Below are 57,671 nucleotides of genomic sequence, written 5' to 3' on the forward strand. Positions count from 1 at the left end.
GCGGCCACGCCCGGATTGCCGACCAGCGCGCGCGCCTCCAGTTCATTGAGAACCGGATCGCCGAGCAGCGTCCACCAGTCGCCGGCAATCGGCGCAAACGGATCGATTTCGGGGCCGGCGCGTACGAACGCATTGCCTGCGGCGGTCGCAAGTTGCGGGGGACCGGCATAGTCGGGACCGGACATGCAACCCGCGAGGAGCGCCATGGGAGCGAGGAGGGTTAGGGTCTTGCGCATAGAGTTCTCAGTGCATCGAAAGGGATAAGTTCTTCGGGAGAGGCTTGAGGAACAGTACCAGCGGCACCGTGACCAGGGTAATCGCGCCCATGGCGAAAAAGACATCGTTGTAGGTCATCACGAACGCATCGCGCTGAATGATGCCGGAAAGCATCTCCAGCGCGGCCTGTGGGCTGCCCAGCGACGCCGTCATGCCGTCCAGGTATTCCTGTAGCCGGGGGCTGTTAGCGTTGAGGGTTTCTTCCATGCGTCGACTATGATGCCACTGGCGCTGATCCTGGAACGAGGCAAGCCCCGCGAGCGCGAACGAGCCCCCGAGGTTTCGCGCCGCGTTGAAGATGCCCGAAGCATCGCCGGCATCCTCCTTGGCAACCGAAGCTACCGTCGCCTGGTTGAGGAACATCATCGTGAGGATCATGCCGATGCCACGCAGGAACTGGCTTTCGGTGAACACTCCACCTCCCGATTCCGCTGTCAGATTTATGCTGACGAAACAGCTTAGCGCCATGATGAACATGCCCGCGCCGACCGCAATGCGGATGTGAATCCTGCGGATCATGAACGGGAGAACGGGCATCAACAGGAAAGCCGGAACGCCCATCCAGAAGATCACAAGTCCGGTCTGCAAGGCATTATAATCGGAAATTATCGCGAGAAATTGCGGGATCACGTAGGTCGAGCCATACATGACCATGCCAAGCGCCAGTGCCATCACCACGACGCTGGCAAACTGCCTGCTGAGCATCAGGCGCAATTTGAGCACGGGTTTGCGCGCGTAAAGCTGTCCGTAGGTCAGAAGTGCAAAACCCACGACCGTCATCAGTGTGAGCTGGACGATCAGCGTGGAATCGAACCACTCCTCGCGGTGGCCTTCTTCCAGAACGATGGTCAGCCCACCCAACCCAAGGATCATACCAGCTATTCCCGCCCAATCAGCCTCGCGCAGGTAAACCCAGTCGGGCTTTTCATGGGGTAGCCCGATGAATAGTAAAGCAAGGAGCAACGCGCAGACGGGCACGTTGACGAAGAAGGCGTAGTGCCAGCTCAGGTTCTCGGTAAGCCAGCCCCCCACCAACGGGCCCATTACCGGCCCAAGAACCACGGTCATTCCGAAGAGCGCCATGCCGATCGGCTGTTGCGATGGAGGCAGTCGCTTTGCGACGATGGTCATAGCGGTTGGAATAAGCGCGCCGCCCATGAACCCTTGACCGGTGCGACCGATGATCATCGTCGTCAGATCGGTGGCAATGCCGCACAACACCGAAAAGGCCGTGAAGGCAGAAACCGCGACGATGAGCAGCGTGCGAAGGCCGAGCAGTCTTTCCAGCCACGCGCTCAGAGGGATGATGATGATCTCGGCAACAAGGAAGGCTGTCGCGATCCAGGTGCCTTCGGTTCCGGTCGCGCCGATTTCCCCCTGGATCGTCGGCAGCGCCGAATTGACGATCGAGATGTCAAGCGTTGCCAGCATCGCCCCCAGCGCACCGGCGGCTACGGCGATCCAGGCCGTAGCATCGGCCTTTTCGACCGGCGGCGAAACCGCTGCAGCGGCGCCTGCCATCGGTCAGTCTCCGGCCGCGTTGCGGATCGAATCGAGTTGGTCTCTAGCGGCGCGCGTATCGACACTCGCGACAACAGACATGCCCGGCACCAGCAGACGCAGGATCTCGGGCGAAGCCTGAATGGATATGCGCACCGGGACGCGCTGAACGATCTTGGTGAAATTACCCGTCGCGTTTTGCGGAGGTAGGATCGAGAATTCTGCCCCGGTCCCGGGGGCGATGCTTTCCACTCTTCCTAATAGCTCGAGGTCCGGCAGCGCGTCGATTTCCAAGGTGACGGGTTGCCCCGGGCGGACAAGTCCGAGCTGCGTTTCCTTGAAATTTGCTGTCACGTAGAGGCGGTCGGTCGGTACGAGGCTCATAAGGCGTTGGCCAGGCTGGACAAATTGTCCAGGTCGGACCGTGAGGTCACCCACCCGCCCGGAAATACTGGCCTGGAGCGTGGTCGATGACAGGTTCAGACGGGCGGCCTCGAGTTGCGCACGAGCGGCGTTGGCTTGCGAATTGGCCTGGTCTATCTGCTCGCTAAGCGTGTTCTGTCGGCGCTGTGCCGCCGTGAGCGCGGCGCGCGCTGCCGCGACTTGAGCCTGCGCTTCTCTGGCCTGGGCCTCCAGCTGATCGAGCCTCTCGCGCGGCTCCGCTCCCGAAGCGGCAAGGGGGCGGTACCGGACAACCTGCTCAGCAGCGAGACCAGCCTGTGCAGATGCTGCTGCGAGCTGTGCACGGGCCTGGGCAATTGCCGCGTCCTGCTCTTGTTGCTGGGCGCGTACCGTATCTGCTCCGGCGAGCGACGCGGCGATCTGGGCTTCGACCTGGTTCGTTTGGGCACGATAATCTCGCACGTCCAGCTGGACAAGTGCATCGCCCGACGCGACCGTTTGATTCTCCGTCACTAATACGCGCTCGACGTAGCCCGCAATTTTGGGGGAGATGATGACGCTGTCGGCGGCAATATAAGCGTTGTCGGTGGACTGCTGGAATCTGCCGTACGTCTGATGATTGTAATACCAGTAGCTCCCGGCGAGCAGGACCAGAATGCCGGCGATCAGCAGACCCAGCCGGACCCGCGGACTGGACAACCCCGTCGGACGTGCGCCTTCATCGCTAGCCCCTGCTGTCTCGTCCGCCATGATTATTTCGCTCCTCGCCATCGTTTGAGCCGCTGCGCGAGCGATATAGCGGCCAAAACAAAATGCGAAAGTCCTTTACTATTTTTCTCCGATCGATAGGAATGTCTCATGCCAGAAGATGAGGGCACTCTCGCACTCGACAATGTCATCACCCACGATGATCGAGCGATCTTCATGATGGACCAGATCAGCCGCGCCGCGCGCAAGGCATTCGATGACCGAGCACAGCCGCTGAGCCTCAATCGTACGCAGTGGCGTGTGTTGGCGCAGCTCATCAGAGCTCCTGCCCTGAACCAGACGGACATCGCCAGGAGACTTGAAATCACATCCTCCAGCAGCGGCCTGGAAGACATGACGCCTTCGCGCTTGAGTGACCGGACGCGGCTTGCGCAAGTCATAGCAATATTCGGTCGCCACGGGCGGGGCGGCATCACGCCCGTGTTGGGACTAGGCCGATCTCAAACCAAAACACATTCGACGCGCCCGGATGCCCCGCTCGTGGCGATTGCGCCAGGGGACGAACCTCGGTCATGTTCTATAGCGGACAACCGAATGGAGCATGCGGGACGCGAACTTTCATTGCACCGGCCCTCTGCCGGACGAACAAACCGCTGGCGGCGTGCTAGATGGAAACTAACGCAAACTTCTCCCTAGTGGCGTGGATCGTTGGCATTCTGATGCTTACGACCATCGCTTTCGCGATGTGGCTAATCGATCCCAGACCAAATCAGGAAACATATCAGATCAAGTTTGATCGCTCCGTGGAAGGCCTTCAGTCGGGATCGACTGTAACACTATCGGGAGTCCCTGTGGGACAGGTAACATCGGTCCGTCTGGCGGAAAATGAACCGGAAAACGTGGTCGTTGTTCTGACTCTCGATCCTTCTGCGGCGAAAGTCCACGGCCTTGAAGCGACAATCAGCACGGATCTGATAACTGGAGAGGCTGCGCTCGTGCTCGAGGGCCGACGGGGTCGTCAGGGCATTTACACCGACAAGTCAGGAAAAAAGATCATTCCCGCCGCGGACGAAACCGGACTATTGGGGAGGGATGCGACCGCCACTGTAGAGACCGTGGCAAATAGCATTCGCGCTCTGAACGAAGGACTGGAGCCAGAAAAGCAACGGGTGATCACCTCCGATCTTGTCCGGCTTCGAGTCACGACGGCCGCACTCGCATCGGACGCCGAAGGTTGGGACGAACGATTGGCCTCAACAAAAGGAAGATTGTTAGACTTAGGGCAAAGGGTTGGTGGATGGGGAAATAATCTTCGAGATGCAGATCGGCGGATCTCAGGGCGGAGCGCTTCTGCTATCGCGCAACGACGCCTTCGCCAATTCAGGGAGGGGGTGCAGAACGCTGAAAACAAACTTTCCCAGATAAGGAGTGGCATTCCGGCGGTCGAAGATTCTTTGGTTGAAGGTGAAACGGACCTTCGCGAGCTTAGTCGCGAACTTGCTCCTCTCAGTGAAAAAATCGAAGATATTCAGGTTGAGGGAATTACATCAAATCCTCCCCTCCCAGACTATCGGCCAAAAAGAAGAGAAGCTGGAACGAATATCGATGATTTAAAGTAAACCGAACGGATGACTGCTTCCGGGCAGAGCGCGCAGCCCGTAGAATAGCGGAGATTGGAGCGCAAAGCGGATAACGACCTACTCCGCGGTCAAGTTTGAAATTGAAATTCCGAGTCCTAAAAAAGGCATCGAACCAATACATTAGAGGGATTTTGCGGGCCTTTTGCGGGCTTTTCAGCTTGACCGAAATATCTAAACATCAGAAATTAAACGGAAAAGAAGTTCGAATGTGATGCCTCTTCTGGGCACCACCATTTTCGAGAGCACTGAAAACACTGGAAAGTCGTCCTCGCGACGGTCCACTTCCAGCACCTGCTACGAAGTTCTGCTACAGCACGACGGCCAAAGCTCAGCCGAAAACCCGCACGAACGCGCCAGTCATCAACCAGCAAACTGCTATCTGGCGTGAAGCGTCAGATGTCGGAGGTCAATGTCTGCGAAATCGAGCTTCGAGATTGCATCACGCAGTGTTTCAACTCGATAACCACTGCCATAGTTTTCGGACACCGCTCTCGAAATCGCTCCCGCCGTCCAGCCTCCCAGCAGCGTTGCGATATCGTGCTCGATGCAAGCGGCACGAAGCTCATCGCGAAAATTATGGCGGAACGAGTGGACGCTCGTTCGCTCGCGGCTCGCTCCGCAGTTGCGTAGAAATTGCGTAAACCACTTTGAGAAGGCGACCGAGCGAGAGCCCTTCTCACCTACTTCGATGTCGTCGAACAGCTTGATTGCGCCCTCTCGTCATTTCCCCTCGGCAAAACTCAGGAGTCCGTAATCGATCAAGCGCTTGTGCAGCGGCACGACGCGGTCACTCGCCCCCGTCTTCAAGCGCTTGTCACTGCTGCCTTCCCGCGACGCAACAGAGATGACCATCGATGGAATGCCGTTGGCTTTCCGAATGTCGGTCACATCGAGTTGGCAAATTTCGCCGGGCCTCGCACCCGTATGCAGGCCAATGAGTGGAATCCAGATGCGGGCGTTTCCCGGGCGCTCCGTCCCAAGCTTGTTGTAGCCACGACCGCCATCAAGACATCCGACATACAGTGGTGAATTGAATATGCGCCTCAACTGCTCAGGCGAGAATTGGTATCGAGAGGCAGTTCATCCGCGAGCCTTGCCATCACACCTTGCGATATGTAAGCAATACTTATGTTTTGTGGGATAGGTGCTAGGCAATGACAAAAACCATCGTGGGATATGCAAACCGTCTGTCAGTCCGGGCGGGGGATGAGATCGCGTTTCACGCATCCACTTACGGCTCCGGGGCGACCGATGTCAGCCTGGTCAGGTTGACCGGCTGCGATGATCCGGATGATGGCGGCATCTTCGAAGAGACCGAGATTCCCGCCGAATGGGCAGGCCAGATCGATGTGCCGCATCAGCCGATCTTTGCCGGTTCCCATGCGATTGCCGATGGGGTCCGCGTAATCGCCCGCGATGGCGGTATCCACCTTGCATTGTTCGTTTGGCAGAATGAGCATATCGGCCATCGCCAGTGCCTCGTCTCGATCGGAGCGGGCGAGAAGGGCCCGCGACTGGAGCTATATCTTGAGAACAAGATACCGCAGGTCGTTTGCGGGGATGTGATCGTGTCGGGCGAGACAATATCTGCCCGCCGCTGGACCTTGCTCCTGATTGATATCGACGGCGACGGGCAGGTGAAAATTCGCCAGAGCGCCGCACCGGAATACGGGCTTGAGACGGTGCAGGCCGGAGGTCCGCTGGGCGAGGGGTGGAACGAGTTTCGCAATGCGGCTGGCGCTATCGGCGGCGCATCGTCTTGCGAATGCTGGTTCGGCGCTGCCAATCGCGATGGCCGCCCGGCGCACGCCTTTGATGGCAAACTGGAGCAGCCGACATTGTTCGATCGCCCCTTGAGCGATGCCGAGGCCGGGCTGTACTGGAACACGATGCCGGGTGCACAATCCGCCCTGCCGTGCAACCATATCTGGGATTTCGGCAGCGATATTTCGAGCGCGGCTGCCGTGGACAGAGGACCGGCGCCGCGCCATTGCCGCATCGTCAACCTGCCGACGCGGGCTGTCTGTGGCCGCAAATGGGACGGTACGGTCCATGACTGGACCGTCGACAATTCGCATTATGGCGCCCTGCACTTTCACAGCAATGCGATTGCAGACGCCGAATGGGAGCCGTTCGCAACCTGGACGGTGCCGGCGGATCTCCCAAGCGGGCTCTATGCGGCGAAACTGGTTCAGGGGGAGAGCGACGATTACGTGCCGTTCTATATCCTGCCGCCGATAGGTGCGACGAAACCGGCAATCGCGTTTCTTGCGCCGACCGCGTCCTATCTCGCCTACGCCAATTTCTATATTCAGCCGCAATTCGCCCCGCTCTATCCGCAGATGCGCGAAGACACGGAAGGCGATGCCCTGCTATGCGCGCATCCCGAGTTCGGTGGCGGCCTTTACGACATGCACCCGGATGGCAGCGGCGTTCACTACTCGTCGCTGCACCGCCCGATCGTGAACTTCCGTCCCAAAGCGTCGAACTGGGCATTCACCGCCGATGGCGACATCATCGCCTGGCTGGAACAGACCGGTGACGCTTACGACACGATCACCGACGACGCGCTTCACCGTGAGGGTATCGACCTGCTCGACGGATATCAGGTCATCGTGACGGGGACCCATCCCGAATATTGGTCGACCGCGATGATGGAAGCGCTGGAAGCCTGGCTCGCGCGCGGCAGGCGGCTCATGTATATGGGCGGCAACGGCTTCTATTGGCGGATCGCCTTCGACCCCGATGGCACGGATTGCATCGAAGTCCGCCGGGCGGAGGATGGCACGCGCGCCTGGCTGGCGGAACCGGGTGAATATTATCATTCCTTCTCTGGCGAGCTTGGCGGCTTGTGGCGACGGCTTGGAAGAAATCCGCAGGCGCTTGTCGGCGTCGGATTTGCCGCGCAGGGTTTCGGGGGAAGCACCCATTACCGCCTGACCCAAGCTGCTGCCGATCCGCGTGCGGCCTTTATTCTCGACGGTGTCGAAAGCGAAGTGATCGGCGATTTCGGTGCGCATGGCGACGGTGCGGCCGGAGAGGAGATCGACCGCGCCGATTTTGCGCTCGGCACGCCTGCTCATGCTATTGTCGTTGCCTCTTCGGAAAATCACAACGCGCTGATGCTTCGCGCCAAGGAGGAACTGCTTCAAACAATGCCGCCTGGCATCGAAGATCCCGAGGTCCGTGCCGATATGGTGTTTTTCGAAACTGCCAGTGGCGGGGCGGTCTGGTCGACCGGCTCGATCGCCTGGGCGGGTAGTTTGGCGCATAATGGTTACGACAACAACGTCGCGCGCATCTCCGCGAACGTGCTGCGGCGTTTCGCCGAGGAGGAGCCCTTCCGGCTTCCCTAGTCGAACAATTGACCGAGTACCATCTCGCCGAAACGCTCGACCAGAAGATCGGATTCCTCCGGCGGGATGGCCAAGGCCATCCGAAAGGCGCTGCCCGACAGATGGCACATCATGAAGCACTCGATGCGTTTCGTCGGACTGGGCTCCCCGCCCAGTTCGACAAATCTCTCATACAGGTGATCGCCGCTTTCCCGGCTGTCCGCCAGATTGATCTCCTCGATCTCGCGATCCGCCTCGCAACCTGACAAGACGTCGCGCAGAACCGGCTCGTTTTGGAAACGCCTGAAAATACGCCATGTCATGCGGCGCATGGATTGCTCGAGGCTGGCGAGATCAGTCGCATCCATGGCTGACGTCGAAAGATCCTCGTTGAACTGCTGGAAGTACTCCTTAGCCAGCTTGGCCAGGATGGCCCGTTTGTTGGGAAAGTAGCGGTATACGGAACCGATCGGGACGTCCGCCTTGACCGCCACTTCGGTCAGCTTGAGCGCATCGCTTCCCCCTTCGTGGATTAGTTCGGTTGCTGCTTCAAGGATACGCCTGAATGTTTCGCGGCTGCGATCCTGTCTGGGCGTGGCTCTGACATGGAGTGGCCTGGCTTCCGTCATCCCCGCCCCATAGGCGGGCGCACTGCGGACAAACAAGTTTGACACCACATAACATGATGTTTACTTATGTTTCAAAACATGAGGAATCGTCATTTATGTGTCACTGGCTGCGGCTCCGCCTAGTGGGGGCTCGCCTGTCACGGACCATGCAGACGCAGGAATGTGCCGCGCAGACCCAATCAGAATGATCGCGCAACATAGCTTAGGGAGAGGATCAATGGACAAATCGTCAGTCGTACGGGGATCGAGCAGACTTCGCTCGCACCTCATTCTTGCACCGGTAATGATATCCGCACTGGCGGCTTCACCAGCTTTTGCCCAGGCAGAACAACCCGAGCCGCAATCAGTCGATTCGGCCGATGGCGAAGGTCCCGGTCTCAGCCCCAACACCATCATCGTGACCGCGCAAAGACGGGAACAGAATCCTCAGGACATCGGCGTCGCTATTACAACTCTGGGCGGTGAGGCCCTGACGAGCCTGGGCGTGACCGATAGCACCGACATTGATTCCCAGGTGCCCAATCTCGTTATCGATCCGATTGCCGGTTCGGGCACCCAGCCGGTCGTGTTCCTGAGGGGGGTCGGACTCAACGATTTCTCGTTGAATAATAGTGGCCCGGTCGGTCTCTATTTCGACGATATCTACCTCAGTTCGTTCAGCTCGCAGAACTTCCTCCTCTTCGATCTTCAGCGGGTCGAGGTTTTGCGCGGGCCGCAAGGGACACTGTATGGCAAGAACACGACTGGCGGGGCAATCAACTATATCTCCAACCGACCGACCGATTATCTCGACGGCTATGTTCAGGGCTCCATCGCGGAGTTCGGCGGTTACCAGATCGAAGGCGCCGTAGGCGGCCCGATTATGGAGGGTGTAAGTGCCCGTGTCGCCGTGGCCCGGCATTTCGCCGATGGATTTTTCGTCAACGAACTTACGGATACGCGTAGCAACGGGACCGATCTCTGGGCGGTCAGGGCCATGGTCGAACTGGAACCCTCGCCCGATGCGCGGATTCTCCTGCGCTTCCGGGCCGACATCAATGACACTCCGTTTTCGCAGTATGAACGCTATGAGACGATCGATCCGGCGACGGGCGGGGTGTGCTCGACCGATCAGTCGTTGGCAGGCGGATGCGTTGATGCGCTCGGCTATCGCGACACGACCGAGAGATTTCGAGGGAATTTTGACCGCGAGGAAAGTATCGATCGGGAGGTGTACGGCCTGTCGGTCAAGGGTGAGTTCGCACTTGGCGGCGTCGATCTGACTTCGATCACTTCTTATGAGGAGGGGCAAAATCTTTTGCCCGAGGACTCCGATGGCAGTCCGCTTCAGCTTCTTGCGATCACCGTCGGGGCAGAGACCGAAACGTTCACGCAGGAACTGCGTCTGTCCGGCGAAACCGACCGCTTGAACTGGATCGTTGGCGGCTACTATCTCGACGAACGCACGCAACAGGACCAGACTGCCGACCTGTTCCGGGAATTGCGCCCGGTCGTGGCATCCCTCGCGCCTAACACCAATCCGAGCGGCTTCGATCCGTTCGGTACGGTTCTGGGAGCGCCAATATCCTTCACGCGCCATAAAAACCAACAGGACTCGCGATCACTGGCCGCGTTCGCAAGGGCGGAGTTCGCTCTTACCGATCAACTGACGCTGATCGGGGGCTTGCGCTATACGAAGGAAGAGCGCGATTTCCGCTCCAAAGTGAACTTCGAGGAGCCGACGTTCAGCCTGCCGCTTTATGAGGCCGACCTGTCCTATTCGGACGACGATATTTCCGGTAACATCGCGATCAATTACCAGCCAAACCCCGATTTGCTGCTCTACGCCAGCTATTCCAAGGGCTTCAAGAGCGGCGGCTTCAATGGCGGCTTCCTCTTCAATGCCGCAGAATTGGGCCCGTTCGATTCGGAGCAGCTCCATGCCTATGAGGCGGGCGCGAAATGGACGCTTCCCGGATACATCGGCTATCTCAATCTGGCGTCGTTCTACTACGACTATTCCGACCTTCAGGTGTTCACCCTCGTCAACACGGGCAGCGTCCCCGCAACGGTTCTGGACAATGCAGCAAATGCCGAGATTTACGGCGCCGAAGCAGAACTGTTCCTCAGCCCCGTCGACAATCTGAATGCCACATTCTCATTGGGGTATCTGGAAAGCGAACTGGTCGATTTCGTCAGTGCCGGCGTCAGCCAGGCCGGTAACCGGCTCCCGCGTACACCCAAGATCACATTCAGCGGTGCCGTTTCCTACAAAGCCGAACTGTCGGAGCAGGTATTCCTGCGCCCGAGTGTCAACTTCACTTACACCGACCATCACTTTTTCCTGACCGAGAACCAGCCTCTTGCAGCGCAGGATGCCTTCTGGCTGGTGAATGGTGAGTTGACCCTTGGTTCCGATGACGGTTGGCAACTCGTCGGGTTCGTCAAGAATCTGTTCGACGTCGACTACAATGTGAACGTCAATGACCTTTCCGATCTCGGATTTTATCAGGTCGTCGTAGGCGCGCCGCAGACTTTCGGCGTCAGAGCCCGCTTCGAATTCTAGGAGGTCGCCGACCGATATGGCGGCCCCGATCTCTCAGCCCAGCCAGCCTGCAGCAAAGCGCCGTCGGGCTGGCTGGGAACTGCGAGTAACGACTGTCACAGGGCCACGCCGAAGATGATTTCCCTGGCTTCGGCAATGAGTTTTTCGCCCTCGCTCTGATCCAGCGTCACTGCGGTGCGGATGGCGAATGCGCTCATCCCGAGCAGAAGGAGGATCCGTTTACGGACCCGCTCGGCGTCGGCGTCGGATGCAAACCGCATGTAGGTGTGCGTCAACAGCAAGGCCAGACGTTCGTCGTCCTTCTGGTTCAGCTGTTGCAGATTGCGATCGGCTTCCATCATCGCCCACAATTCACGCAGAAAAGTCGCGTCGCCGCTGTTGCGATGAGCGGCCACGAACGCGTCGGCGAACATTGCTCTGACGTCTTCAGCGCTCGCGCATTGTGCGGCTGCTTTCTCGACGCGATCGTAATTCTCGTCGAACTCGCGCAAAGCCAATCTCGCAATGACGGCGTTCTTCGACGGGAAGAACTGATAGACGGTCGCGACGTTGACACCGGCTTCCTTGGCGACGTTGTTGAGGTTGAGGGAATACACGCCGTCCCGTTCGATCGCCTTGCGGCTGAACTCCATAATCTTTTCGACACGGCGTCGACTGCGATCCTGCAAAGGTCTGCGCCCCAGAATCTTCTCGTCCCAATTCTCCTCAGCAATCAACGTCATAGCTTTCCCTTCGCTTCGAGCATGACACCTCCCGACCCGTAAAAATAGAGTGTTGACGTTTAATATAATAAAATATTATGTTATGCACCAGCTAGCGCGCACTATGGTCGGTCATGCAGCGCGGCAATTATGAGAGAGGGCTCCTGTGAAGCAACATATCGAAGATACAAGCCGCGCCTATTTCCCCGCCAAGGGATCGCAGTGGAGCGAGGTCAAGCAGCGTCTGGCGGCGTTCAAGGACCGCGACATCGGTCAGAAAGAGGGGCGGCTCAACGTCTATTGCCATCAGGGTACGCCGGAACTGCAGACGATCCGCGACGAAGCCTATACCATGTTCTCTCATGGCAACGCGATGCTAGGCGGTTTCATGGAGGGCAGCGGCACGATGGAGGCGGAAGTCCTCCGCATGGCGCTGGAGATCCTGAATGGCGCGGAAGAGGGGGTCGGCTTCATCACCACCGGGGGGACGGAAAGCATATTCTGTGCTATGCATGCTGCGCGTGAATGGGCTTTGGTCAATCGTCCTGTGCCCGGCACACCGGAAATCATCGCACCCTATTCGGCGCATGCGGCTTTTGACAAGGCCTGTCACTTTCTGGGCATGAACATCGTACGCGTGGCGCTGCGGGAAGATTTTTATGCCGATGTCGCCGCGATGGAAGAGGCCGTCACCGAAAATACGATTGCGATCATGGGCTCCGCGCCCTGCTGGCCTTATGGCCTGATCGACCCGATCACGGACATCGCGGCGGTGGCGATGCGCCACAATTTGTGGATGCATGTCGATGCCTGCGTCGGCGGTTACATCAATCCCTGGCTGGAGCGGCTGGGTTATGACATTCCGACATTCGACTTTCGTGTGCCGGGTGTCCGCTCCATGTCGGCCGATCTGCACAAGCACGGTTATGCGGCGAAGCCCTGCTCCACGGTTCTCTTCAGCTCGAAAGAGGCGGAAACCTACCACTATGTGCCGGTCGATAACTGGCCGATCGGGGAATACCGAACCGCGGGCATGGTGGGTAGCCGGCCGACCGGTTCCATCGCCACCGCATGGGCGGTGATGAAGGTGCTGGGCGAAGAGGGCTATGTGGAGATGGCCCGGCAATGCATGGCGGTGAGAGCGCGGCTGGTTGAAGGCATCGAGAAGATCGAAGACCTCAAATGCCTTAAGAACGACGCCACGATGATCTACTTCCGCTCGGAAACGCTCGACATGATGACGATCATGGGCGGCCTGTCCGATCGAGGGTATTTCCCGTTCGGCGTTTTCAATCCGCCGATGCTGCAATTGGTCCCCGAACCGGTCCCCGACGACGTGATCGAGGATTATCTGAAAACGCTTCAGGAGGTCGTCACCGGGGTCAAGAATGGCACCATCACGTCGACCGCCCTCGCGCGCTACACCTGACAGCCGGACGAGGGAGATAAGCCCATGTTGTTTAGACTGGTCATCTGGCTCCTCAGCCAGCAGATAGGCAAGCTGATGCGCAGCGACCCGGATTTTCGCTATGCCGTGCGCGAGAAGAATCTGGTGCTTCAATTCGCCCTGCAGAATGGCGAGGCCGTTCGCTATCTGGATTTCGACAGGGGCGTTTACCGGACCTCCGTCGGCTGGCACGAGGCGGCCCGGCAGGGCAATGCCGTCAGCTACAAGGGCAAGCGGGTTGCCACCTTTTCCTTCGCGTCGGCGTGGACGGGTCTGATGCTGCTCATCAAGGGATCGAAGGACAGCGGCGTGATGCTTGCCGCAATGCGCGAAAAGACACTGATCGTGAAGGGCGACTTCACCCTGTTCATATGGTTCGGGTGGCTGGCAGATCAGCTCTAGGCGTCAGCCCTCGACGCGTCCGGCGTCCAGCCCGGTGATGGCCCTTCTTTAGAAGCGTCGTTCTCACACCTTTCGTCACCAGAAAAGCGACCGACCAGGCCGGGCATTCCCGGCCTGGTCGGCGTGCGCGTATCCTGGATATCAGCGCAAAAATGCAATTTTTTATGGATTCATAAATTCGAGTCACTATGTGGGGTCGTGAAGCAACTCGACGGGCCATTGAATCATGCTGCAAGACACTCCCCAAAGCCGAAAAACGGGCGATGCCATCCGGCCGGCCTTCCTCGCCCACATCGTGCTGCGCACCGGGCAGTCCCAGGCGATGATCGATTGGTATAAGACGGTCCTCAATGCCTCGATCGTTCACGCCAACGAACAGGTGACCTTCCTGACCTATGACGAGGAGCATCATCGCATTGCCATCGCGCAGATGCCGGTGCTCGGTAAACGCGCAAAGTCCCGGGCGGGGGTGGATCATATCGCGTTCACTTACGCGAACCTGGCCGATCTGCTGTCCCATTACGCCAATCTCAGGGCTATCGGCATCGAACCGATCTGGTCGATCAACCATGGTCCGACCACATCGCTTTATTACGAGGATCCGGACGGCAACGTGCTGGAGCTGCAGGTCGATAATTTCTCCACTCCCGAAGCGATCGCCGAGTGGATGGAGGGCGGGGATTTCAACCAGAATCCGATCGGTGTCGATTTCGATCCCGCCGACATGAAGCGTCGCCTGGATGCGGGCGAGGACATCGGCAAACTGACGGCCCGTCCGCAGATTGGCGAACGCAGCGCCAGTAGCATCCCGGCAGCCTATCTCGGGCAATTTGCCAGCCTTGCCATCCGCGCGGCCAAGGCCCTTGGTGCAAAGGTCTAGCAGATGGTTGCGCAACAGAAATCGACGACGCCTTCGATCACCGTGGTCGGCTCCGGGCCGGTCGGGGCCTCGCAGGCCCTGCTGCTGGCTCGCGCCGGATTGCGCGTGACACTGGTCGAACGCAAGGGCGCACCGACGAAGCATCCGGCTGCGCATATTCTGAACGGCAGGGCCATGGAAATCTGGGAAACGATCGACCCGGATCTACCGCGTCGGATCACCCGCGCCGGTTGCCCGATCGGCACGATGCCTGACGTCAGCTGGCGGCACTCGCTCCTTGGCCGGACCTTCGGCTCCGTCCGGATTTACGATCATCCGAACATGCGCGAACGCGCGCAAAGCCAGAGCCATTGGGAAACCGTGCATCTTGGGCAGCACGTCCTCGAACCGATGCTCTGGGAAATGGTGCGTGCAGAACCGCTCATCGATTTCCGCACCGGTGCATCATGCACCCAGGTATCGCAGAGCGAGAGCAAAGTGCTCGCGATGGTGGATCGAAACGGTGCCACCACCGCAATCGAAAGCGACTATCTCATTTCGGCAGAAGGGGCGGCATCGCGCATTCGCGACGCCTTGGGAATCGCGATGGACGGGCCGGTCCTGGCAGAAATGTCCAGCGTCTTCTTCAACTGCACCTTGCCGGATGGTGCGGAACTGCCCTCATCGGTCCTGACCTGGATCATCAACGAAGACATTATCGGCCCGGTCATCCATCACGGCGATGGCGATTATATCCTGATGACCAACTATCTGCCCGCTTTCCAGCCGGTTGGGGAGATGGATGACGACTGGTGGAGACCGCGTATCGAGGCTGCGATCGGCGCGGCAGCTGAAGTAACGATCAAGTCACGCGGTGTTTGGACCATGACGTCCCAGATTGCCGAGCGCTATCGTCAGGGACGCATTTTCCTGATCGGCGACGCGGCGCACCGTTTCCCGCCGACCGGAGGATATGGTCTGAACACCGGCGTCGGCGATGCGCATAACCTCGCCTGGAAGCTGGCGACTGTCCTGATCGATGGCGTTTCTCCCGATCTTCTGGATAGCTACGAGGTCGAACGCCAGCCCGTGGCCAGATTGGCAGCACAGCAGAGCGTGGACAACTTCTACAAGATGGATCTGGTGACGCGCCATATCGGTATCGATGGCAATGGCCCGATGCGGCTCGAAGAAGCGCTGCAAAAAGCGCCAATGGCGTGGCTTCCGCACCGGTTCCGCAAGGGAATGGCGAGGAGAGCGATCGCATCCAAGATCAGGAATGCCGCCCGCAAGCTCGACCCATCCTCCGCCAACTATGCTGACCTCGTCCGCAGGGTGGGCGAGGATATCGACAAACAGGCCGCGCATTTCATGGCCCGGGGTGTCGAGTTCGGATTCACCTATGACGAGGGGATTGTGCTGCCGGAGCGGAGCCCGAAGCCGATACGGGGGGATGGGATTCGCGAATATGAGCCGTCCACCTGGCCCGGTGGCCGCCTGCCTCTCGCAGGGCTGCAAGGCGGTGCTGCCGGGTCGACCACGCTGGACGTGCTTGCGAGCCGCGCGCTCTCGCTCCTCACCCTGCCCGAGCATGCCGCGCGCTGGGAGAAGCTGGTCAGCGGTACGACGCTGTTCGGCCTTCCGATCGAGGTCGTTCCCTGCAATCTGGAAGCTGCAGGCCAATGGCAAACGACGTTCGATCTCGAGCCGGGCGGGGCGGTCATCGTGCGTCCCGATGGCCACGTGGTGTGGCGCACGCGAGGCGGCGATGCTGCGGCGGAGTGGCAGACGCTCTCGAGCCAGGCAGGTTTCCAACACATCAGGCCTGCCATAACGGCTTGAGCCCGACCGCTCCGATTTACACCCGAGCAAGGGCGAAGGGCTGGAGGTTTGCGGCGCCTGTAAGAGGTCCTATAGCCGCGACATGATGAAGCCAGTACAAGATGCGCAAGTCGGCCGGGATCGGCGAAAAGGGGCCGCTATTCCCAAGGTCAGCGGAGACAAGGAGCCGGGGATCCGGGATCGGATACTCGCCGCCGCTCTCGATCTCTTCTCCCGTCACGGTTTCGATGGCACTTCCTTGAGCGCAATTGCCAAGCAGGCTGGGGTGGCCCAGCCCCATCCCTACTACTATTTCAAGGACAAGACGGCCCTGTGGGAGGCGGCGGTCGCCCCGTCGTTCGATGCGGTGCTGCGAGAGGTACGGGAAGGTGACGACCTCAAGGACCTGAACGACCACGACCGTTTTCGTGTCCGGTTGCGGCGGATCATCCAAGCCTCGATCGACAATATCACAATGATGAAGATCTACCTTCAGGAAAGCGCTTCGCCTGGCCCGCGCCTCGACTACATTGTGGACGCCTATCTCAAGCCTATCCATGCCACGCTGGAAGCAGAAATCCACTCGGCCGCGCGCCGCAGCGATGCCAATCCGGCCTTCATTTTGGCCAGCGCGGTGGGCGCGGTGCATTTCTTTTTCGGAACGTCCGATCTGCTGAACCGCTTGCACGGCCTGAAAGTGGCCGAGGATGATACGCGGAACGCATTCGTCGATTTCGTCGTGGATCAGGTGCTGCACGCGACAATGCGGTGTTAATCCCCCGACGGACTGCATGAAGGCGCGTCGGGCCATAATGGGCTCGACCTCCGGCTTTTATGAAATAATAAAATTTATTGATTTAGTTATCAAACAATGGGAGAGGTGCTGCCGCTCCTCGAATCCGGAATCCGTCGTTGACGGCATCGAAAGGGGTGCGACAGGCAACGGAAGGAATCGCAATGAAGTTCGTAACTTTCCGGGTTCCAGATGGGCAGGCGAAACCGGGGCTCGTGATGGCGGGGGAATGCGAGGTCCTCGATCTGCTCGCCGCCAGCGACGGGGAAATCGCCACCATATTGCAAGTGGTCGAAGGCGGCGAACCCATGCTGAGCAGAATACGCGATTTGGCTGCCAGCCCGGATAAGCAGTATATCGTCGCCCTCGACGGACTGCGATTGGAAGCGCCGCTGCGCCCCGTTCAGCTGCGATCCTTCAGCGTCTATGCCCTGCATCTCGAACGTTCGTTTCGGGCCGTGGCGAAGCATCACTGGAGCACGCTGAAATCGCTGGTCTTCAAAATGGCGGTCAAAATCCCGCCCAAGCAGTTCTTCGAGCGGCCCGTCTATTACAAAGGCACAGTGACCAATATCGCCGGTCCGCACGACGATATCATTCGCCCTCCCTATGGCGAGAAGCTGGACTACGAACTCGAACTGGCGGTCATAATCGGCAAGAAGGGCAAAGCCATTTCGCGAGCCGACGCTTACGATCATGTCTTCGGTTATCTGATATACAACGACGTGAGTGCCCGCGAACAGCTCTTCGACGAGGTCGGCCCCATGTCGGCGGGGCCTGCCAAGGGCAAGGATTTCGACAACAGCAATATTATCGGTCCATGGCTGGTCACGAGTGATGAAGTTCCGGACCCGATGAATTTGAAAGCCCGCGTGCTGGTGAATGGCGAAGTGCGCGGAGAATCCTCGACCAGTATGATGTCGCATTCGATCGCCGACATCATTGCTTATACATCGACGGGTGAGACTCTTTACCCCGGCGAGATGATAGCGACCGGGGCAATGCCCTATTGCTGCGGGATCGAAGACTGGCGCTTCCTGAGCGATGGGGATGAGGTGGAATTGCAGATCGACGGCATTGGCCGGATGAAAAATCGGGTGGTGCCCAGCTGATCGACCGCGCAACCCGTCGATAGCGACATTGCGGACCCTACTCTTGCCGATCGCTCAGCCCTGGCAACGATAGCGTCCCAGTGACAGCTGCAGCATCGCTCCGATAACCAGACAGGCAGAAATGACGAGCCACACTGCATCGCCTGCAAATCGCTCTCCCATCGTGAAGGCCACAGGCCCGATGGCGGCGCCGGCAATGTAACTTGCAACCATCAATCCAAGGATCGATGAATACACCCCGCGGGGGAAATAGCGGCTGGCGAGATAGGCAATCACGTCGCTCTCGATCCCGGTGGCGAGGCCAAGGCCAATTCCCACCAGGGCGGCAATTATGCCCCAGTGCCCCACCTGCGCGAACAACAGCAAACCTGTAATGGCGGCCATGGCCGCCAGTGTGGTAACCCACGGCGCATAGACGCGGTCCATCAGCCATCTCCCGGCCAACCTCCCGACAATCGACGAAGTGATCGGGCACGACGCCATCGAGATCGAGCCGGCAGAACCAGCGGTAGGCAAGGTTGAGATGGACCTCCTCGCACAGCCGCCGCTCCGACCGGATGCCCATGCAACAACCGATCAGCAGCATCCGGATCATCAGTTCGGGATCGATCGAGGGGCGACCCGTCGAACTATAGAACGGCTTCAGGTGCTCGCGAATGCTGTCGAGATCGACGAACCGGTCAATCGAGCGCAGCAGGTGATCGCCCGGCACATGATCCTCGATGCGGAAGCTGTAAAACAGCGCCTCCTGCATCACCGTCCGCTCGCCCATCATCACAACGTCTCCGCTTGCTGCGCGAGCACTGAATCAGGACTTTACACCCATCGCAAGCAGGAGTTTTTCAACAGAATACGCCCCATCTCGGTCATTTCACTGCCGCGATTGGTCGCCCGAAACAGGGCGCGCGAGTCATGTTGGCTGGAAATCAGCGAAACTGGCCGTCACGGTGAGCAGGTGGGCAGAAATGCGGGAACGTAAAGGCCGAACAAAAAATGGAGCGGGGGGCCGATTGCGGTGTCTTCATCCCCCGGGTCGTATCCGGCGTGGGACCCGCGCGGCTCGAAATCGCTGCGCCCCGCCTCGCCCCTATTGGTCATTGCAACAAGTCCCGAATCCCTATTTCTGCACAAGACAAATACGTGTTTGTGGATTGATCCTTGGAAGAAATGTCGCGATATGGTCTATAAGAAGCAGAATCTGCGGTAGGATGCGATGGACAGTTACGATAGAAAAATCTTGCGAGAACTGCGGCGAAACGGTCGAATAACGAACCAGGAGTTGTCCGAGCGGATCAACCTTTCCCCGTCACCGTGCCTGCGGCGCGTCCGGGCGATGGAAGAATCCGGCGTGATTGCAGGTTACACGACCATCATCGATCAGAGTAAGCTTGGCAAAGCGGTGACGCTGTTCGTTCGCGTCAAGCTGGAACGCCACAACCGAACAGGCGTAGCGGAGTTCGAGCGCGGGGTGCAGAACTCGGAAAATGTGCTCGCATGCTATCTCATCAGTGGGGAGTATGATTATCTCCTGCACATAATCATGGACAACCTTGAATCCTACGAAGAGTTTGTCCGCACCGAGCTGCACAATCTGGCCGGCGTTTCGGGCATCGACAGCGGGTTTGCCTATGGGTGCGTCAAACAGCCGACCGGTGTTTACGTGAGCGGCGACTTGCAACCGCGAACGATGCGCAAGGCCCTTTAGACGAACCGGTATTTTTCTTGTCTGCTTTAATCATGCGAGAATTCTCTACCCGACCATGATCAAGATGTAATTCCTTTTACCCCTCCGTCGAGATGTCCGGCCGTGCGGCCGTCCAACGACCGCGTCCCGCTCGATATAGCGACGAGCCTGCCGGAAACGGTCGCATCCAGTTTTTTGCGTTCGTAGAGACCAGCGCGTTTTCTTTCGGGATTGCGGCGGCCCCGATACGCACCCATCCGGCTGTCGCGCTTTGAGGCATTCAACGCTGAGCTTCCGCTATCTTTCGGCGAATGTTTCAGGTGCGCCAGAAAATTGCGCAACAAACCGGATGCGATAAGAAATCTACCAGAATCCGACGCTGCATCTCCGAAAACGCAAACCCATTGCGTGTGACGCCGAATACATCTCGGAGAATGATCTCAGCCTTCAATTCTTCCGGACTCATGGTTCGACAGCTTCGCTCATTGCTCTCTTCTCGAAGCGCGGCGCGAAGGCTCTGATCGATGGGGCATACCTCCTCCGACACGCGCCAAATAGTGCCCATTCGCGGCGATAAAGGTGCTGCGGGCATACGGCCTGATCGCCAAGCGTGGCTGAACTCGCTGACCAGGTCCCGGAAAGCGGGGCCGCATCTGAGCGATCATCAATTCACCGGCATGGCTGACCAGACACTCGCTGTCCATGCGGGTAGCGGCAACGAGGCGGTCACTGGATGTGTCGGCACGCCGATCTACCAGTCCACCACCTTTCTGTTGAATGAGGATCAGTATCGATCGGTTGGTCAAGGCTATGCCCGGGATCGGTTCATCTACACCCGCTACGGCAATCCTAGCCAATGGTCGGTTCAAGAGAAATTGGCAGCGTTGGAAGGCGCGGAATCTGCGGTTGTCTTTTCCTCCGGGATGGCGGCGATCTCGACGACATTGCTTACTTTGCTCGATCCCGGCGGGCATGTCGTCGCATCGAATGAACTCTATGGCGGGACTTACAATTTCCTGAATTTGGAACTGCCGAATGTCGGCATGAGTGCGACGCTGGTCGATCCGCGTGATTATGGCGCGATCGAGGCGGCAATTCGTCCGAACACGCAGGTTCTCTATTTCGAAACGATCACCAACCCGCTCCTCAAGGTCGTTGATCTGAGGCGCCTCGGAGACATTGCCGAAAGGCACGGTGTTCGCCTCGTCGTCGATGCGACTTTCTCCACTCCCATCGTTACCAAGCCGCTTGAATACGGCGTCGATATCGTCGTCCATTCGGCGACCAAGTACCTTAACGGGCACAGCGATCTGGTCGCCGGCGTCGCAGCGGGCAGTCGCAAGCTTATCGACCAGGTTTGGGCGCGTATGCTCAATTTCGGTGGCTGCCTCGATCCGCATGCCTGTTTCCTTCTCGAGCGCGGCCTGAAAACGCTTGCGGTGCGAATGAGGGCGCATGCGGAAACCGCGCTTGCGGTCGCAACTCACCTTGAGGCGCACCCTCAGGTCCGGCGTGTCTTCCATCCAATGCTCGAAACGCATCCCGATCACGCCCTGGCGAACGAACTGATGCGTTGTGGGACGGGGAACGTCACGTTCGAAGTGGAGGGCGGCGATACGGCCGCGCTCGATCTTGTCGGCAACATGACCCTGGCGCGCAGTGCCACCAGCCTGGGTGGCGTCGAAAGCCTGGTAAGTCTGCCGTTCAATTCATCCCACTCCAGCTTCACCGCAAGCCAGCGGGCGGAGATGGGGATCATGCCGGGATGTGTTCGCCTGTCCGTTGGAATTGAAGATCCGGCCGACCTCATCGCCGATCTCGACCAGGCATTCGATCAAATCCGTCCAGTTAGAGAGGCGAACGCGTGAATAATAACATCTCCGTCTGCGCGTTGAGTGAGTTCGTAAACGAAGTGAAGGCGTCACCTGAGGAAGCGGAAGCATCCTACGGGGTAAGGCTTGCATGGCAAAGCGGAGCACGAAGTTCTGCGGAAGCCTCTTCGATGAAGATCGGGCCGCACACCGTAAGCCGCAATTTCTCGTGGTCGATTGATGAGCCCCGTCAGCTTCTCGGCTCGAACCATGCGCCCAATCCGCAGGAATATCTGCTGTCGGGCTTCGGTGCCTGCATGATGATGGCCTTCGTGTCTGGAGCGACCGCGAAGGGCATTCAGCTCGAGCACCTGTCGATCAATGTCGAGGGCGATCTCGACCTTCACGGCTTTCTCGGAATGGAGAGCAACGCCCCGGTCGGCTTCTCGGCCATTCGCTATCGCATCGATGTGCGCGGCGACGCCTCGCCCGAAACTTTCGAAGCGCTTCGAAAGCAGGCGGAGAGCCACAGCCCCAACGCCATGACCTTGGCCAATCCGGTCGAGTTGTTGGGCAAGATAAATGCGGAGGAGGTCCGCGACAGCGACACGTAACCACCGCTCGCGATCAAGAGCGGGAAGAACAATTATATTAGGGGAGGGGAATAATGTCATCGAGTACCAGAAATGTGAGGCGCCCGGTTCGCGCCGGTTTGCTGGCCGGTGCCGCGACGCTGGCCTTGATCGGGCAGAGTGCGGCTGCGCAGATGCAGAAGCCAGACACGGAGCCTGAGGAGGAAGAGGTCGATGTCCTGCCGACTACTGAGCAGGATGAGAATGCGGGTGCCACGATCGTCGTCACCGGCTCGCGCATCGCCCGTGACGAGTTCGACCAAACCGCGCCGGTTTCGGTCATAGATTCAACGGTGATCGAAAGCTCGGGCCAGAATGCCCTGAGTGACATCCTGCAACGCAATCCGGCGATCGCGGTGGGTACGGGCCTGCAGAACACGGGTGATAGTGTCGATGTCGGCGCCGGGTTCATCAGTATGCGCGGTCTCGGTGTTGATCGATCGCTGACGCTGGTGAACGGCAAGCGCCGCGTACCTGGGGACGTCACTTCGAGCACGGCCGATGTAAACGCCATTCCCAATGCGCTGGTCGAACGGGTGGAAATTCTCACGGGCGGAACTTCAGCAATTTATGGTGCCGATGCGGTCGTGGGCGTCACTAACATCATTTTGAAAGAGGATTTCGACGGGCTACAGCTATCCGGTCGGATGCGCATTCCCGAACAACTCGGCGGTGGTGGCGGATACGACTTCGACATCGTCGGTGGCGGCAATTTCGGCGGCGGTCGTGGTAATGCCGTGTTTGCCCTTACCTATTCAAAGACGGATCGTCTCGATGGTCGGGACCGCGATTTCTCACGCGGCCTGCGGGTGTCGCAATTCCGGACGAACCGCTTGAACACCGGCCTCAACGATGGCATCCCCGATCGGATTGTTGTGCGGGACACGGTTACAGCGACATATCCGAACACCGGCGGGTTCTACTTCTTCAACTCCAATGTTCCGTTCGACAGGACCATCGTGGACAGTGACCAGTCCCGGCTGTTCAACTCCGGGGATCCACTTCGATTCAACTGGTTCACTGCCGATGCCAACGGCTTGCGGCCCATCCAGAACGACAGCGCGCAATGCTATGCTGCGGGCTGTTTCGCCGATGTTCGCGCACAGGGTGGCGACGGGTTCCGTTTTGAAAACTTCAACACGCTGATCAGCGATTTCGAACGCTTCACGAGTTTCGGGCGCGTCACTTATGACATCACCCCGGCGGTCCAGTTCTATGGTCAGTTCGATGCTTCGAAGATCAAGGCTCATGGCGGTGCTCAGGCACCCTTCTTGCCGTTCCGCGACTTCGCCATCAGGCTAACTCGCGATAATCCGCTTCTGCATCCCAGCGTCACTGCGTTCATGGACGACCCGAACAGTGTCATCCCTCTAACTCAGGCACAGATTGACGATCCGGCGAACAACCCTCGTCTCGCTCCGATCACGTCGATCGGGGTCAATCGTACGCTAGAAGACCTGGGGCGTCGGACAAGCTATGCCACCAGGCGGGTGGTGTCGGCGATTGGCGGATTCGAAGGAACCCTGTTCGATGGCTGGGACTTCGACGCCTTCTATCAATACGGGCGAACCAAGGTGAGCGCGCGGGTCACCAATACCGTCTACGCGGATCGCCTGCTGCAGGCCTTCGACGTGATATCCGACCCGGTTACCGGCGCGCCGGTCTGCCGCGACTTGAATGCACGTGCCGCCGGTTGCCAGCCATTGCGCGCATTGGGCCCGGAAAACCAGATAACCGATCCCACATTCCGGCAGTGGCTGTTTGCCGAGCCCGTCGAAACTTCGAAAATCGAACAGCAGCTGGCCGGCGCGACGGTTACCGGTTCACTGTTCGACCTTCCTGCCGGCCCGGTGGGACTGGCCGCTGGTGTCGAATATCGCAAGGAGCAGGTTCAGTTCCGCGACGATATCAGGCGTCAATCGCTGCTGCTGCAAACCTTCTCTCCGCCTGAAGACGGGGATTTCGCGGTCGCCGAGGTCTTCGCCGAGACGGTCGTGCCGATCCTCGAAGGGCAGCCGTTCTTCGAAAAGCTTCAGATCGAAGGCGCGGTACGCTATTCCGACTATAACCTTCCCCTCGGCAGCACCTGGACGTGGAAGGCGGGCGGCGTCTGGTCGCCGATCCCCGATATCCGTTTCCGTGTGTCACGCTCGCGCAGCGTCCGCGCGCCGACACTGACCGACCTGTTTTCGCCCGGAGATATCGGTGCGATCAACCCAGTCGATCCGTGTAACGCATCCCGGATCGGGGATACGCCCCAGCGCGCAGCCAATTGCGCTGCGTTGGGAATTCCGGTGGGATATGAGGATCCGCAGATCATCACCAAGCGCCAGCGCACCGGTGGTAATCCGAACCTCGCACCGGAAACCGCGAATTCTCTGACGATCGGGGGGGTCCTGGAGCCGCGTTTCATCCCCAATCTGTCGATCGCCGTGGACTATTGGCAAATCGATCTGGAAGGGGCGATCTCGACCCTGCCTCTGCAGGACCTGGTCAATGCCTGTGTCGATGCGGAGACGATTGATAACCCGTTCTGCCGCCTAACCGAACGCTTTCCGGCTGGGCATCCGAACGAGTTCCAGATCTCGCTGGTCGAAAATACCTTCGTCAATTTCGGCAAGCGCGAAGCCTCGGGCGTCGATTTCAATGTGCGTTACTTCAATGATCTCGATAATATCATCGGCGGTCTGCCGGGTGATTTCGTGATCAGTGTGAATGGTACCTACCTCCACAAGAACAACAGCCAGCCCGATCCGGACGATCCCGATACGGTCTTTATCTTCGCCGGGGAGAGTTTCCTTCCGCATTGGCGGGTCAATGCCAACTTCACTTACAATCTCGACAAGCTGCGCGTGAGCTGGTTCACCAATTTCAGGTCGGCGACCAGGACGGACAACCAGCAGGCGGGTCCTGAATCTTACCCAGAAGGTTTCGACAGCATACCCTCGCGGATCTACAACGACCTGTACGTGTCGCTGGATGTGACCGACGTGTTCCGGATCTCTGCCGGCATCAACAACATCTTCGATGTGGCTCCGCCTGACCATCCCTTCGTTTGGGGCGGCGGCGGCGGTCTCTTTGACAGCAATGGCCGCACCTTCTCGATTGGAGCTCGGATGAGGTTCTGATCTCGCCGAGTGGTCGAGCCTCTCCACTGCGCTGCCGCTTCGATGAAGCGGCAGCCTTTTTCCCAATCCGGAACGTCCCGCTAACGGTAGCAGCACAAGCAATATGAGCATGTACACGGTTATGGCAGGGGCATAATCTGCCCGGTCCCACACCATTGCGGAGGCGGGACCGGTTACCAGATCACCGAAAGTGTAGGATGCCAGAAGGGTGGCGCTGCACGTCGCACCGATGAAGGCACTGGCCACGCGACCGGGTGCCGATGCAATAGCCGATGATCAGCATCTAGATCATTACTCGGGATCGATCAAAGGCCGACCGGCCGAACTCTAGAACGGCTCCAAGCGTTCGCGGATGCGACCAGATTGACCAACCTTTCGTTCGAGCACCTCAAGCGATCTTCCGGAACAAGATTCTCGATTTGGAAGCTGTAGAACAGCTCCTCCGGCAATAAGAGTTTTCAACGGATTAGAGGCGAACTTCAGACATACTCGGCACGAAGCTAATTCAGGGCGCGATCGGTCAAAAATAATCTTCTAGACCAAATATCGGCGCATGAACCCCTACTTTTCTGCGCGAGATCAGAGTCGGCACTAGCAAATTGCTTGCCGCTGCCATCATGGAGATCGTCTCTGTGTTGGGTCATCTCGATGGCAAGCAGGTGGATCATGTGCGCAGCGCGCGGATCAATCCGCAGACCCAAGGGCAAGACCGAATGCTGCTCGAAAACAACTTCCTGCCCGGTGACCTCGAGGCACAAATCTAGGCCTTCGTCGAGCCCTACAACCACCGGCGCTGCCACGAGAGCCTCGAAACCGTAACACCGACCGACGCCTTCTTCGGTAGGGCGTCCGCCATCATCAAACCAAGAGGAAGGATCAAGTGAAGGACGCTCGATTATCGGCGCTTGCGACACCGCAAGCTCGCCGCCTGGAATAATATTTCATATCAGATTGTTGTGTCACCCGATCAAGATCGAGCAGACCTATCGGCAACTTGGAAACCCGATCAGCGATCGTCCTCAACGATCCTGAAGGAACGGTGGGGTGCAATGATCAGGGTGTTGCCGTCGAAATCTGCGACGATCTGCTTGTTTGCGGCGATATCTGCATCGGTACCCGTGGCGCTCGCCCAGCGTTCGGCGTTTAGCGTTAACTTGTCGCCAGACCTTGTGAACGTCCCATAGCCGCTGACGGCTTCGGTGCTATCGCCAAGCACGAGTATGAAGCGATTGTCGATGAAGGCGAGCCTGCCGTTGTCGAATGTGTAAATCTTGGCCGGGCCAGATGCGATGCGGGTGAAGGTTTGCACCGTACCGCTGCCAAATACCAACCTGAGATTATTGTCCGATCTGGTGACGGTGAGTTGATGATCCGTATTTGCGCGGAACGACAAAGGCGTTTCCGTGCCGTCGGAAATCGAGATGGTTTGCTGCGCCTTGAGATCGACGCCTTTGTCGGTCGCCGTATAGAGACCTGCATGGGCCATCGCTTCCGCTGCGGGATCGGCAGGATCGCCCATCACTGCTTGTTGGAGAAACACTCCGCCTTCGAAGAGAAAGACACCGTCGATCGGTAGCGACTGGCCTTGCGTTGTGACCAGCCCATCATAGGCCCAGTAACCTTGAACGGCCTTGAGCTGATCGATCGACATTTCTGCATTCGTTGCGGCTTCTTCGGTCGGGTAAGCCGCACATGCGCTCAATGTTGCAGAGAGTACGAGGGTCAATGCAGTCCTGAATTTTGTGCGTGCCGTGGCCATCTCATCACTCCTGGTGTTCGGGCCGATGGGCCCTCGTTTTAGGCGATGCGCAAGCCGCAGCGAGCGCCGGGAACCGCTGTGTGTCACACCGTCAAGAAATCGCGGCAGTCGCTTCGATCTCGATCAGGAAATCGGGAAGCGCCAGCGCCGCAACACCGATAAGAGTATTGGGAGCTCGATCGACTTCCCCGTAGAATTTGGCAATCTCGGGTACGATGATGCCCAGTTTGTCGGGCTTGTGATCAACTACATATGTGCGTAGCCGGACGACATCCGCAGGTGTCGCGCCCGCCGCCGCGAGCACAGTGCGCAAATTGTCGAGCACTTGTCGGGTCTGTACCCCTAGATCGTCCGGACCAACGATGTTGTGGTCTGCGTCCCAGGCGACCTGCCCTGCAAGATGGATCGTCTTTCCTCCATCTTGGAGGCTGGCATGGGAGAAACCGTAGGACACAGCATCATAGAGGCTGTCCGGGTTGATACGCTCGATGCTCATGCTTCGCCCTCAATCCACTATTTCCAGGGTGTGACCGAACGGATCGGTCATATAGACGTTCTTCTTCCCCGCCAGCGGTCCATCTGCGATCAAGATCGTCTCCATCGCGTTGCAACCATTCGCGGTCAGGTAGGCGACCGCCTGATCTACGTCGTCAACTTTCAACCCAAGATGATGACCACCCACGTCGCAGTTGCGGGGAAGGTCAGTGCGTCGGTCAACGGGTTTGTCGTACTGAACGAGTTGGAAGTTCATATTGTCGGTCAGCTTGAGCATCACGAGCGTCAGCTTTGCGTTGGGCACGTTGACATGCGTTTCCATCCAGTCACGTCCCTGTTCGTCTCTTGGCATATCCGCCGCATCGAGAGGACCGAGCCGGAACAGTTCCTGCGCCCCGATCACCTCGCAATAGAAAGCCATGGCTTCTTCAAGATCGCGAACCGTCCACGATATGTGATCGACCGATAGAAATTTTGGCTTGGAAGGTAATTCGCTCATGGACCGGACCGCCTCTGTATCGCTTCCGGTTCGAGACTGACGGTGGCGAAGCTTGTTTGCAATCGCGCAAAAGATGCGATTACGTTGCGCCCAGCGCAAAATGCGTCAAGTAGCGAGATCGCTGATCGGAACTGGGCGGGCGGGGAACCGTGCGGTGAAACCAGGATCGTTTGGATTGTCGAGCAAACGTAACAATGTCGGCTCGCAATTACGCCCTTGGCACAAGCCCATCCCGCACCGTGTGACAAGCTTTACCGCATTTGCCGATCTGCCATCCAAAACCGGGCCAATCTGCGCGAAGGCAACGTCTTCGCACCTGCATACCAGCGTATCGTCTCGCAAGGCGGGAAAAAACGGTCGGGGATCGGCGATCTCGTCAAGCAGGCGGGCAAAGCGAAGCAAGCTTCGACGGTTCGCCCGATGCCTGGCCACACGACGTGCCGCTTCGTCCCGACTGATTGCGCCGAGCTCTGCACCAATCCCGAACCCCGCTATGTTTCCGCTCGCCAAAGCAGCATTCGCCCCAGCGACTCCGGTAGTTTCCCCGGCGACGTAAAGGCCCTGTATGCTGGATTGCATCCATTCGTCGCAGAGCGTAGCCCACCCGCCAGCAGGTCCTGCCCTGCGCATCTTGGCCGACATCATCCGCGGCAGAGACGATTGGCTTACGAAGCCATAACACAGGCCAACTGCATCGCAGGCGATTTCGCCGCCTGAGTGCTGTACCGCCGCTACTCTGTCGGTTCCGCAGATTGCTTGGATCGGTGCGTTGTAAAGCACTTTCACACCATGTTTTCGCAAAGTGGCAAGCGCGCGAACCGCAGGAAAAGCCGTGCTCAGCCGGTCAAACGCGCGTAAGCTATTGCGTATACCGGCCTTGAGCATAGTACCATGTGGTTGGGAGAACAGCACGGCCGCAACGCCCCCTCCTGCCTCCACGAGTTGCGCGGCAATAAGCAATTGCAAAGGGTGGGTGCCGGCAAGCACAATCTGCTCGCCGGGGACAATACGCTGCGCCTTCAAAAGCGCCTGCATTCCCCCTGCCGAATAAACGCCAGGCAAAGTCCAGCCAGGTAAGGGCACCGCCAGATCCTGGCATCCTGCAGCGATCAAAACTCTGGCGGCAGTTATCGATCGTAAGCCATCGGGTGAGCAAATGGTAAGCGCAAACAGACCGTCGGGCTCGCGGCGAAGACCAATTACCGAATGACTGCCGATCCAGTGGATACTGGTTCGCGCTTCGAACCGGCGCAGCAGTTCCACAAGGGGAGCGTATGTTCTGTCCTCCATCCAGCCCGGTATTCGGAAGGATTGCGGCGGCTGGCGCAATATCTGGCCCCCGGCCTGCGGTTGTTCGTCGATGACAACGGTCTTGAGCTTCAGATCGTCCAGCGTGAGCGCCGCTGCCTGCCCGGCCGGTCCGCCGCCGACGATCGCGACATCGTAGTGGTCAGTCACGGGTCACGTCCATCCCGACCTGGGCGGGTACCAGGCAAGCGCGTACGCGCTGCCCACCTGGAAGCAGAGTGACGGTGCATTCGCCGCACGTCCCCATGTTACAGAACATTCCGCGGGCCATTCCGTTGCTGTCTCTTCGGAACGCGGATGACTGCTCGATCATGGCTGCTGCAAGCGTCTCCCCCTCGAAGACATCGACTCGTTCACCATCGAGGATGATCTGGATACGCCTTCCGCGCTCTATGCCATGATCCAGGCGCATCATTGCCCCATGAAGCTGTTGAGATGCGCAAAACGCGAAGGCGCGACGATTTCGAGCTCCTCGCATTTTGTCCCGCTCATCGACTGCGCGATCAGGCGGGCGAAAGTCGGCCCAAGCGTGAAGGCGGAACCGCCTCCTGCCACCCAGCACCCGGGCATGGCCGGTATTTCGCCGACAATCGGCAATTGATCGGCACTGATCGCGGTGATGCCGGTCCAACTGCGAACAAGATTGATTGTTGCTACCATCGGAGCGACGTCAATGGCTACCCGAAGGTTGCCGCGTAACGAAGCCTCTATCACGGCAGGCGGGCGATACAGTGTAAAACGGCCCTCCGCATCAAGAGCCATGCGTGATGGCCAACCGCCGCCGATAAGCAAGTTCCCCGAGTGTGTCTGCTTCATCGAGAGGCGCCGCCCAACGTGCTGAACCAGATGCGGAACGACCTGAGCAACGCGCTCGGTTGCGTTCATCAGCAAACCCACTGGAAAAAGCGGAACGTGCAGGTTCAGCATGGCAGCCACATGTGCGGTCCAGGCGCCGCAGGCGATCAATATCTGACTGGCCGCGAATTGCTCCGCAGCGGTCCTGACAACATATTCCCGACACACCCTTCTAATGGACTGCACCCGGCAGCGAGGGCGCAGGAGTGCGCCGGTCTTGTCTGCCGCGATGGCAATCGCATGTGTAACCAGACGTGCGTCGGCATGGCCTTCGTCCGGCGAATAACCGGCAGCGCAAATTGCTTCTGACAGATAAGGCGCGATTTGGCGGGCCTCGTGGCCATCGATCATTCTAGTTCGCAGCCCTTCCGCGTTTTCTCGCGCGATCTTGAGCTCCAGTAAGGCGCATTCTTCCGCCGTTTCGGCAACCATAAGGCCGCCGTTCATGGTGATATGCAAATTCGTCGCGAGATCAGCTTCGAGTGAAGACCAATCGGATATCGCGAGACGGTTCAGTGCTGCCGTACGCGTCGCCTGCTCGGCAAGGGCGTCACCGTTCTCAAGGAACCTGCGCTCAAGCTGGAAATGCAGCGATCCGGCATTCTGACCGGAAGCGCCCATTCCGAAGTCCCCGGAATCGAGAACTGTGACTTTGGCTCCTTCGCGGGCAAGACGCCATGCCGTGGCGCAGCCGATGAGGCCGCCTCCCACGATAAGAACATCCGATCTTCCCATTGCTCCTTACATACGTCCGATGGCGTTCAGCGTCTCCCTGATTGCGCCGAGATCTTCCTGCGCCAGATCATGCAGCGGTCGGCGGACGTACCCGCCAGGCAGGCCCTGGACGTTCAGCGCCGCCTTCAGAATTGCCGGTCCCGATCCGAAAAGGCCGACCAGTTCCGGCGTATACCACTCATCGAGTATCACGCGATCCTTGCGTCCGCAGGCACGCGCGCCATCTATGTCGCCCTGCCACAAGCGGTTGTAGAAATCGGGATGTGCCCTTCCTAGTACAGCTCCGGCACCCATCGTGCCGTCGCCGCCCCGCGCTTCGAGTAGTGCGAGACCATGCTCATCCATCGAGTGGCCGAACACCCTTACGGTTTCATTGACAGCAAAAAAGGTCTGCACGAACTTGCGCAAATCGGATGTCGATTGCTTGATTGCGACGACGTTCTCTAGCTGCGCGATCCGCTCTAGCAGGCCGATGTCCATATCGATGCCGGTTCCCGGAGGCCAATTGTAAACACAAACGGGCAGTGCAGCGCGTGTCGATACGTCGCGATAGAAATCCATAATCTCGTCGTTCGATGGTCGGATATAGGGCGGTGGCGTAACGAGAATTCCCTCGAACCCGCTGCTATCTGCCGCTTGTGAGAAGTTGACGACTTCGTTTGCGGTGAATGCTGTGCAGCCAGCAATCAGCGGGATCCGACCCTGGAGCGTGTCGCCCGCAGTCGCGAACAGGGAAACACGTTCCTCGGGAGAAAGGCTGGTCCACTCACCAGTAGTCCCTGCGATCACCAGTCCGTGCATCCCCTCTGCCTCGAGCCAAGTCAGCAATTCGCTGAAAGCCCTCAAGTTGAGCTGCTGGTCTTTATCGAATGGTGTCGTAATCGCGGGAATATATCCCCGCCAAGCAACACGTTCACGCTTGTTCAACCCTCTATCTCCGATTCGACCTTTTCCGGCCTTGATCCCAGGCAGGTACGCTGTTGCGAGAAAGCTCTCTGCACGGCAATAGCAATGAACCGTTACATTTATTGCGTTTTCTGCAAAATCGGCGATGGTCTAACTTGCTCAGAATGAGGTGCAGGTGCATGAAAAGGGTAATCACATGTGGGATAACGCACTGAATTATTTCTACGAAGCGGCGAAAAGAGGCTCGATGCGGCTCGCGAGCGAGAAAATCGGGGTCGCTGTGTCCTCGATCAGCAGACAGATCAGCCAGCTCGAGCGAACATTCGGGATGAGCCTGATTGAACCCGGACGCCGGTCGATCAAACTGACCGAGGCTGGAAAGCTCGTTTTCGAATTTCATCGCAAGCAACTGACCGATCGCGAAAGCCTGGTGAACCAGCTGCAGGAGCTGCGCGACGTCAAGACAGGGCGTGTGGTTCTGGGCATCGGAGAAGGTTTTATGGGTGATGCGTTTGCAGGTACGATCGCACAGTTTCACCGCCAGAATCCTGGTATCGAGATCGTCATCGATAGCGGACCCAGTGCCCAGATCGTCCGTATGGTCCTCGAAGACGACGTCCACATCGGAATGATTCTGCATGTCACGGACGAACCGAAGGTGCGCACCCGGTTGGCGGTGAAAGAACCTCTCATGGTGTTGTGTGCCCCTGATCATCCGGCTGCCGAACTGCAATCCGTTTCCCTGAACACCCTCGCCGAATATCAGCTATGCCTGCCCCCGCAGGGTTTCCGTATCCGTGCGATTCTTGCGCAGGCCGAGCATCGAGCCCGGATCGCTCTGGAGCCTATGCTGGTGACGACTTCCATCCAGATGATGAGAGACGTCGCAAAGGCGGGCAATGTCGTTACCGTGCTGCCGCGCATTTCGGCTCTGGCGGAGCTCGCTGACGGCAGCCTTGTCGCTCGCCCCCTGCTTGATGCTGAACTGGAGGATTCCACGGTTAGTCTCATCCATCGGCTTGGTCGGCAGCTCAATGGTGCGCCGGCGCGGCTCCTTTCCCTGCTGGAAAACAACCTCAAATCGTGGACATTGCCTCACGCGGAGCGGGAGTGACCGGCGAGACCAGTACGGATACGAGCGCGGCAATCATGGCATTGATCGCCATTGCCACCAGCCCCGTCTCGAACCCAGGCAGAAGCTCGGCCCACATCGGCGCGAACTGGGGCAACAAGGCGATGTACCCCGCGACGATTCCGGCGAAGATCCCGATGGCGTTGGCTCGCTTCCACAGGAACGCGAAATACACTCCGGGAGCAAGCATACCGACCGCTGCATAAGCCGACAGCCCGATGTCCACGAGCGAGCGGTTCGCGCCCAGCGTCAGCCATACGGCAATTGCTGCAAAGACCAGCAGCGAGAGGCGCGATGCCAGCAATTCGCCCTGCTCGCCGAGCGTTGGGACAAGCGGTTTGAAGATGTTCCTGCTGAACAGCGACCCCGCCGTCAGCAGGAGAACCGATCCCGGAACAAGGGCCAATAGGCAAGCTGTACCGGCGAACAGCCCGATTGCCCATGCTGGGTAGTTCATAGTCACGAATGTAAGCAGCGCCGCATTGGCATCACCACCTGGCGGATCGACCTCAGCAAGCAATGCTGCAAAGCCCAACATGATGATAAAGAAATAAGACAGCGAATAGAGCGGCTGAAGAACCGCATTGCGTCGGATCGTGCGACGATCCTGTGCCGAATAACAAAGCTGGAACAGATGCGGCAAAATCCAGTTGCCCAACGCAACATTGAGCGCGGCGGTCATTAACCATGTGGTCGACAGTCCGGCTTCTGGCTGCAGACCCGGAAAGCTGCCGATAGTGGGGTGGATGTCCTGAACGCGGGCGTAGATATCAAGCATCGAAGATGCGCCGACCTTGGATGCAGCTGTGGCGCACAGCAGGACAACCACCACCAGCATCAAAATGTCTTTAACGCCAGCGGCGAAGGCGGCGGAGCGCAATCCCGCAAGAAAAACGAACGCGATCATCGCAACTGCGGCGACAACTGCTGAAGCAATCGGGGACACTTGCGTACCCAGCGTCAGCCTGAGGATCAGGCTCAATGCCGTGATCTGGATCTGAACATAGACGATCAGGGCAAGAATGCCGGCGGCAGCCACGACGACGCTCAGCCATTTTGCGCGATACCGTTCCTGGAAGAAATCGGCTTGCGTCACGAGATTGTGCTTGCGGCCCTCATCCCAGATGCGCGGCATCAGCCAATATCCGATCACTGCCGAAAGCGAGACCGATGTCAGGGCAAGATAAGCAGGAGCACCGTAAGCCCAGGCATAGCCCGAAATCCCGAGCACTGCGAACGTAGTGTAAATCTCGCCCGCGTTGAGGAACCAGAATATCAGGATGCCGAAACGCCTGCCGCCGACTGCCCATTCGGTCATCGAAGCGACGCGGGCCTGCCGCTGACTGTAGAGGAGTGCTCCCACGACTGTGCCCAGCACGATCGCAAGCGTAAAGATCTGTACGGTCATGTTCAGTCCAGCTTCTCGTCGCTGGCCTTTTCAGCTCTTTCATCGAGCCGGAAGACAACTGCGATGACGATCGTCGTGAAGATGATTCCGACAAGCTGCCAGACCATCGGGAATGGTAACGAGAAAGGTCGCCAAGCGATGTCATTGATCAGCGGTGCGCCGCCGACCTGCCAAAGGAAGGGCAGAAGCAGTAGCCAGCGGTGCCGATAGTCGCGCGCCGTCACGAGCCAGCCATCCCGCCGCCGGCCGCGATCCAGTTCGCGACCTTGGTTTCCAGTACATCCATCGGTAAACACCCGGTGCCGATGACCTGATGATGGTAGTCGCGCACGTCGAACCGTTTGCCCAGGCGCCGAGAAGCACGGTCTCGAAGCTCCCGTATCTTCAATTCGCCAACCTTGTAAGCGCAGGCTTGACCTGGATGAGAGATGTATCGGTCGATCTCGACTGCGACGTCGCGCGGCGCCATCGAGGTGTTGGCGAGCATGAACTCTATCGCCTTCTGTCTGCTCCATCGTTTCGCATGAATGCCGGTGTCCACCACCAACCGCACGGCGCGCAGCATGGCCATGTCGTAGTGGCCGAAAAGCTGCATCGGGTCTTTGAACATGCCCAGTTCCGGCCCCAGAGATTCGGCATAAAGACCCCACCCCTCGATGAACGCGGTGGCCTTGCCTTTCTGCAGGAGTTCGGGAAGGGCCTCATCCTCTTGTGCAAGCGTCGTCTGAAAGTGGTGTCCAGGAATGCCCTCATGCAAGGTAAGCGTTTCCAGCGTCGGGATCGGGCGCGTGTCGAGCATCGACATATTGAAGAAGAGGATGCCCGGAGACTTTCCGTCTGGCGGTCCTGTCCGGTAATATCCAGTACCCCGCTGATCACCCAGCGCGGGTAATGCCCGCACTTCGAAAGGTGCCTTCGGGCTGTGATGAAACAACTGGGGAATGTTCGGCCAAATGCGTGCCTCAATCGCTTCGAAGCGATCGATCAGTTCCTCGGGAGTCTTACAGTAGAATTCCGGATTGGTGCGAATGTACTCAAAGAACGCCTTCAGGTCGCCTTCGAAGCCGACTGTCTGCCGTACCTGCTCCATTTGCTTGCGGATGCGGGACACTTCAGACAGGCCAAGGTCATGAATTTCATCGGGAGTTTTGGTGGTCGTGGTGTGCCGGGCAAGTTCCCACGCATAAAGCGCGCTGCCGTCCTTCATGGCCCAGCGCCCCGGTTCCGATGAAGCCCGAGGCAAATATTCGTCTCGCAGAAATGTCCGCCATGATCCGTATGCAGGATAGATCGCATTTTCGATCCTCGCACGATAGAGCTTCTCGAGCTCCTTGCGATCGGTACCGGTGATCGATGCGGGCATCCGTTTTATCGCGAACCAGAACGGACTGTCTTCAATCGGCATCGCCAGCATCGCGTCGACCTGGCCCAGGACATTCTCGATCAAAACGCGCGGCTGGCGATAACCAGCAGCCAGACCCTCCCGCGCCTTGGTCACGACGTTAGCCATATAGGCGGCGAACCCATCCAAGCGTGCGAGATTCAGCCCATAGTCCGCAAGAGTATCGAAGCGCGCCGATCCTCCGGACATGTAATCGGGAAATTCCACATGCATCCCGAAAGACGCATCGAAGGGGGCAAGGGTCTGCACATCGAACAGCCCCCGGTCGAACAGTGTAATCGTCTGACTCAGGTAATAGTCGAATACGTCGTATGCGATGGCCTCGACTGCGCTTAGCGCCGTGCGATCGATCGCCTTGAGGGCTTCGCTCTCTTCGCGGCGAAAGGCACTCAGTCTATCGCGATAGAAGTCAGAGTAGGGATCGACGAAAGCGGGACCCGTTGCCGTGGTATGTACTTGCTTGCTGGACAGTGGGTGGAGCCTTGCGTCACGCGCTGCGCTCAATTCCAGCAGGCTGCGCAGGCGGGCGGAGGCGTCCCTTGTTTGCGCGAAGGCCATGGAGGGAACAAGCGCACTAGACGCCATCAACATCATGGCATGCCTTCGGGACAGGACAAACTTACTGTGCTGAGACATTACGCGCTTCTCCCAAATCGCGATGATCCCGCGAATGGTAGCGTGGCTTCCGTGAACCTCCAGTATGGATCTGGAGCGAGAAATTCTGGAAAAATAATATAGAACAATTGCTTATGGGTGAAATGATCTCCTATGTTGCGTTCAGTGCAACGATTTGTCAGCATTGTGCACTTTTAGCGCATCGATGAAGCTGCTCCCTCTCCCCGCCGGTTCGGTCTCCTTGCCTTTGGGAGAAGCAGCAACGGCATCATCAAACTTCACCTGTCGGGGCTTCAGTAGTTGCAGCCGCGCATTTCCATACGAACTTCCCACTCATTAATTTGCGTTAGGCGCAACAAAATCCACTGTTCGATGTCATTGAAACAAATTCGTAACTGACTGAAACTCCGCAGCAGTCGCGTCACTGTGCCATCTTGGCGAAGGCGCTTTGGAGAATTCGGTCAATGAAGCGAGTTCGTACTGCAATTGCCGGTTTGGTGGCTGCTACGCTGTGTTTTAGCACTCAGGTTCATGCTGAGTCGAAGAAGGCACCGGGGCCTTCTTCGGACCCTGAGCGCCGTGCTGGGAAAGAGGCTCCGGCCATCGATATCCTTTCGCGCATGTTCATCTGGTGGAACGGTGCGTACACCGTGCCGGGTTCCTATACCGAAGAGGCCTTCTCCGCGTTTTTCACGCCCGATGCGACACTCACGCTCAATGGGCGCAGATCGATCACCGGCGTGGCGCAATGGGCCGAGCGGTTCCAAGACATTCAGGCGCTGGGGGGCGAGGTGGAGATCGTGGTGCCTTTCAAGGTCGTCTTCGCAGCGGATGACAAGATATATACATATCATGTCATCCGCTCGCGCCGGACCGAAGGCATCGGCTGCATGTTGGCCGCAGGTCACGCCACGGTCCGAGATGGGCTTATTGCGTCGATCGATCTGGTCCGATCCGAGCTAACTCCCGAACAAAGGCGGGTTGAACCGCTGTGCTGGCAGAGCTGATCGATACTCTGTCGCGTTCTCATGCCCCGGTCAGGGCGACTTTCAATCGGTGCAATCACATTTCATTCGATAATTCCAAAAGGGGAGACTGATCATGAGGTCGAGTATCAACGTGCGGAGGCTGCGCACAATTCTGCTCACATCGGCATTGCCCGCAGTCGCAGTCGCCGGTGTCGCGACGCCGGTTTCGGCACAGGACGTGGACGACGAAGGCCTTACGGATCAAGTCATCATCGTAACGGCGCAGCGCCGCAGCGAATCGATCCAGGACGTCCCAATTTCCATCACCGCGCTCGGGGCCGAACAGCTCAAGGATCAAAACGTTAACGGCGTCGATGATGTCTTCGCAATGACGCCGAACGTCGCGTTTCAATCCAACGGCTCACGCGATCGCAAGGATCTCTCTATCCGCGGCATTTCCAACCAGCTGAACCCCTATGCCGATGTGCGTCAGTCGAGCTACGCCTTCTATATCGACGAATTCAGCGTCGTTGCCGGTACCAGCAACCCGCAAATCGTCGACCTTGAGCGGGTCGAGGTGCTGCGCGGACCCCAAGGCACTTACTTCGGGCGCAACGCGGTTGGGGGGGCGATCAACGTCGTTACCAAGAAGCCGGTAGATTATTTCGAAGCTAATGCCCAGCTGGGCTATGCCAGCTTCGACACGAAGCGCGCACAGGGCATGATAAATATCCCCGTGGTCGAGGGTTTGCTCGCGATCCGAGCTTCTGGCCAGTACGAGAAGTCCGACGGGTATATCCGCAACATCAATCCGATCGGCGGCGGCAACGACAGTGAATACTACACCGGTCGCATTCAGGCGCGCCTGACGCCGCTCGACAACCTGACCTGGGACTTTACCTATAGCTATTCGGACGAGACACTCGGCATGCGTAACGGTGTGCCGACCGGCTTTGTCACGCGTACGTGGGCGGCGGTCTATTATGGAGCAACCGCCGGCCTGATCGCCGATCCCGACGGCGTCGGTTTCTTCCCGGAAAACACCAACGAAGTGAACTTCAACCGTCCGCAGGAGGTCGGGAGCACGTTCGAATACTACAGCTCACGCGCCGTCTGGGATTTCGGTCCGGTCGAAGCCACTCTCGTTGCCGGCCATCTGGAATCGGATCTGTTCAATTATGGTGATGTTGATGGTGGCAGTATAGATTTCTTTTACGAAAATCTTCTGTTGCACCGCGAATCGACGAGCGGCGAGCTTCGCTTGCAATCTACCGGAAGCCATTTTTTCGACTGGAGCTTCGGCGCCTTCTACGGCAAGGACACCGGCGATAGCGATCAACAGACTTTCCATGGAGCGGACAGCCCGCTTTGCCCCGCCTCCACCAATGGCGATTGCGAAGGCTTTGAAGTGACGGGTGGGGAAGGCTTCAGTACATCGCGATACTTCGCATTGTTTGCCCAAGGCACTCTGAACTTCACCGATCAGCTCTCGGCCACTGCGGGCTTACGCTATTCTTGGGAAAAGGTGACGAACACTTCGCAGACATCTTCTAACACGATCATCACCGGCACGAACGATCGGTCCGCCACGTTTGAAGATATCTCGCCCAAGTTCACACTGACCTATAAGCCGAACCCCACGCTCATGATCTATGCGACCGCATCGCGCGGCTTCAAATCGGGCGGCACCCAAACCAGCAATTCGGCCCAACTGCGCAACGAATTCGATCCGGAAACGCTCTGGAACTACGAAGTGGGCGCTAAGTTCGATTTGTTTGACAATCGCGTACGCGTCGACATCACTGGCTTCTACATGGACTGGAAGGATGTCCAGCAAACGATCCGTTTCCAGTTCATCGATCCGGGCTCTGGCCTGCTGCGTGGCGTCAGCGGTATCGCCAATGCTGCATCAGCGGAGAGTTACGGATTGGAAGGCAGCTTCAACGCCAGCCTTACACCGCGATGGACGCTCGCAGGACAGCTTGGCTACAACAAGTCGAAATACAGGGATTATCCGAACGCGCTGATCGATGGACAGATTCTTGATCTCACGGGGCAACAGCTAACCACGGCCCCGAAATGGACCGCCGGTGCCCAAACGCAATACACCCTCCCGCTCGGCTCTTTCGAGGGGTTCGTTCGCGGGGAATGGAGCTATCGCTCCAAGATGATCTCTAACCCATATTATTACCTCTACAAGGCTGTGCCCGGTGAACCGTTCCTCAGCCCCAGCTATCATAATGTGAATCTTCGACTGGGCTTCGAGAACGACAGCCTTCGCGTGGTTGGCTACGTCGAGAACCTGTTCAAAGCCAAATACTACGCGAACGCCTATGAGAAAGCGTTTTACAGTGGTTCGCAGGTCGAGCCGTCTTTCCGCGAGTTCGGCATCAGCGTAGGCTATTCGTTCTAAGACCAGCTGCCTGGCGCGGCAATGCACGCGCTGCGATACCGGAAGGAATGAAATCGCCGGTGGGAGATTTGTCTTCCACCGGCACCATGAGGAGATCGGGTCGTGCCGAGTGACAGAAGGAAATTTCTGAAGATTTCAGCTTCGGCCGGAATGGCTTTGGGTTTCGCGTCGCGCCCAGGGAGTGCTCTGGCGCACAGCAATGATGCTATGCTCGAAGCTCTGCTTCAAAGCCATTGCGAGAAGTTTCTTGCCCGGTCACCCGAAGAAGCAACGGCTGCAAACTTCGACATAGGCCCAAATGGCTATCTGCGGGCCAGGCTCGATGATCGCTCGCTGGCCGCGCGTGACCGTGATCAGCGCGCGGTCAAAGACGCTTTGGCACAGCTTAGAGCCGTACCCGTTCAAAGTCTCTCGCAGCGAGCCGCGCTTGATCGGGACGTTGCGCTCTACGTGTACGAAACGCTGGATCGCCTGCTTGGCTTTTACGGCTATGCAGATCTGAACCTACGGCCCAGCCCGTATGTCGTCAGCCAGATGAACGGTGCCTATTACTGGCTGCCCGATTTCATCGGTAGTCGCCACCCGATCACTGATGGGGCCGATGCGGAAGCCTATTTCGACCGTCTTTCCGGACTCGCGATCGCGCTGGATCAGGAAAGCGCTCGCATTCGGCATGATGCTGCCATCGGGGTGGTTCCGCCCGAATTCGTGATCGAGAAAACCATCTCGCAAATCAAGAACTTGCGCGACGGGCCGCCGCTCGCCTCGGCGCTTCTCGCACCCGCGATCGCGAGGATGGAGGCGCTCGACAGGCGGGGCGATGCCGAGCGGGCGACGAAGATTTTCCGGCAGATCATCCAGCCAGCGCTTACCCGGCAGATCGAGGCGCTCGAAGCCGTCCGTGCGCAAGCGGTCGATACGGCCGGGGTCTGGCGCCTGCCCGACGGCGATGCCTATTATGCAAGCGCGGTGCAGGCGAATACGACGACAGACATCGCGCCGCACGATCTGCATGCGCTCGGCCTAGAACAGTGCGCATCGCTGCTTTCCCAAATCGACGCGCTGCTCAAGGCCCAAGGCATGAGCCAGGGTACTGTCGGCGAACGCATTGCCGCTCTTAATGCGGATCAGCGCTTCAAGGTAAGCAATGACGATGCGGGACGCGAGAAATTGCTGGAGCTTGCCCGCCGCCATGTCGAGAATATAACCGCCAGACTGCCCGAAGCCTTTGGCAGTACTGCAGTCAATCCAATCGTCGTCAGACGTATTCCCGTTGCTGTCGAGGCGGGAGCACCCGGAGCATTCTATAGCGAAGGAGCCCCTGGTGAGCCGAGCGTCTATTCGTTGAACCTGCGAAACCCTGCGGAACACTCGCTCTGGCGGTTGCCGACATTAACGCATCACGAGGCCGTGCCCGGACATCATTTCCAGTATAGCGTGCTTGCCCATGCACCGTCTTTGCCGCTCTTCCGCAGGATAGTCAGATTTTCGGCCTATACCGAAGGGTATGCCCTCTACGCCGAGCAGGTAGCGGCAGAGCTCGGCATTTTCGACGACGATCCCTTCGGGCGTATTGGCGAACTGCAATCGCAATTGTTCCGCTCAGCGCGCATCGTGGTGGATACCGGCCTGCATCACAAACGCTGGACGAAAGATGAAGCGATCCGGTGGATGGTCGACAACGCAGGCGAACAGCCGCTTTCGACCGAACGCGAAGTGACCCGCTATTCGGTTTATCCAGGCCAGGCATGCAGTTTCAAGGTCGGTGCCACGCGCATTGTCGAGAGCCGCGAGGCAGCTCGCGAAAAGATGGGAGCACGCTTCGATATTCGCAAATTCCACGATTTGATCCTCACCTCGGGGCCGATGCCCATGGCGGTGATGGAAAGGGCCGTGCAGCAATGGGCCGAAGCCTGACAGACTTCGAACGGGAGTGACGATAATGAGAATGGCGACAATCCGGCGGACGTTTGTTGGTCTGCTTGCCGCGATCGCGGCAACGAGTGCGCAGGCGGTGCCGGATGCGGCACCCGTGCAGCAGACCGTAAGCGAAGAGACCGTCGTCCTGACCGAAGCTAATGTTGTGGACGTCGATGGCGGCGCTCCGGTGCTCGATGCGGTAGTCGTCATTCGCGGAAATACGATTGCCGAGATTGGCCCGGCGTCTTCGGTCATGATTCCCGATGAGGCGCAGGTGGTCGCCATGAAGGGCAAGTGGTTGATCCCGGGCCTGATGAATATGCATACTCACTTTGGTCTTGTGTTGCCCGGCAGCGAAGGCGCGGAACTTGCAGACGAAACCGATCCTGAACTCGCCCTCCGCATGGCTAACAACGCCCGCAAATCACTGCTGGCAGGCGTCACGACGGTAAGACTCGTGGGAGAGACACACGGGGTCGATTTTGCTGTTCGTCGTGCGATCCAGAAGGGCGAGGCCATTGGTCCGCGCGTCAAGACTGCCGGGGAGATCATCGTACCAACGGGCGGGCACGGCTTTTTGGAAGCGGATGGGCCTTACGCACTTGCACGGGCAGTACGTGAGCAGATCAAGAAAGGCGCGGACTGGATCAAGATAGCGATTTCTGGCGGCATCTCTGACACGCACGGCAGCATTGGTGCGGCACCGATGACTGATGAGGAGCTTTCAACCCTGATCGAGGTCGCGCATCGCAACGGTATCCCGGTAACTGCACATAACGGTTCTCCAGCAGCGGCCGAACAGTCGATAAAATTCGACATCAACTGCTTTGAGCACGGCTATTTTCTCACTCCTGAAAATCTGGCTGCGATGGAAAAGAAGGGCATCTGGTTGGTGCCAACGATTGTGGTTTCACAAGCCGGAGCGATGGAATTCTTCCGCAAGATCGGCTCGCCCGAATGGTATCTGGAACGGGTAAGGTCGACAGGCAAGCAGCATTGGGCGATGCTGCAGAATGCCATCAAGGCAGACGTCAACATCGCACTCGGGACTGACCAGTTCCCGTTTGAGCCCAACAGCGGCACCACGGCAACCGTCGCGGAAGCCGAGCTCTACGTTCAGGCTGGCATGACCCCGCTGGAAGCGTTGCAGGCGGGCACTACGCAGACCGCAAAGATGCTCAAGATCGAAGATCAAGTTGGTCGATTGCAACCGGGCCTGCTTGCGGACATCATCGCGGTCGATAGCGATCCGACGGTCGATATCTCGGCCTTGCGTTCGATCAGTTTCGTGATGAAGGACGGGGTCATTTATCGCGACGATGCCAATGGTGTGTTGGCAAATTGATTGCGAAGTAGGACGCCAAGTATATCCAATGCCTTAGCATGGTTGGCTGTCATCAACATGCCACGGAGGGAATTGGGTCCATCCCAAGCCCCGATAGCATTCCGGTATGGTTCGAAATACCCACATACCGACGTGGGGAACTGGCTGGGTTCACGCGCCATCGCCCTGGCGAGATCGTTTCCCGGTGCGGTTCAGTCTCTTCCCAAGACTTCGGCAAGCGGAGTGTGAGGCCAGAGCATCTGAATCTCGTCGTCATACCCCGTCAGATCGTAACGGAGAAGCGAGACGGGCAAACGACCCGTTCCCATCAGATAGTCGTGAAAGTCCCTGATCGAGAAGGCATCACCCAGTTGGCGTTTCCGGTCGGCCAAGAGTTTCTGCAACTGCATGGCACCAATGGTATAGGTCATTCCATACCCGGGAGGGCGGCGAATGTAGATGCCGGCATCGACGCGCGCGACGTTTTCGTCGAGATAGGGCGTCCAGCCTTGCCAGTACGCCATGGTTTCGGCCACGGACATTTCGTTGCGTTGCATTTTGACGTCGCCAACCGTCCGTGCCGCGCGGAACAGGCCGAAGATATAGATCAACTCGCGCGTGCGAGGTCGATCATCGAAGAGACCAAGCTGAAGGGCGGTTTCTTCCAGATAGAACCCCCAACCTTCCGTGCGCCCGCTATCGCTTATGTTGCGGCGGATGGGGTGCGACACGTGCCGTGCCATAATTCCATCGAAACGATGGCCCGGGAAGGTTGCGTGGAGATGATCGGGTGATGCATCGCGAAACTGGATCTGCTCCCAGAACATTGGCCCGTCCGGTCGCACGATCCAGGGCGCGTTATATCCCATTTCCCGATAGTTATCGGGAATATAGTCGGGAATGGAGACGATCTCCTCGTCAATCAGCCACTGACGGATTTTCGCGTCGGTTCCGGCGAGCTGTTCTTCGTACTCTTCGGCCGATAGCGGAAGTTCCAGCTCGGGCAGATTGCGGTTGCGATGACGCTCGGTAGTGTAGTTTGCCCAGTGGCGCTGCAATTCGCGCTCGGCAAGCGTGACGATCTGGTCGGAATCGTAGGGCATCAGCCGCACATTGGTAAGGAACCAGTCGTATGCCTCGCGTCCCACTCCCGCCCGAGCCGTCATTTCCGGGCGGGACGCGACCAGCCAGTCTTTGAATTCAACAATTGCCGTTTGGGCGTTGATTATATCGGCGACCAGTTGCGGTTGCTGGACAGTCGCCCGGGCACGAAGATCTGCAAACCAGCCTATCGCGCCCTCAGGCTCTACGGCACGATACGGCATGCCATGCCCGACACCATCGCCGTGCGAAAGGCTGTGTATGGCAAGATCGGCGTAGTCCGCAGCGACAGAATCAAGGTTGATACGCGCTTGAGCAAGATATCTGGGGATGACCTTTATCTGCGCTTGGAACTCACTCAGTTCGTTTCCTTGCAGTGGCAATTCAATATAAGCCAAGCGCTGCACCTCGTCGACGTACATGCCAGGATCGCGTGCCCAGGGCTTGGTCACGCTGAACGTAAAATCCGCAAGATCCATCTGCGCCCGAATTGCCAGATAGTCGACCTGCCGATGGCGATCCCAGTCGGCTACTGCAAAACCCGGTAACTGCGTCTGGAATGCCCGCAGTTCCTCCTTGCGCCTCTCCACCGTTGATGGGCTGTAGTCGATGACGCCCTCTACCGGCTGCGGGGTGCGCCATTCGTGGAAAGCGGCGAATAGGGCGACGAGCTCCTCGTACGGCCGCTCCCCGGCTGGAATGTTGCTTTCGGGCGCTGCCTCGTCGGGGCGCTCTGCTGGCGTCGAAGCGTTCGCTGCCGTCGGCATGACTGTTCCGGCAAGCAGAATCGCGGCGGTCGTAATAGCAATATCGCGCATGAATCATCCCCCTTTGCGGACGTACGGTAGGTCTTTCGTTCTCCACCCGACATTAGAACTAATAACATGTGATTATTGCCATAATGTTCCATGGATCGATATTCGTCAAGCGGTCATGGGGTGGTCCGTAGCCCAAGCCCATCCGGTTCGCCTCCCCGAAAGAATGGCTTTGGCCGCCGCGAAAAAGGTGATTACTCTTGCGCTACTAAGAAATAAAATTATCTTTTTTTACAAATTCATATTAGAAATACGGCCCGCCACTAACGCGCAAGGCCTGGCAATCGTAGTCATCGAAGCGACGCGATTGTCAAATTTCTGACCAAGGCAATTGACGGCCACGCGAAAATATGCTGAAAATCACGCAAATCTTCACGAGAATGGTCTGCGGAGGGTTGGCTCCCGGGTCCGGAAGGTGAACGATAAAGCTCAGGGAGGTAATCAAAATGGTGAGTGAGAACGCTATAGGCTTTGGTGCGGCGCTTAAGGGGACTTCGGCGCTATTTCTCTCGATGGCCGTAGTCAGCACGGCGACGGCACAAGAGGCGCCGAGCGCAGCAGAGTCGATCGTTGTCACCGGCTCGCGCATTCCCCGCCCCGATGTGGAATCGAACAGCCCGGTCAACGTCATCGGGGAAGAAGAAATCAAGCTCTCCGTCACCAGCGAAACCGAGCAACTCCTTAATGCGCTACCACAAGCGGTTGCCGGTGCAGGCGCGCAATCCAACACCGGAAATGGGTCGGCCACGGTTAATCTTCGCGGACTTGGCACCGTGCGTACGCTGGTCCTTCAGAACGGTCGACGAATCGTGGGGGCCTCGCAGGATGGCGTCGTCGATCTCAATATGATCCCGCCGTCACTGGTTTCGCGGATCGAAGTCGTCACCGGCGGCGCGTCGGCCGTTTACGGTTCGGACGCTATGGCCGGTGTGGTCAACTTCGTCATGAGGGACGACTTCGAAGGCCTTGAGATCGGTGGTTCGTACGGCATTAGCGACGAGGGCGATGCCGCGCGCTACAATTTCGACATGACGGCGGGTGGCAATTTTGCCGACGGTCGCGGTAATATCGTGTTTCACGGAAGCTACTACAATCGCGCTCAGGTCAAGGGCGTAGCGCGTGATCACGCGCTGGATTATTTTGCCGATGCGATCATCGACGGCAAACCGGTACTGGTCGAGTCAGGCAATGGTGTGACGCCTCAGGGTACGATCTTCTCGCCCGAACTGGTCGGGCTGACCGATCCCTATGGCAATACGATCGGGACTGCCGGCATCTTCTTCGCGCCAGAGGGCTGGCGCGCCTATCGACCGAGCGATGGCTTCAACGATCGCCCGTACACCAACCTCCAGATGCCCATGGAGCGCTGGCAGGGTTCGGTTCTGGGTCACTACGACGTAGCCAATGGTGTAACGGCGTTCTGGGAGGGGTCGTATGTCCACAGCAAGATTAATTCCACGCTAGGCGCTGTCCCCATGAGCAGTTCGGGCTTCATCCCCGGTTTCCAGCTCGACTTGCGCAATCCCTACCTCGATCCAACGCTGCGTGAATTCCTCAGCGACAATATGGATGATGATGGGGACAGCCTCGTCCCGGTCAATATCAATCGCCGCCTTCTCGACGGTGGTTCGCGCACCAGCGACCAGACGCGTGACTTCTGGCGTTTCGTTGTCGGGCTCAAGGGCGAGTTGACCGACAGGCTTTCGTGGGAGGTATTCTTTAACCAGGGGCAAACGAAGGTCACTGACGTGCAGGGCGGCGGTGTCCTTGTCGACAATTTTGCGAACGGCTTCCTCACCGATCCCAACGACCCCTTTAGCTGTGCCACGGATGATCCAGCGTGCGTCGTTCTCAATCCTTTCGGTCTCTACTCAATGACGCCGGAAATGATCGACTACATTTACACTGATCTGACCAATATCACCACGATCAAGCAGAAGCAGGTCGGGGCCAGCCTTACTGGAACGCTGTTTACACTACCGGCTGGCGATGTCGGTATCTCGCTCGGGACGGAGTATCGCAAGGAAAGCTCGTCCTTCGATCCCGATCAGCTCTATGTCATGGGCAAGGCGCTCTCGCGGTCCGCAGGGCTGAGCCCCACGGCGGGTTCGTTCGATGTGGTCGAAGGATATGGCGAGCTTTATGTTCCGATCCTGGCTGACATGCCTGGCATACGGCTGCTGGCGTTCGAAGGCGGGGTGCGTTTCTCGGATTATTCGACGGCCGGTTCGGTCTGGTCGTACAAGCTTGGCGGAGAGTACTCGCCGTTCGACGGCCTGAAATTCCGCGGGCTTTATCAGCGGGCGGTGCGTGCGCCGAATGTGGTGGAGCTCTTTTCGGGTGCGACCAACACCGCTCCTCAGGCGGTCGACTTCTGCAACGCTACCCCCGAACGTACCGCTGCCGAGCGGGACTTCTGCGTCAATGCGCTGGGTGTTCCGGGCGGAGTGATCGATGTTTTTCAGCAGGAAAACCAGCAGATCCGCGCGGTTACGGGCGGTAATCCCAACCTGCAGGAAGAAACCTCCGACACGTGGTCGGTCGGTGCGGTGATACGCCCCGATTTCCTTCCCGGCCTTCAGCTCACAGTCGACTATTACAATATCAAGATCGAGGATGCGATCGGCTCTTTCGGTGGCGGTCTCCAGTCCGTGATTACCGCCTGCAATGCCGACATGTCGCTCGAGAATGTGTTTTGCGTCCCTCTGCGCAACCGCACCCCCGACGGTCAGCTTTATGACGTACCGCTGCTCAACGCCAATATCGCAAAAATGGAGGCGCGCGGCGTCGACTACCGTCTGGACTATCGCCACGATCTCGCTGCTTCGTCGTTGAACTACTATATTGCCGGTACGTACCTCATCGACAATATTTCGCAGGGCAGCCCCATTGTGAACCCGGTAAACTGCGCTGGCTATATTCGTGGCGGAAGCTGCGGAACGGCCAGCCCGAAGTGGCGCTTTACCCAGCGGCTAACTTGGGAGGCAGACAGGTTGCAACTTTCGTTGCGGCACCGGTTCATCGGCTCGGCCACGGACGGGCGGATCGCTGGCGCGAAAGCGTCTGGCGCCCAACCGCCAGCCTTGGCCGTACCTGAAACCGGCGACGTGCATTATTTCGATCTGAGTGCCTATTACGACGTCGTCGATAATTTCACCTTCTTCGCAGGGATCGATAACGTGCTGGACGAGGACCCGCCGTTCTATCTCTACGAACGTGAAACCTACGACGCTATCGGGCGCCGATTTACGATCGGATTCAGGGCGGACTTCTGAGTGATGGTACCCGACCGCGCCGACGAGGCGTCGGTGCGGTCGGGTGTTTACGTGGTCTGAAGTGCAGGAGGGGAGTTTCCGCAGATGGGCAGGTTTGGATTGATCCGGGCGTTCGGAACGGCGGTGACGCTGTTTCTGGCTACAGCTGCTGTGGCTGGCAATGAAATGTCTAGCCAGCAGGCGGTGCCGGGCGATACTGCGGAAGTCGCTGGAACGACTCTGTCGATCGGCGAACTCTATCGCTATCAGAGCCTGATCGGCACGACGCCTGAAGGTTACAGTTGGTCGCGCGACAGCGACACTGTTCTCTTTCTGTGGAATGATCAAGGTTACAGCTTTCGCGATGTCTGGACCTATTCGGTGCGGACCGGGGAAAAAACCCGGTTGACCTTTCTGGGGCAAGATAGCGATCCTCACGCGGAACGACCGGGCATTTCCCAAGCCGTGATGCTGGGTGACAGGCGGGTGGCCCTCACTCTCGACGGAAAACTCCATATTCGCGAACCCGACGGGTCGGTTTCCCCGCTCGAAACCGACAAGCAGGCGGTACGCGGCCTCACTGTATCGCCCGACGGAAAATGGCTTGCTTTTGTTTCGGGTAGCCCGGTGGATATCCGCAATCGTGTCACTCTGGGCGGGGAACTGTGGATTCGCGCAACGGAGGATAGAAGGGAGAGTTCCGCCCGGCGTCTGGTTGGTAGTGATGATCCCAAGATATACGTTCAGGATTACGAGTGGGCGGACAATAGTGGGTCTATCGTATTTAATCATTCCGACGATCGCGCAATGCCCGAGCGTGACATCTATTTTTATGCCGATGGCGAGTTGCAGAACAACCGTGTGATCCGGGCTTTCCCGGGCGATGAAACAACGCGCGCGCGCATAGGCTTGGTCTCGTTGGCTTCGAACGAGATTCGGTATTTCGATCGGCCCGATCCCAAGCATCACATATGGGGTTACGGTCTGTCGGGCGATGGCAAGCGACTCTTCATCAGCGGTTCGGACCTCGAGGCCAAAGAACACACGATTTATCTTTACGATGTGGGAAGCGGGGCCCGCGAAACATTCTATCAGCTTGATGACCCCCGCCATCTGCGACCCGATTGGCAAGTCGACTGGGCACCGGACGACGAAGGTTTGATCATTTTGACCGACCGCGATGGCTGGTTGCAGCTCTATCATCAGCGCAATGCCGGTGAACAGCCGCGCCAGATTACCCAAGGCGATTGGGAGATCGAATCCTTTGCGGTCGATAGCACGACAAATTCGCTCTACTTCACCGCGAACAAATCGCACCTGGCCGATCGCCAAATCTATCGCGTGCCTGCCGCTGGTGGCGAGGTGGAGCGTGTTTCAGGGAGTGCGTCTGGAACTCACCAACCGGTCTACTCGCCCGATTTCAGCCACATCGCTGACTGGTACAGCAGCGATACGATGCCGCCCGAACTGTTCGTGATCGATACGGACAGACCGCGAGAGGCGACAAGAGTCACCCGTTCGCCACAACCGGAATTCTACGACCAGACATGGGCGGATACACGGTACGTCGAATTTCCAAGCCATGTGGACGGCATGAATCTGGTCGCCCGTCTCAGCGTGCCGGCCAATTTCGACCCGACGCGGCGCTATCCGGTAATCGTTGGGTCGGTTTATTCGGATGCCGTGCGCAATCAATGGGGCGGTCGGCGGTCGCATCCGACCTGGGGACTGGACCAGTATCTGGTAGGACAGGGCTACCTGATAATCAGCGTAAATGTCCGTGGATCATGGGGGCAGGGGCGTGAACACAATCAGACCCAGCTGCACAGCTACGGTGGAACCGACATCGACGATCTGGAAAGCGGTGTGCGATATCTGATCGCGCAAGGCCACGCCGACCCAGACCGTGTCGGGATTTGGGGGTCCAGCTACGGCGGCCTGATGACCATCATGTCGCTGGCCAAGAAGCCGGATGTATATGCTGCGGGCATCGCAGGAGCGCCGGCCACCAATGTCTGGCATGCCTACCCCTCGCAGATGTGGATCATGGGGCCGCCTGAGGGTGACGACATGCCTGCGCGCTACGAGGCACAGTCGCCTCTCTATCACGCCGAAGGTATCGAAGATCCGCTGATGATTATTCACGGTTCGCGCGATCCGGTGGTGCTTTATTCCGACACGATCGCGCTGGCCGAAGGAATGATCGAACGGGAGCAGATGTTCGAATTGGTGACCTTGCCGGGCGCCCATCACGGCTGGGATCTTGAAAGCCTGCCTCAGACCCGGTTCTCGTTTCGCAAAATGATCGATTTTTTCGACCGCAACGTGAAGAACAGGAAATAGCATGCTGCGTGCATTGATTAGCCTTGCCGCAGCAGGGGCCGCATTACTGGCCGCGCCAGCGACCGCAACGGAGCCGGCGGTGCAGGAGCTGGGAGCTGAATTCTGGGCATGGCGCGCAACCACGCAGCCGACCACGAGCGATGACATACCCCGCATCGAACGCCCCAGTGGCTGGGTTCCCGATTGGTCGCCACAAGCCGTTGCTCGGCAGAGGGATGTATTGCGCCAGTTTGAGGCACGCTGGACCCGCCTCGCGGATGAACCCAGAAATGTCAGCCATTCGGTTGACTACAGGCTCGTCGGTTCGGCCCTCGCACGAGTCCGCTGGGAATTGGATCATGTCGCGGCATGGCGGCGGCAGCCGCACTTCTATATCGCGCAAGCCTTCACGCCGATATTCGAAGTGCTTTTGCCTCCCCCCCCGGTCGAAAAGGAGCGCATCGAGCGGGTCGTGCGCTTGCTGGAAAACGCGCCGGCGGTGTTTGCTGCCGCCCGGCACAATCTCGACGATATGCGGGACCCGTTCGTCGACGTCGCACTGACGCAACTCGGTGTGGTCCCGCGCAGTTTGCGCGGTATGATGGCGGGGCTGGAACCCCATGCCACGCCGGAGCAGCGAAGAGCTCTGACCGCATCGGTCGAAAACGCCATTGCCGCGGCCGCGCAGTTTGGTGAGTTTCTCAAAAACAATCGGGACCGCCTGCCCGACAGCACCGCCGTGGGTGAGGAGAGTTATCGGTTTTTTCTGAGCGAGGTGGCGCTCTATCCCTTTTCGGCGGAAGAGCTGCTCGTCATGGGGCGGCAGGAATGGGCCCGTTCGGTGCTTTTCGAGGAATTGGAGCGTAATCGTAACGCGGGCGTGGCCGAACTCCCGATCGGCAGTTCGATAGACGCCGTCACCGCGCAGTTGAATGCCGACGAACTGGGCATTCGCCGTTTCCTGCGCGAACGCGGACTGCTGACAGTTCCCGATTGGGCGGGCCATTACAATGCACAGCCATTTCCGGCCTATCTGGCTCCAATCGGTTGGATGGGCAGGACTTTCGATCTGACCAGCCAGGGTCGGGTCGGGCAGAACGCCACCGTTTACCTGCCCGACCCGTCACCTGACCTTGGCTATTTCAACCTGTCGATTACTCGAGATCCCAGACCGATCATTGTGCACGAAGGGGTGCCCGGTCACTTTTTCCAGCTCACACTGGGATGGAAACATCCCAATCCATTGCGGCGTCATTACTATGACAGCGGCGCAAACGAGGGCACGGGATTCTATGCCGAAGAGATGATGCTGCAGGCGGGTCTTTGGGCCGATGCCCCCAAATCGCGTGAGATCATCTACAATTTCGCACGTGCACGGGCGTTGAGAGTTGAGGTCGACGTCAAGCTGGCACTAGGCGAGTTCACCATTGCCGAGGCCGCAGACTATCTCGAAGCCATGGTGCCGATGGATCGTACCACGGCGGAGCATGAGGCGGTCTTTTTCGCCGCCGCGCCGGGGCAGGCAATTAGCTATCAGATCGGTAAGATGCAGACCGCCGAGTTCCTCGCCGAAGCGCGTGTACGGGAAGGCGATGCTTTCGATCTGAAACGATTCCACGACTTCCTGTGGCTGAACGGAAATGTCCCGATCGCGCTGCAGAAGGAAGAGTATTTTGCAGCCACCGGGGCGGATTGAGGGGCATCATGCAGATCATTCGATTGGTTGAACCGGAATCCGGCCTTTCGGCGCGGTGCCAGCTCCTGTACGAGGTGGCGCCGGTGTCGGCACGGTTCTTGTGGGAACTGGCAGAGCGTCAAGCCAGCTTCGAGGCGCTACATGCCATCTGGACCGGGCCGGAGATTTCCGTTCCGATGCCGGCAGGTGTTCTGCCCGGCACTATGGAGCGCCCCGTCGTACCGCCTGAGAACGCCACCTCCCACCCCGAGGCGGGCGATATCGTCCTGGCGTATCTTGCTGCAGGAAGCACCAAAGGGCTGCCGCCTGGAGATTTCTACGACGTCGGCCTGTTCTACGGTGCCGGGGGGCGCTTGATGATGCCGTTTGGCTGCATACAGGCTAATGTCTGCGCGCGGATATTGGACGAGGACCTGGCGAAAGCGCAGGCCGATTGCCGCACGATCCGTCACAACGGTGCCTGCACGCTCTCCTTCGAAGCAGCCTGAGGAGCGCGCATGGCGTATGATGATGTAATGGCGCTACTGGGCGATTGGTTCCTGCCGGGGTCTTTGGTCGCCATTATGGTTTCCATGGGACTTTCGCTGACTGCGAACGACTTCAGGCAGGTTTTTCGCAACAAGCGTGCTCTTGTCTTGGGCGTCTGTTCCATGCTGGTGGTGCCGCCGCTGATTGGCGTGACCATGGCGCTCACCGTGGCGCCCTCACCGGCGCTGGCCGTTGGCTTCGTCCTGCTTGCGACGACGCCGGGAGGGATGCTGTCCAATCTCTTCACCGATATGGCGAAGGGCGATCTGGCCCTATCGATGTCGATGACTCTGGTCATCAGCATGATCTATATCATGGTGGTACCGTTCTATGCGCACTTTGCGCTGTTGCATTTCATGGGCCTCGATGCGGAGGTTAACATTCCGCTCGGCCAGTTTTTCTGGGACATCTTCTCGATCACCCTGCTGCCGGTGGCGGTCGGCTTTGCAGTGCGTGCCTGGCGACCGCAGCTCGCGCTGCGGCTCAAGCCCTATGTGAAAAATACGGCTACGATCGTGCTGTTCGGGTCCTTCGGCCTGATCCTGTTCGATCAGCTCCCCGTCCTCCGTAAGAACCTGGGCGCGCTGTTTTGGATAACGGTAGCGATCAATCTGGCCGTTGTGCTCGTGGTTATGGCCATCGTGCGATTTGCCGGCCTCTCACGTAGAGAAAATACCGCCATCGGTATTGAGCATCTCATGCGACAGGAAGGAACGGCAATTTTCATTGCCGTATCGATTGTTGGAAACAATGAAATGTCTCTGCCAATGATTATGAATACACCCGTTGCACTCTGTTTCGTTCTTATCTTCGTCGCCACCGCGCGGAGATTGAAACGGTCCAGTACCTTTCTTGGCAGTGCAGCAAATTGACCGACAAAATAAGATAAAAGCCCGTTCGACGGGCGAGCAGGAAAGTCACAGTGATGAAGTGGTACCCGCCATCGGGCAGCGACGGGAGATGCGGTCTTCCCGGCGGACGCATATCTCGTGCGAAGGCAAGCGATAGAGTGCCCCCAGCCGCTATCGCGAACAGGCGCAGCAGTGCTGCAGCCGATCGGCCGTTGTGGTTCGCCACTGCGGCTCCGGGGCCTCTGTTGGCGCCATTGCGTGGTCAGTCCGAAACAGATGTCCTTGTCATCGGTGGCGGGATTGCAGGAGCTACGACAGCGCTGCATCTTGCTGAACGCGGAGTTGAGGTAGCGCTGGTCGAAGGCGATCAGCCGGGTGGAGGGGCAACCGGGCAAAGCGGTGGGCTGGTCGCCCCCGACTATATCCGCCATTCGCCTAACACGATCTGCGACACATTGGGTGCCGAAGCCGGCGCGCGCCTGACCAGAATGATCGGAGATTCGGCCGGTTTCGTTTTCGATTTGATCGAAAAGCACGGGATCGACTGCGACCCCCGGCAGGACGGGTTTTACACGCCCGCCCACACGGCGGCCATGGCGAAGAACCAGAGAACTTATGCCGATCAGTGGCGGGCATTGGGTTATGATGTCGAGTTTGTGGAAGCGGCAGCAAGCGAACGCCTGTTTGGAAGCCAGCGATATTCGGGCGCGTTGCGTTTTGCAGCGGGCGGCAGCCTCAACCCGCTCGGCTATGTGCGCGGTATTGTCAGAGCCGCGCTTGATGGCGGAGCCAGGGTTTTTGCCGATAGCCGCGTCATTTCACTGCAAAGGCGTGGTGGAACCTGGGTCTGTCGCACGCGAGAGGGGACGATACGGTCCCGGCGGCTTGTCCTTGCCGCAAACGGCGGGAACGCGGCGTTGCATCCGGCCATGGCACGCACGAGCCTGCCGCTTCACGTCGTCCAGTTCGCGACCGCGCCACTGTCCCCGCAGGAACGGCAGGCGACGCTTCCCGAAGGCGGTGCGTTTACGGACAAGCGCCCCTATCTGTTCACCGCGCGTACCGATGGTCTCGGACACTTGATTTCCGGCTATCCGACGACATTATTCGTGCGGAGCGAACGTGCTCAGTGTCGCGAGGCCGAGCGGCGCTTGCGGCAGAACTTTGCGGCGCTACCGGACCCAGAGATCTCCCATCTCTGGCGGGGTCTGGCCTGGGTCAATGCGTCTCTGCTGCCCGAAGTCTATGACTTGGGAGACGAAGCGATTGCGATCCAGGCCTGTAACGGTCGGGGTATCGCGACGAATACCGCCCTGGGGGCGGAAGTGGCGGAAATGCTCGCCACTGGCGATCGGGAGGCATTGTCGGTCCCGCCAAGCCGCCCCGAACCCATTCGCTTCCACGCGATCGCCGCATTACTGCCCAAGCTTCTCATGTCGCTAGCTTACATATCGGACTGAGCGGGGAGTGCTGTCAGATGGCCAGAGGTTCCAGGTTGTCGTGAAGTCGGTTAAGCAGCGCAACGAGCTGTTCGAATTCGTCGGCGGTCAGTCCCTCGACAAGATGCTCGTATATCGGGGCAGTCACCTGCCGCGCCGTTGCCAGCCGCTCTTCGCCTTCCGGCGCGAGCGCAACCATCGAAACCCGGGCATCCGTCTCGCTCTGGGTCTTGGTGATGAGACCCGCCGTAATCATCCGTTGCATGATGCGGGTCATTGTCGAAAGATTGATCACCGCCGTATCGGCGAGATCGCGCGCGCTGCGAGGCGATTTCTCGCCCAAGATCATCAGTACGCGCCAACTCGGGATATCGAGGTCGATTGCCCGCAGCCGGGCGTCGATAATCGTGTTGTAGCGGCTGATCAGCCTCGTGAGCAGGTAGAATGGATACCGCTTGACCTGGAATGCAGGGGTGCGCGGATTTCCGGATCGAAAGGCGTCCATGAGGGGCAATTAGGCCGAACCAAATTCCAGCGCAATGCGTCTAGAGCCTTTCTGCTGCCGAGGTCTTCACCCAAGTCTGACATCAAAGGATAAGCGATATGCCCTCTCCTTCTTCGTCGCGGGTCGCCCGGTTGCCCCGTTTGGCCGCGGTCTGCGCTGCCGCGCTGTTCATAGTGGCGGCGCGCGCGCCCGATCTTTCTGCTGTCATTGAGCGGTACGAGACCTTCGCAGCCGAATATCCGATGGAAGCGGGTCGATCCGATCCGACATCCTCGCGCGAAGGATGGCCTGCGGAAACGCCCGAAGACATGGCATGGAGAAGGGCCGAATTGCAGCGTTTGGCCGAAGCTCTGGACGGCCTAGCCGACCCTGCGCTGGGACAGGAAGATCGGATCAACCGCGATCATCTTCGCGCGCTGATCGGATGGCGGATCGAAGGGATAGATTTCGACGAGCGCCGGTTCGCTTTCGTTGCGCATGAAGGATTCTACAACACTCCTTACGCCGCCGCGCGCAAGCTCAATCCCCACAATGCTGAGGAAGCCAAGGCCTGGTTGACACGTATGCGCGGAATACCCCGGTATCTCGTCGAACAGCGGGCGAACCTGGAACGCGGCGTGGCGACCGGTTGGACGCATCCTGCGATCGTGGTTGATATTGCCGTGGCGATCCTGCGCAAGCAGATGGCGCGATCGCCTGCAGATGATCCCATGGCGGCAGCACTAGAGCGCTTTCCTGCTATGGCAGCGCAGGCGCGTGGTCTGGTTGAAAAGGAGATCCGGCCGGCCCAGCAGGCGATGCTGGATTACATCGACGGCGCGTATCGGGACGCTGCGAGACAGGAGCTTGGCATATCAGCGGTGCCCGGCGGGCGGGAATATTATGATTTCTTGCTCCGCTACTATACCACGACCGATCTTTCGGCTGAGCAAATCCATGCGATGGGCCTTTCCGAGGTGCGTCGTATTCGTGCCGAGATGGACGCCGTAATCGCCTCTACCGGGTTCGACGGGGATTTTGCCGAGTGGTTGCATTTCCTGCGCACCGACCCCCGATTCTACGCGACCAGCCGTGAGGAGCTGATCGAAAAATACGCCGCCGCAGCGAAACGGATCGATGGGGCGCTGCCGCGATACTTTTCCCACCTGCCGCGCCAGCCGTTCACAATTGTCCCCGTCCCCGCGGAACTGGAAGAGTATTACACGACAGCGCGCGGCGGTGGTGGGGGCGATATGGAGAAAGGTATTGCCGGTACTTTCATCGTCAACACGTCGCATCTCGATCAGCGCCCTTTATACGAGGTGCCTGCGCTCAGCCTGCACGAAGCCGCGCCCGGGCACCATACGCACGGTGCCCTCAATCAAGAGAACAAGGCCTTGCCCAGCTTTCGTCGGGCGCGCGATCTGCTAGCCTTCCGCGAGGGATGGGCGCTCTACGCCGAGCGGCTGGGGCATGAAATGGGCGTCTATCGCGATGCTTATGAGAAGTTCGGCAGCCTATCGACCGAGATGTGGCGGGCCTGCCGCATGGTCGTAGACACGGGCATTCACGTGATGGGCTGGGATTATGCGCGGGCGCGCAAGTGTTTCGAGGAAAATACCGCATTGGCGGATGTCAATATCGATACCGAACTGGCGCGCTACATCGGTGCACCGGCCGGGGCGGTGGCATATAAGGTCGGCGAGTTGAAGATCGTCGCGTTGCGCGAGCAAGCCGAACAGGCGCTGGGCGACCGTTTCGATATTCGCGCGTTTCACGACCTTGTCCTGGCGCAAGGCCAGTTGCCGATGACACTGCTGGAGGCGCAGGTCGAAGCGTGGATAGCCTCCGCAGGAGAAGAGCCTGGAATGTGAAGATGTCAGGCGGCGAGGGCGGTCGCCAAGGCTTTCCCATCTTCATCGGCCAACGCAGCTTCGCGCAGGCGCGCAATTGCGGCGGCATCGATCCCTCCCTGGCGGTAGCGGTCAATCACCAGACCGAAATTGCGCAGGCCGCG

Annotated in this window: 46 protein-coding genes and 2 pseudogenes (2 of these 48 only partly in view); 27 read left to right on the forward strand and 21 right to left on the reverse strand. The window is 58.6% G+C overall.

The window, feature by feature from the left end; translation table 11 throughout:
* The 3 genes in view from MUY37_RS02700 to MUY37_RS02710 are tightly spaced (at most 37 nt apart) and all read right to left on the reverse strand, a layout consistent with a single transcriptional unit that may run on beyond the window.
* Window positions 1–206, reverse strand: the 5' portion of a protein-coding gene (locus MUY37_RS02700) for an efflux transporter outer membrane subunit (protein WP_006834178.1). 1,282 nt of this gene lie to the left of the window's left edge; 206 of the gene's 1,488 nt are visible here — the first part of the coding sequence; the start codon lies at window positions 204–206; the stop codon falls past the left edge of the window.
* A 37-nt stretch (window positions 207–243) separates the two neighbouring features.
* Window positions 244–1,797, reverse strand: coding sequence for a DHA2 family efflux MFS transporter permease subunit (locus MUY37_RS02705; RefSeq protein ID WP_006834177.1), 1,554 nt, complete (start codon window positions 1,795–1,797; stop codon window positions 244–246).
* Window positions 1,798–1,800: 3 nt separating this feature from the next.
* The gene (locus MUY37_RS02710) at window positions 1,801–2,928 is read right to left on the reverse strand and encodes an HlyD family secretion protein (RefSeq protein ID WP_063511170.1); all 1,128 of its coding nucleotides are present in this window, start codon (window positions 2,926–2,928) and stop codon (window positions 1,801–1,803) included.
* Window positions 2,929–3,105: 177 nt separating this feature from the next.
* Between MUY37_RS02710 and MUY37_RS02715 the strand changes: the two genes are divergently transcribed.
* Both MUY37_RS02715 and MUY37_RS02720 read left to right on the forward strand, forming a co-directional pair.
* Window positions 3,106–3,582 carry a MarR family transcriptional regulator gene (locus MUY37_RS02715; RefSeq protein WP_225082872.1) on the forward strand — a complete coding sequence of 159 codons (477 nt, stop codon included), beginning with the start codon at window positions 3,106–3,108 and terminating at the stop codon, window positions 3,580–3,582.
* 23 nt (window positions 3,583–3,605) lie between these two features.
* Window positions 3,606–4,505, forward strand: coding sequence for an MlaD family protein (locus MUY37_RS02720; protein ID WP_082850750.1), 900 nt, complete (start codon window positions 3,606–3,608; stop codon window positions 4,503–4,505).
* Between the two features lie 741 nt (window positions 4,506–5,246).
* On the opposite strand, the gene MUY37_RS02725 is transcribed toward MUY37_RS02720, so the two are convergent.
* Complete coding sequence (locus MUY37_RS02725) at window positions 5,247–5,573, reverse strand: site-specific integrase (protein ID WP_499193882.1); 327 nt, start codon at window positions 5,571–5,573, stop codon at window positions 5,247–5,249.
* Between the two features lie 107 nt (window positions 5,574–5,680).
* Here MUY37_RS02725 and MUY37_RS02730 point away from each other — a divergent pair, with 107 nt between their 5' ends.
* Window positions 5,681–7,882, forward strand: a complete 2,202-nt coding sequence (locus MUY37_RS02730; RefSeq protein ID WP_499193883.1) for a N,N-dimethylformamidase beta subunit family domain-containing protein — start codon at window positions 5,681–5,683, stop codon at window positions 7,880–7,882.
* On the opposite strand, the gene MUY37_RS02735 is transcribed toward MUY37_RS02730, so the two are convergent.
* Window positions 7,879–8,490 (reverse strand): TetR/AcrR family transcriptional regulator, encoded by a 612-nt coding sequence (locus tag MUY37_RS02735; RefSeq protein WP_499193884.1) that lies wholly within the window; start codon window positions 8,488–8,490, stop codon window positions 7,879–7,881. The genes MUY37_RS02730 and MUY37_RS02735 overlap by 4 nt on opposite strands.
* A gap of 217 nt (window positions 8,491–8,707) precedes the next feature.
* Here MUY37_RS02735 and MUY37_RS02740 point away from each other — a divergent pair, with 217 nt between their 5' ends.
* The gene (locus MUY37_RS02740) at window positions 8,708–11,035 is read left to right on the forward strand and encodes a TonB-dependent receptor (RefSeq protein WP_499193885.1); all 2,328 of its coding nucleotides are present in this window, start codon (window positions 8,708–8,710) and stop codon (window positions 11,033–11,035) included.
* Between the two features lie 95 nt (window positions 11,036–11,130).
* Here MUY37_RS02740 and MUY37_RS02745 read toward each other — a convergent pair whose 3' ends face one another.
* Window positions 11,131–11,751, reverse strand: a complete 621-nt coding sequence (locus MUY37_RS02745) for a TetR/AcrR family transcriptional regulator (RefSeq protein WP_499193886.1) — start codon at window positions 11,749–11,751, stop codon at window positions 11,131–11,133.
* A 151-nt stretch (window positions 11,752–11,902) separates the two neighbouring features.
* Between MUY37_RS02745 and MUY37_RS02750 the strand changes: the two genes are divergently transcribed.
* The 6 genes from MUY37_RS02750 to MUY37_RS02775 all read left to right on the forward strand — a co-directional run bounded on the left by MUY37_RS02750 (window position 11,903) and on the right by MUY37_RS02775 (window position 18,170).
* The gene (locus MUY37_RS02750) at window positions 11,903–13,165 is read left to right on the forward strand and encodes a pyridoxal phosphate-dependent decarboxylase family protein (RefSeq protein ID WP_499193887.1); all 1,263 of its coding nucleotides are present in this window, start codon (window positions 11,903–11,905) and stop codon (window positions 13,163–13,165) included.
* A gap of 24 nt (window positions 13,166–13,189) precedes the next feature.
* Complete coding sequence (locus tag MUY37_RS02755) at window positions 13,190–13,585, forward strand: hypothetical protein (RefSeq protein ID WP_499193888.1); 396 nt, start codon at window positions 13,190–13,192, stop codon at window positions 13,583–13,585.
* A gap of 226 nt (window positions 13,586–13,811) precedes the next feature.
* On the forward strand, window positions 13,812–14,465 hold the full coding sequence (locus MUY37_RS02760; RefSeq protein WP_499193889.1) for a VOC family protein: 654 nt from the start codon (window positions 13,812–13,814) through the stop codon (window positions 14,463–14,465).
* 3 nt (window positions 14,466–14,468) lie between these two features.
* Window positions 14,469–16,286: an FAD-dependent monooxygenase gene (locus MUY37_RS02765; protein ID WP_499193890.1), complete on the forward strand. Its 1,818-nt coding sequence runs from the start codon at window positions 14,469–14,471 to the stop codon at window positions 16,284–16,286.
* 82 nt (window positions 16,287–16,368) lie between these two features.
* Window positions 16,369–17,040 (forward strand): TetR/AcrR family transcriptional regulator, encoded by a 672-nt coding sequence (locus MUY37_RS02770; RefSeq protein WP_499193891.1) that lies wholly within the window; start codon window positions 16,369–16,371, stop codon window positions 17,038–17,040.
* A 182-nt stretch (window positions 17,041–17,222) separates the two neighbouring features.
* Window positions 17,223–18,170 (forward strand): fumarylacetoacetate hydrolase family protein, encoded by a 948-nt coding sequence (locus tag MUY37_RS02775; RefSeq protein WP_499193892.1) that lies wholly within the window; start codon window positions 17,223–17,225, stop codon window positions 18,168–18,170.
* Between the two features lie 54 nt (window positions 18,171–18,224).
* On the opposite strand, the gene MUY37_RS02780 is transcribed toward MUY37_RS02775, so the two are convergent.
* Window positions 18,225–18,596, reverse strand: a complete 372-nt coding sequence (locus tag MUY37_RS02780) for a hypothetical protein (RefSeq protein WP_499195145.1) — start codon at window positions 18,594–18,596, stop codon at window positions 18,225–18,227.
* Between the two features lie 37 nt (window positions 18,597–18,633).
* Window positions 18,634–18,945: pseudogene (locus MUY37_RS02785) on the reverse strand (transposase); the annotation flags it as partial.
* Window positions 18,946–19,383: 438 nt separating this feature from the next.
* Between MUY37_RS02785 and MUY37_RS02790 the strand changes: the two are divergent.
* The 5 genes and pseudogenes from MUY37_RS02790 to MUY37_RS02810 form a co-directional block, all read left to right on the forward strand.
* Window positions 19,384–19,875, forward strand: a complete 492-nt coding sequence (locus MUY37_RS02790) for an Lrp/AsnC family transcriptional regulator (RefSeq protein ID WP_499193893.1) — start codon at window positions 19,384–19,386, stop codon at window positions 19,873–19,875.
* A gap of 656 nt (window positions 19,876–20,531) precedes the next feature.
* Window positions 20,532–21,722 (forward strand): trans-sulfuration enzyme family protein, encoded by a 1,191-nt coding sequence (locus tag MUY37_RS02795; protein ID WP_499193894.1) that lies wholly within the window; start codon window positions 20,532–20,534, stop codon window positions 21,720–21,722.
* Window positions 21,719–22,279, forward strand: a complete 561-nt coding sequence (locus MUY37_RS02800; protein WP_499193895.1) for an OsmC family protein — start codon at window positions 21,719–21,721, stop codon at window positions 22,277–22,279. The genes MUY37_RS02795 and MUY37_RS02800 overlap by 4 nt, the downstream gene beginning before the upstream one ends.
* Window positions 22,280–22,332: 53 nt before the next feature.
* The gene (locus MUY37_RS02805) at window positions 22,333–25,425 is read left to right on the forward strand and encodes a TonB-dependent receptor domain-containing protein (RefSeq protein ID WP_499193896.1); all 3,093 of its coding nucleotides are present in this window, start codon (window positions 22,333–22,335) and stop codon (window positions 25,423–25,425) included.
* 650 nt (window positions 25,426–26,075) lie between these two features.
* Window positions 26,076–26,309 (forward strand): annotated as a pseudogene (locus tag MUY37_RS02810) (IS3 family transposase); the annotation flags it as partial.
* Between the two features lie 122 nt (window positions 26,310–26,431).
* Here the strand turns inward: MUY37_RS02810 and MUY37_RS02815 are convergent.
* The 7 genes from MUY37_RS02815 to MUY37_RS02845 all read right to left on the reverse strand — a co-directional run bounded on the left by MUY37_RS02815 (window position 26,432) and on the right by MUY37_RS02845 (window position 32,003).
* On the reverse strand, window positions 26,432–27,184 hold the full coding sequence (locus MUY37_RS02815) for a hypothetical protein (protein ID WP_499193897.1): 753 nt from the start codon (window positions 27,182–27,184) through the stop codon (window positions 26,432–26,434).
* A 91-nt stretch (window positions 27,185–27,275) separates the two neighbouring features.
* Entirely contained in the window at window positions 27,276–27,680 is a 405-nt protein-coding gene (locus MUY37_RS02820) for a RidA family protein (protein WP_499193898.1), read from the reverse strand.
* Window positions 27,681–27,689: 9 nt separating this feature from the next.
* Window positions 27,690–28,178: a VOC family protein gene (locus MUY37_RS02825; protein WP_499193899.1), complete on the reverse strand. Its 489-nt coding sequence runs from the start codon at window positions 28,176–28,178 to the stop codon at window positions 27,690–27,692.
* A gap of 105 nt (window positions 28,179–28,283) precedes the next feature.
* Window positions 28,284–29,636, reverse strand: coding sequence for an FAD/NAD(P)-dependent oxidoreductase (locus tag MUY37_RS02830; protein ID WP_499193900.1), 1,353 nt, complete (start codon window positions 29,634–29,636; stop codon window positions 28,284–28,286).
* Entirely contained in the window at window positions 29,629–29,964 is a 336-nt protein-coding gene (locus MUY37_RS02835) for a 2Fe-2S iron-sulfur cluster-binding protein (protein WP_499193901.1), read from the reverse strand. The genes MUY37_RS02830 and MUY37_RS02835 overlap by 8 nt, the downstream gene beginning before the upstream one ends.
* Window positions 29,898–31,076 carry an NAD(P)/FAD-dependent oxidoreductase gene (locus MUY37_RS02840; RefSeq protein ID WP_499193902.1) on the reverse strand — a complete coding sequence of 393 codons (1,179 nt, stop codon included), beginning with the start codon at window positions 31,074–31,076 and terminating at the stop codon, window positions 29,898–29,900. The genes MUY37_RS02835 and MUY37_RS02840 overlap by 67 nt, the downstream gene beginning before the upstream one ends.
* Before the next feature lie 6 nt (window positions 31,077–31,082).
* On the reverse strand, window positions 31,083–32,003 hold the full coding sequence (locus MUY37_RS02845; protein WP_499193903.1) for a dihydrodipicolinate synthase family protein: 921 nt from the start codon (window positions 32,001–32,003) through the stop codon (window positions 31,083–31,085).
* 175 nt (window positions 32,004–32,178) lie between these two features.
* Between MUY37_RS02845 and MUY37_RS02850 the strand changes: the two genes are divergently transcribed.
* Window positions 32,179–33,096: a LysR family transcriptional regulator gene (locus MUY37_RS02850; protein WP_499193904.1), complete on the forward strand. Its 918-nt coding sequence runs from the start codon at window positions 32,179–32,181 to the stop codon at window positions 33,094–33,096.
* Here the strand turns inward: MUY37_RS02850 and MUY37_RS02855 are convergent.
* From MUY37_RS02855 to MUY37_RS02865, 3 genes are read right to left on the reverse strand one after another with little or no spacing between them, the layout of a single operon-like run.
* A complete protein-coding gene (locus tag MUY37_RS02855; protein ID WP_499193905.1) occupies window positions 33,059–34,522 on the reverse strand; it encodes a sodium:solute symporter family protein in 1,464 nt (487 codons plus the stop codon). The genes MUY37_RS02850 and MUY37_RS02855 overlap by 38 nt on opposite strands.
* 2 nt (window positions 34,523–34,524) lie before the next feature.
* Complete coding sequence (locus MUY37_RS02860) at window positions 34,525–34,746, reverse strand: DUF3311 domain-containing protein (protein WP_499193906.1); 222 nt, start codon at window positions 34,744–34,746, stop codon at window positions 34,525–34,527.
* The gene (locus MUY37_RS02865; protein ID WP_499193907.1) at window positions 34,743–36,518 is read right to left on the reverse strand and encodes a DUF885 domain-containing protein; all 1,776 of its coding nucleotides are present in this window, start codon (window positions 36,516–36,518) and stop codon (window positions 34,743–34,745) included. The genes MUY37_RS02860 and MUY37_RS02865 overlap by 4 nt, the downstream gene beginning before the upstream one ends.
* A gap of 485 nt (window positions 36,519–37,003) precedes the next feature.
* Between MUY37_RS02865 and MUY37_RS02870 the strand changes: the two genes are divergently transcribed.
* The 4 genes from MUY37_RS02870 (at window position 37,004) to MUY37_RS02885 (ending at window position 43,185) form a co-directional block, all read left to right on the forward strand.
* Window positions 37,004–37,546, forward strand: coding sequence for a hypothetical protein (locus tag MUY37_RS02870; RefSeq protein ID WP_499193908.1), 543 nt, complete (start codon window positions 37,004–37,006; stop codon window positions 37,544–37,546).
* A gap of 94 nt (window positions 37,547–37,640) precedes the next feature.
* Entirely contained in the window at window positions 37,641–39,920 is a 2,280-nt protein-coding gene (locus MUY37_RS02875; RefSeq protein WP_499193909.1) for a TonB-dependent receptor, read from the forward strand.
* A 207-nt stretch (window positions 39,921–40,127) separates the two neighbouring features.
* Complete coding sequence (locus MUY37_RS02880; RefSeq protein WP_499193910.1) at window positions 40,128–41,837, forward strand: DUF885 domain-containing protein; 1,710 nt, start codon at window positions 40,128–40,130, stop codon at window positions 41,835–41,837.
* A 31-nt stretch (window positions 41,838–41,868) separates the two neighbouring features.
* Window positions 41,869–43,185 carry an amidohydrolase family protein gene (locus tag MUY37_RS02885; protein WP_499193911.1) on the forward strand — a complete coding sequence of 439 codons (1,317 nt, stop codon included), beginning with the start codon at window positions 41,869–41,871 and terminating at the stop codon, window positions 43,183–43,185.
* A 191-nt stretch (window positions 43,186–43,376) separates the two neighbouring features.
* On the opposite strand, the gene MUY37_RS02890 is transcribed toward MUY37_RS02885, so the two are convergent.
* Window positions 43,377–45,083 (reverse strand): DUF885 family protein, encoded by a 1,707-nt coding sequence (locus MUY37_RS02890; RefSeq protein ID WP_499193912.1) that lies wholly within the window; start codon window positions 45,081–45,083, stop codon window positions 43,377–43,379.
* A 509-nt stretch (window positions 45,084–45,592) separates the two neighbouring features.
* On the opposite strand from MUY37_RS02890, the gene MUY37_RS02895 reads away from it, so the two are divergent.
* The 6 genes from MUY37_RS02895 to MUY37_RS02920 all read left to right on the forward strand — a co-directional run bounded on the left by MUY37_RS02895 (window position 45,593) and on the right by MUY37_RS02920 (window position 55,191).
* Window positions 45,593–48,355: a TonB-dependent receptor plug domain-containing protein gene (locus MUY37_RS02895; protein ID WP_499193913.1), complete on the forward strand. Its 2,763-nt coding sequence runs from the start codon at window positions 45,593–45,595 to the stop codon at window positions 48,353–48,355.
* Window positions 48,356–48,439: 84 nt separating this feature from the next.
* Window positions 48,440–50,677: a S9 family peptidase gene (locus tag MUY37_RS02900; protein ID WP_499193914.1), complete on the forward strand. Its 2,238-nt coding sequence runs from the start codon at window positions 48,440–48,442 to the stop codon at window positions 50,675–50,677.
* A 1-nt stretch (window position 50,678) separates the two neighbouring features.
* On the forward strand, window positions 50,679–52,352 hold the full coding sequence (locus MUY37_RS02905; protein ID WP_499193915.1) for a DUF885 family protein: 1,674 nt from the start codon (window positions 50,679–50,681) through the stop codon (window positions 52,350–52,352).
* An 8-nt stretch (window positions 52,353–52,360) separates the two neighbouring features.
* Entirely contained in the window at window positions 52,361–52,840 is a 480-nt protein-coding gene (locus MUY37_RS02910; protein ID WP_499193916.1) for a DUF3830 family protein, read from the forward strand.
* Between the two features lie 9 nt (window positions 52,841–52,849).
* The gene (locus tag MUY37_RS02915) at window positions 52,850–53,752 is read left to right on the forward strand and encodes a bile acid:sodium symporter family protein (protein ID WP_499193917.1); all 903 of its coding nucleotides are present in this window, start codon (window positions 52,850–52,852) and stop codon (window positions 53,750–53,752) included.
* A gap of 224 nt (window positions 53,753–53,976) precedes the next feature.
* Complete coding sequence (locus tag MUY37_RS02920; RefSeq protein ID WP_499193918.1) at window positions 53,977–55,191, forward strand: NAD(P)/FAD-dependent oxidoreductase; 1,215 nt, start codon at window positions 53,977–53,979, stop codon at window positions 55,189–55,191.
* A gap of 13 nt (window positions 55,192–55,204) precedes the next feature.
* Here MUY37_RS02920 and MUY37_RS02925 read toward each other — a convergent pair whose 3' ends face one another.
* Window positions 55,205–55,675: a MarR family winged helix-turn-helix transcriptional regulator gene (locus tag MUY37_RS02925; RefSeq protein ID WP_499193919.1), complete on the reverse strand. Its 471-nt coding sequence runs from the start codon at window positions 55,673–55,675 to the stop codon at window positions 55,205–55,207.
* 98 nt (window positions 55,676–55,773) lie between these two features.
* Between MUY37_RS02925 and MUY37_RS02930 the strand changes: the two genes are divergently transcribed.
* Complete coding sequence (locus MUY37_RS02930) at window positions 55,774–57,528, forward strand: DUF885 domain-containing protein (RefSeq protein WP_499193920.1); 1,755 nt, start codon at window positions 55,774–55,776, stop codon at window positions 57,526–57,528.
* A 5-nt stretch (window positions 57,529–57,533) separates the two neighbouring features.
* Here MUY37_RS02930 and MUY37_RS02935 read toward each other — a convergent pair whose 3' ends face one another.
* Window positions 57,534–57,671, reverse strand: partial view of an indolepyruvate oxidoreductase subunit beta family protein gene (locus MUY37_RS02935; protein ID WP_499193921.1) — the 3' portion only. It continues 1,299 nt past the right edge of the window; the window shows 138 of its 1,437 coding nt (coding positions 1,300–1,437); its start codon lies beyond the right edge, outside the window; its stop codon occupies window positions 57,534–57,536.

The sequence above is a fragment of the Qipengyuania sp. ABI-127-1 genome (genome assembly GCA_022953095.1).
GTDB lineage: Bacteria > Pseudomonadota > Alphaproteobacteria > Sphingomonadales > Sphingomonadaceae > Qipengyuania.

Bases quoted from the DNA above. Each gene is read 5' to 3' on its own strand.
- MUY37_RS02765 (WP_499193890.1), top strand. From the start codon at position 14,469: ATGGTTGCGCAACAGAAATCGACGACGCCTTCGATCACCGTGGTCGGC.
- MUY37_RS02760 (WP_499193889.1), top strand. From the start codon at position 13,812: ATGCTGCAAGACACTCCCCAAAGCCGAAAAACGGGCGATGCCATCCGG.
- MUY37_RS02835 (WP_499193901.1), bottom strand. From the start codon at position 29,964: ATGCGAGGAGCTCGAAATCGTCGCGCCTTCGCGTTTTGCGCATCTCAA.
- MUY37_RS02875 (WP_499193909.1), top strand. From the start codon at position 37,641: ATGAGGTCGAGTATCAACGTGCGGAGGCTGCGCACAATTCTGCTCACA.
- MUY37_RS02850 (WP_499193904.1), top strand. From the start codon at position 32,179: ATGTGGGATAACGCACTGAATTATTTCTACGAAGCGGCGAAAAGAGGC.
- MUY37_RS02780 (WP_499195145.1), bottom strand. From the start codon at position 18,596: ATGGACCGCGTCTATGCGCCGTGGGTTACCACACTGGCGGCCATGGCC.
- MUY37_RS02885 (WP_499193911.1), top strand. From the start codon at position 41,869: ATGGCGACAATCCGGCGGACGTTTGTTGGTCTGCTTGCCGCGATCGCG.
- MUY37_RS02925 (WP_499193919.1), bottom strand. From the start codon at position 55,675: ATGGACGCCTTTCGATCCGGAAATCCGCGCACCCCTGCATTCCAGGTC.
- MUY37_RS02930 (WP_499193920.1), top strand. From the start codon at position 55,774: ATGCCCTCTCCTTCTTCGTCGCGGGTCGCCCGGTTGCCCCGTTTGGCC.
- MUY37_RS02775 (WP_499193892.1), top strand. From the start codon at position 17,223: ATGAAGTTCGTAACTTTCCGGGTTCCAGATGGGCAGGCGAAACCGGGG.
- MUY37_RS02720 (WP_082850750.1), top strand. From the start codon at position 3,606: ATGCTTACGACCATCGCTTTCGCGATGTGGCTAATCGATCCCAGACCA.
- MUY37_RS02770 (WP_499193891.1), top strand. From the start codon at position 16,369: ATGATGAAGCCAGTACAAGATGCGCAAGTCGGCCGGGATCGGCGAAAA.
- MUY37_RS02880 (WP_499193910.1), top strand. From the start codon at position 40,128: ATGCTCGAAGCTCTGCTTCAAAGCCATTGCGAGAAGTTTCTTGCCCGG.
- MUY37_RS02755 (WP_499193888.1), top strand. From the start codon at position 13,190: ATGTTGTTTAGACTGGTCATCTGGCTCCTCAGCCAGCAGATAGGCAAG.
- MUY37_RS02825 (WP_499193899.1), bottom strand. From the start codon at position 28,178: ATGAGCGAATTACCTTCCAAGCCAAAATTTCTATCGGTCGATCACATA.
- MUY37_RS02915 (WP_499193917.1), top strand. From the start codon at position 52,850: ATGGCGTATGATGATGTAATGGCGCTACTGGGCGATTGGTTCCTGCCG.
- MUY37_RS02710 (WP_063511170.1), bottom strand. From the start codon at position 2,928: ATGGCGGACGAGACAGCAGGGGCTAGCGATGAAGGCGCACGTCCGACG.
- MUY37_RS02840 (WP_499193902.1), bottom strand. From the start codon at position 31,076: ATGGGAAGATCGGATGTTCTTATCGTGGGAGGCGGCCTCATCGGCTGC.
- MUY37_RS02715 (WP_225082872.1), top strand. From the start codon at position 3,106: ATGGACCAGATCAGCCGCGCCGCGCGCAAGGCATTCGATGACCGAGCA.
- MUY37_RS02910 (WP_499193916.1), top strand. From the start codon at position 52,361: ATGCAGATCATTCGATTGGTTGAACCGGAATCCGGCCTTTCGGCGCGG.
- MUY37_RS02730 (WP_499193883.1), top strand. From the start codon at position 5,681: ATGACAAAAACCATCGTGGGATATGCAAACCGTCTGTCAGTCCGGGCG.
- MUY37_RS02855 (WP_499193905.1), bottom strand. From the start codon at position 34,522: ATGACCGTACAGATCTTTACGCTTGCGATCGTGCTGGGCACAGTCGTG.
- MUY37_RS02705 (WP_006834177.1), bottom strand. From the start codon at position 1,797: ATGGCAGGCGCCGCTGCAGCGGTTTCGCCGCCGGTCGAAAAGGCCGAT.
- MUY37_RS02905 (WP_499193915.1), top strand. From the start codon at position 50,679: ATGCTGCGTGCATTGATTAGCCTTGCCGCAGCAGGGGCCGCATTACTG.
- MUY37_RS02820 (WP_499193898.1), bottom strand. From the start codon at position 27,680: ATGAGCATCGAGCGTATCAACCCGGACAGCCTCTATGATGCTGTGTCC.
- MUY37_RS02805 (WP_499193896.1), top strand. From the start codon at position 22,333: ATGTCATCGAGTACCAGAAATGTGAGGCGCCCGGTTCGCGCCGGTTTG.
- MUY37_RS02890 (WP_499193912.1), bottom strand. From the start codon at position 45,083: ATGCGCGATATTGCTATTACGACCGCCGCGATTCTGCTTGCCGGAACA.
- MUY37_RS02795 (WP_499193894.1), top strand. From the start codon at position 20,532: ATGGCTGACCAGACACTCGCTGTCCATGCGGGTAGCGGCAACGAGGCG.
- MUY37_RS02895 (WP_499193913.1), top strand. From the start codon at position 45,593: ATGGCCGTAGTCAGCACGGCGACGGCACAAGAGGCGCCGAGCGCAGCA.
- MUY37_RS02865 (WP_499193907.1), bottom strand. From the start codon at position 36,518: ATGATGTTGATGGCGTCTAGTGCGCTTGTTCCCTCCATGGCCTTCGCG.
- MUY37_RS02790 (WP_499193893.1), top strand. From the start codon at position 19,384: ATGGACAGTTACGATAGAAAAATCTTGCGAGAACTGCGGCGAAACGGT.
- MUY37_RS02740 (WP_499193885.1), top strand. From the start codon at position 8,708: ATGGACAAATCGTCAGTCGTACGGGGATCGAGCAGACTTCGCTCGCAC.
- MUY37_RS02870 (WP_499193908.1), top strand. From the start codon at position 37,004: ATGAAGCGAGTTCGTACTGCAATTGCCGGTTTGGTGGCTGCTACGCTG.
- MUY37_RS02735 (WP_499193884.1), bottom strand. From the start codon at position 8,490: ATGACGGAAGCCAGGCCACTCCATGTCAGAGCCACGCCCAGACAGGAT.
- MUY37_RS02815 (WP_499193897.1), bottom strand. From the start codon at position 27,184: ATGGCCACGGCACGCACAAAATTCAGGACTGCATTGACCCTCGTACTC.
- MUY37_RS02900 (WP_499193914.1), top strand. From the start codon at position 48,440: ATGGGCAGGTTTGGATTGATCCGGGCGTTCGGAACGGCGGTGACGCTG.